General features: G+C 54.7%; 48 protein-coding genes and 2 tRNA genes (2 of these 50 only partly in view). 18 read left to right on the forward strand and 32 right to left on the reverse strand.

Translation table 11 applies throughout. From position 1 onward, the window contains the following. From AEAE_RS04180 to AEAE_RS04215, 8 genes are all read right to left on the reverse strand, one after another. Nucleotides 1-662: the 5' portion of an MraY family glycosyltransferase gene (locus AEAE_RS04180; RefSeq protein WP_094689863.1), read on the reverse strand. The gene continues 481 nt to the left of window position 1, outside the view; only the first 662 of its 1,143 coding nucleotides appear in the window; its start codon is at nt 660-662; its stop codon lies beyond the left edge, outside the window. 63 nt (nt 663-725) lie between these two features. Further along, the gene (locus AEAE_RS04185; protein WP_094689864.1) at nt 726-1,439 is read right to left on the reverse strand and encodes an L-threonylcarbamoyladenylate synthase; all 714 of its coding nucleotides are present in this window, start codon (nt 1,437-1,439) and stop codon (nt 726-728) included. Then, nucleotides 1,432-2,658 (reverse strand): HemK family protein methyltransferase, encoded by a 1,227-nt coding sequence (locus tag AEAE_RS04190; protein WP_094689865.1) that lies wholly within the window; start codon nt 2,656-2,658, stop codon nt 1,432-1,434. Before AEAE_RS04190 ends, AEAE_RS04185 begins: the two co-directional genes overlap by 8 nt. After that, entirely contained in the window at nt 2,658-3,812 is a 1,155-nt protein-coding gene (gene prfA / locus AEAE_RS04195; protein WP_094689866.1) for a peptide chain release factor 1, read from the reverse strand. Before prfA ends, AEAE_RS04190 begins: the two co-directional genes overlap by 1 nt. Then, nucleotides 3,799-5,481, reverse strand: coding sequence for a ClC family H(+)/Cl(-) exchange transporter (locus AEAE_RS04200; protein WP_148139961.1), 1,683 nt, complete (start codon nt 5,479-5,481; stop codon nt 3,799-3,801). Before AEAE_RS04200 ends, prfA begins: the two co-directional genes overlap by 14 nt. A 97-nt stretch (nt 5,482-5,578) precedes the next feature. Next, nucleotides 5,579-5,872, reverse strand: coding sequence for a co-chaperone GroES (groES, locus tag AEAE_RS04205; RefSeq protein WP_094689868.1), 294 nt, complete (start codon nt 5,870-5,872; stop codon nt 5,579-5,581). A gap of 296 nt (nt 5,873-6,168) precedes the next feature. Then, nucleotides 6,169-7,206 carry a hypothetical protein gene (locus tag AEAE_RS04210; RefSeq protein ID WP_094689869.1) on the reverse strand — a complete coding sequence of 346 codons (1,038 nt, stop codon included), beginning with the start codon at nt 7,204-7,206 and terminating at the stop codon, nt 6,169-6,171. 209 nt (nt 7,207-7,415) lie between these two features. Next, nucleotides 7,416-8,126, reverse strand: coding sequence for a GNAT family N-acetyltransferase (locus AEAE_RS04215; RefSeq protein WP_094689870.1), 711 nt, complete (start codon nt 8,124-8,126; stop codon nt 7,416-7,418). A gap of 105 nt (nt 8,127-8,231) precedes the next feature. On the opposite strand from AEAE_RS04215, the gene AEAE_RS04220 reads away from it, so the two are divergent. After that, complete coding sequence (locus AEAE_RS04220) at nt 8,232-8,417, forward strand: FmdB family zinc ribbon protein (RefSeq protein ID WP_094689871.1); 186 nt, start codon at nt 8,232-8,234, stop codon at nt 8,415-8,417. A gap of 280 nt (nt 8,418-8,697) precedes the next feature. Next, on the forward strand, nt 8,698-9,168 hold the full coding sequence (locus AEAE_RS04225) for an MscL family protein (protein WP_094690111.1): 471 nt from the start codon (nt 8,698-8,700) through the stop codon (nt 9,166-9,168). A gap of 188 nt (nt 9,169-9,356) precedes the next feature. On the opposite strand, the gene AEAE_RS04230 is transcribed toward AEAE_RS04225, so the two are convergent. The 8 genes from AEAE_RS04230 to AEAE_RS04265 form a co-directional block, all read right to left on the reverse strand. Continuing rightward, nucleotides 9,357-9,572, reverse strand: coding sequence for a hypothetical protein (locus AEAE_RS04230; RefSeq protein ID WP_094689872.1), 216 nt, complete (start codon nt 9,570-9,572; stop codon nt 9,357-9,359). Continuing rightward, nucleotides 9,559-13,941: a hypothetical protein gene (locus AEAE_RS04235; protein WP_094689873.1), complete on the reverse strand. Its 4,383-nt coding sequence runs from the start codon at nt 13,939-13,941 to the stop codon at nt 9,559-9,561. Before AEAE_RS04235 ends, AEAE_RS04230 begins: the two co-directional genes overlap by 14 nt. 73 nt (nt 13,942-14,014) lie before the next feature. Beyond that, nucleotides 14,015-14,959, reverse strand: coding sequence for an FHA domain-containing protein (locus tag AEAE_RS04240; protein WP_094689874.1), 945 nt, complete (start codon nt 14,957-14,959; stop codon nt 14,015-14,017). 185 nt (nt 14,960-15,144) lie between these two features. After that, the gene (rplL, locus tag AEAE_RS04245) at nt 15,145-15,528 is read right to left on the reverse strand and encodes a 50S ribosomal protein L7/L12 (RefSeq protein WP_094689875.1); all 384 of its coding nucleotides are present in this window, start codon (nt 15,526-15,528) and stop codon (nt 15,145-15,147) included. A gap of 113 nt (nt 15,529-15,641) precedes the next feature. Then, nucleotides 15,642-16,154 carry a 50S ribosomal protein L10 gene (gene rplJ, locus AEAE_RS04250; RefSeq protein ID WP_094689876.1) on the reverse strand — a complete coding sequence of 171 codons (513 nt, stop codon included), beginning with the start codon at nt 16,152-16,154 and terminating at the stop codon, nt 15,642-15,644. 301 nt (nt 16,155-16,455) lie between these two features. Continuing rightward, a complete protein-coding gene (gene mtnN / locus AEAE_RS04255) occupies nt 16,456-17,184 on the reverse strand; it encodes a 5'-methylthioadenosine/S-adenosylhomocysteine nucleosidase (RefSeq protein ID WP_094689877.1) in 729 nt (242 codons plus the stop codon). Then, complete coding sequence (locus AEAE_RS04260; RefSeq protein WP_094689878.1) at nt 17,184-18,536, reverse strand: C1 family peptidase; 1,353 nt, start codon at nt 18,534-18,536, stop codon at nt 17,184-17,186. Before AEAE_RS04260 ends, mtnN begins: the two co-directional genes overlap by 1 nt. A gap of 199 nt (nt 18,537-18,735) precedes the next feature. Then, nucleotides 18,736-20,100 carry a hypothetical protein gene (locus tag AEAE_RS04265; RefSeq protein WP_094689879.1) on the reverse strand — a complete coding sequence of 455 codons (1,365 nt, stop codon included), beginning with the start codon at nt 20,098-20,100 and terminating at the stop codon, nt 18,736-18,738. Between the two features lie 174 nt (nt 20,101-20,274). On the opposite strand from AEAE_RS04265, the gene AEAE_RS04270 reads away from it, so the two are divergent. Further along, nucleotides 20,275-20,958 carry a pyroglutamyl-peptidase I gene (locus tag AEAE_RS04270; RefSeq protein ID WP_094689880.1) on the forward strand — a complete coding sequence of 228 codons (684 nt, stop codon included), beginning with the start codon at nt 20,275-20,277 and terminating at the stop codon, nt 20,956-20,958. A gap of 12 nt (nt 20,959-20,970) precedes the next feature. On the opposite strand, the gene AEAE_RS04275 is transcribed toward AEAE_RS04270, so the two are convergent. The 6 genes from AEAE_RS04275 to pulA all read right to left on the reverse strand — a co-directional run bounded on the left by AEAE_RS04275 (nt 20,971) and on the right by pulA (nt 29,236). Next, the gene (locus tag AEAE_RS04275; RefSeq protein WP_094689881.1) at nt 20,971-21,870 is read right to left on the reverse strand and encodes a purine nucleoside phosphorylase YfiH/LACC1 family protein; all 900 of its coding nucleotides are present in this window, start codon (nt 21,868-21,870) and stop codon (nt 20,971-20,973) included. Between the two features lie 12 nt (nt 21,871-21,882). After that, on the reverse strand, nt 21,883-22,758 hold the full coding sequence (locus AEAE_RS04280) for an aldo/keto reductase (protein ID WP_094689882.1): 876 nt from the start codon (nt 22,756-22,758) through the stop codon (nt 21,883-21,885). Between the two features lie 282 nt (nt 22,759-23,040). Beyond that, nucleotides 23,041-25,761, reverse strand: a complete 2,721-nt coding sequence (locus AEAE_RS04285) for a polyribonucleotide nucleotidyltransferase (RefSeq protein WP_094689883.1) — start codon at nt 25,759-25,761, stop codon at nt 23,041-23,043. A gap of 131 nt (nt 25,762-25,892) precedes the next feature. Next, entirely contained in the window at nt 25,893-26,162 is a 270-nt protein-coding gene (gene rpsO, locus AEAE_RS04290; RefSeq protein WP_094689884.1) for a 30S ribosomal protein S15, read from the reverse strand. A gap of 182 nt (nt 26,163-26,344) precedes the next feature. Continuing rightward, nucleotides 26,345-27,031, reverse strand: a complete 687-nt coding sequence (locus AEAE_RS04295) for a hypothetical protein (RefSeq protein WP_094689885.1) — start codon at nt 27,029-27,031, stop codon at nt 26,345-26,347. Nucleotides 27,032-27,163: 132 nt separating this feature from the next. Further along, nucleotides 27,164-29,236 carry a type I pullulanase gene (pulA, locus tag AEAE_RS04300; protein WP_094689886.1) on the reverse strand — a complete coding sequence of 691 codons (2,073 nt, stop codon included), beginning with the start codon at nt 29,234-29,236 and terminating at the stop codon, nt 27,164-27,166. 274 nt (nt 29,237-29,510) lie between these two features. Between pulA and AEAE_RS04305 the strand changes: the two genes are divergently transcribed. From AEAE_RS04305 to AEAE_RS04325, 5 genes are all read left to right on the forward strand, one after another. Beyond that, nucleotides 29,511-30,314, forward strand: a complete 804-nt coding sequence (locus tag AEAE_RS04305; protein WP_094689887.1) for a hypothetical protein — start codon at nt 29,511-29,513, stop codon at nt 30,312-30,314. A 167-nt stretch (nt 30,315-30,481) separates the two neighbouring features. After that, the gene (locus tag AEAE_RS04310; RefSeq protein WP_179373187.1) at nt 30,482-31,426 is read left to right on the forward strand and encodes a glycosyltransferase family 8 protein; all 945 of its coding nucleotides are present in this window, start codon (nt 30,482-30,484) and stop codon (nt 31,424-31,426) included. Further along, entirely contained in the window at nt 31,419-32,414 is a 996-nt protein-coding gene (locus AEAE_RS04315) for a glycosyltransferase family 8 protein (protein ID WP_158520495.1), read from the forward strand. Before AEAE_RS04310 ends, AEAE_RS04315 begins: the two co-directional genes overlap by 8 nt. 124 nt (nt 32,415-32,538) lie before the next feature. Then, nucleotides 32,539-33,624, forward strand: coding sequence for a lysophospholipid acyltransferase family protein (locus AEAE_RS04320; protein WP_094689889.1), 1,086 nt, complete (start codon nt 32,539-32,541; stop codon nt 33,622-33,624). 194 nt (nt 33,625-33,818) lie between these two features. Beyond that, a tRNA-Gly gene (locus AEAE_RS04325) sits at nt 33,819-33,889 on the forward strand. A 146-nt stretch (nt 33,890-34,035) separates the two neighbouring features. Here the strand turns inward: AEAE_RS04325 and AEAE_RS04330 are convergent. Both AEAE_RS04330 and AEAE_RS04335 read right to left on the reverse strand, forming a co-directional pair. Then, a complete protein-coding gene (locus tag AEAE_RS04330; protein WP_211277524.1) occupies nt 34,036-34,503 on the reverse strand; it encodes an MmcQ/YjbR family DNA-binding protein in 468 nt (155 codons plus the stop codon). Nucleotides 34,504-34,555: 52 nt separating this feature from the next. Beyond that, nucleotides 34,556-35,116, reverse strand: a complete 561-nt coding sequence (locus tag AEAE_RS04335; protein ID WP_094689890.1) for a pyrroline-5-carboxylate reductase family protein — start codon at nt 35,114-35,116, stop codon at nt 34,556-34,558. A gap of 164 nt (nt 35,117-35,280) precedes the next feature. On the opposite strand from AEAE_RS04335, the gene AEAE_RS04340 reads away from it, so the two are divergent. After that, a complete protein-coding gene (locus AEAE_RS04340; RefSeq protein ID WP_094689891.1) occupies nt 35,281-36,045 on the forward strand; it encodes an SDR family oxidoreductase in 765 nt (254 codons plus the stop codon). Between the two features lie 53 nt (nt 36,046-36,098). Here AEAE_RS04340 and AEAE_RS04345 read toward each other — a convergent pair whose 3' ends face one another. Beyond that, the gene (locus AEAE_RS04345; protein WP_094689892.1) at nt 36,099-37,415 is read right to left on the reverse strand and encodes a CapA family protein; all 1,317 of its coding nucleotides are present in this window, start codon (nt 37,413-37,415) and stop codon (nt 36,099-36,101) included. 242 nt (nt 37,416-37,657) lie between these two features. On the opposite strand from AEAE_RS04345, the gene AEAE_RS07070 reads away from it, so the two are divergent. Beyond that, nucleotides 37,658-37,948: a hypothetical protein gene (locus AEAE_RS07070; protein WP_420809200.1), complete on the forward strand. Its 291-nt coding sequence runs from the start codon at nt 37,658-37,660 to the stop codon at nt 37,946-37,948. A 9-nt stretch (nt 37,949-37,957) separates the two neighbouring features. Further along, a complete protein-coding gene (locus AEAE_RS04355; protein WP_094689893.1) occupies nt 37,958-39,880 on the forward strand; it encodes a hypothetical protein in 1,923 nt (640 codons plus the stop codon). An 80-nt stretch (nt 39,881-39,960) separates the two neighbouring features. On the opposite strand, the gene AEAE_RS04360 is transcribed toward AEAE_RS04355, so the two are convergent. The 4 genes from AEAE_RS04360 to tpx all read right to left on the reverse strand — a co-directional run bounded on the left by AEAE_RS04360 (nt 39,961) and on the right by tpx (nt 46,644). Beyond that, nucleotides 39,961-42,285 carry a DEAD/DEAH box helicase gene (locus AEAE_RS04360; RefSeq protein ID WP_218841005.1) on the reverse strand — a complete coding sequence of 775 codons (2,325 nt, stop codon included), beginning with the start codon at nt 42,283-42,285 and terminating at the stop codon, nt 39,961-39,963. A 47-nt stretch (nt 42,286-42,332) separates the two neighbouring features. Further along, complete coding sequence (locus AEAE_RS04365) at nt 42,333-43,682, reverse strand: ATP-binding protein (RefSeq protein WP_094689894.1); 1,350 nt, start codon at nt 43,680-43,682, stop codon at nt 42,333-42,335. After that, complete coding sequence (locus AEAE_RS04370) at nt 43,675-45,939, reverse strand: TerB N-terminal domain-containing protein (RefSeq protein ID WP_094689895.1); 2,265 nt, start codon at nt 45,937-45,939, stop codon at nt 43,675-43,677. The genes AEAE_RS04365 and AEAE_RS04370 overlap by 8 nt, the downstream gene beginning before the upstream one ends. Nucleotides 45,940-46,137: 198 nt before the next feature. Further along, a complete protein-coding gene (gene tpx, locus AEAE_RS04375; RefSeq protein WP_094689896.1) occupies nt 46,138-46,644 on the reverse strand; it encodes a thiol peroxidase in 507 nt (168 codons plus the stop codon). 322 nt (nt 46,645-46,966) lie between these two features. Here tpx and AEAE_RS04380 point away from each other — a divergent pair, with 322 nt between their 5' ends. From AEAE_RS04380 to AEAE_RS04390, 3 genes are all read left to right on the forward strand, one after another. After that, complete coding sequence (locus AEAE_RS04380; RefSeq protein WP_094689897.1) at nt 46,967-47,482, forward strand: NAD(P)H-dependent oxidoreductase; 516 nt, start codon at nt 46,967-46,969, stop codon at nt 47,480-47,482. 102 nt (nt 47,483-47,584) lie between these two features. Beyond that, nucleotides 47,585-48,166 (forward strand): GNAT family N-acetyltransferase, encoded by a 582-nt coding sequence (locus AEAE_RS04385; protein WP_158520497.1) that lies wholly within the window; start codon nt 47,585-47,587, stop codon nt 48,164-48,166. Between the two features lie 117 nt (nt 48,167-48,283). Continuing rightward, on the forward strand, nt 48,284-50,344 hold the full coding sequence (locus AEAE_RS04390; RefSeq protein ID WP_094689899.1) for a M13 family metallopeptidase: 2,061 nt from the start codon (nt 48,284-48,286) through the stop codon (nt 50,342-50,344). Between the two features lie 147 nt (nt 50,345-50,491). Here AEAE_RS04390 and AEAE_RS04395 read toward each other — a convergent pair whose 3' ends face one another. Further along, nucleotides 50,492-51,115 carry a single-stranded DNA-binding protein gene (locus tag AEAE_RS04395; protein ID WP_094689900.1) on the reverse strand — a complete coding sequence of 208 codons (624 nt, stop codon included), beginning with the start codon at nt 51,113-51,115 and terminating at the stop codon, nt 50,492-50,494. Between the two features lie 306 nt (nt 51,116-51,421). Between AEAE_RS04395 and AEAE_RS04400 the strand changes: the two genes are divergently transcribed. Both AEAE_RS04400 and AEAE_RS04405 read left to right on the forward strand, forming a co-directional pair. Then, nucleotides 51,422-51,498, forward strand: a tRNA-Ile gene (locus tag AEAE_RS04400). 512 nt (nt 51,499-52,010) lie between these two features. Further along, nucleotides 52,011-53,447, forward strand: a complete 1,437-nt coding sequence (locus tag AEAE_RS04405) for an SLC13 family permease (protein WP_094689901.1) — start codon at nt 52,011-52,013, stop codon at nt 53,445-53,447. 210 nt (nt 53,448-53,657) lie between these two features. On the opposite strand, the gene AEAE_RS04410 is transcribed toward AEAE_RS04405, so the two are convergent. Then, nucleotides 53,658-53,888: a zinc ribbon domain-containing protein gene (locus AEAE_RS04410; RefSeq protein ID WP_211277525.1), complete on the reverse strand. Its 231-nt coding sequence runs from the start codon at nt 53,886-53,888 to the stop codon at nt 53,658-53,660. Nucleotides 53,889-54,168: 280 nt separating this feature from the next. Here AEAE_RS04410 and ettA point away from each other — a divergent pair, with 280 nt between their 5' ends. Together ettA and AEAE_RS04420 are read left to right on the forward strand one after the other, a co-directional pair. After that, nucleotides 54,169-55,848: an energy-dependent translational throttle protein EttA gene (ettA, locus tag AEAE_RS04415; RefSeq protein WP_094689902.1), complete on the forward strand. Its 1,680-nt coding sequence runs from the start codon at nt 54,169-54,171 to the stop codon at nt 55,846-55,848. 224 nt (nt 55,849-56,072) lie between these two features. Continuing rightward, nucleotides 56,073-57,041 (forward strand): acyl-CoA thioesterase, encoded by a 969-nt coding sequence (locus tag AEAE_RS04420; RefSeq protein WP_094689903.1) that lies wholly within the window; start codon nt 56,073-56,075, stop codon nt 57,039-57,041. 306 nt (nt 57,042-57,347) lie between these two features. Here the strand turns inward: AEAE_RS04420 and AEAE_RS04425 are convergent, their stop codons facing one another. Next, nucleotides 57,348-57,671, reverse strand: the 3' portion of a protein-coding gene (locus AEAE_RS04425) for a hypothetical protein (RefSeq protein ID WP_094689904.1). It continues 747 nt past the right edge of the window; 324 of the gene's 1,071 nt are visible here — the last part of the coding sequence; its start codon lies beyond the right edge, outside the window; its stop codon occupies nt 57,348-57,350.

A 57,671-nucleotide genomic window follows, 5' to 3' on the forward strand; every position in this document is an offset into this window, starting at 1 on the left:
AAGAGTTTGGCTGGATGCCAGTTTTCCATGAGGAAGCCCACGCAAATACCCACCAAACACACATCCACCAAAATGGCCATGGAAGCGTAGCTCGGCTGAGTTCGGGCCAAAATATACGAATACGCGGCAAACGCGATACCGCCGATCGCGCAAATTCCTGCGGCGAGGCCGTCCAAACCATCTACAAAGTTGACAGCATTAATCGACGCCACAATCAAAAAGGCCGTCACCGCCATGGAAACCGAGGGGCTTGCCGTAATCAGCGAATGTCCCCACGGCAGCGAAACGATTTGCACGCCCTGCCAGGAGACGAAAACAGAGATGAGAATCTGGCCGGACATTTTGAGCATCCAGTCCAAATCCCAAATATCGTCGCACACACCGAGCAGGCAGATTGCTACTGCGCCGACAAGAATAACCCAGGCTTGGTGGGAATTGCGGAAAAGTCCGCCGATCCACGGCATACGGGAGGCGAAGAGGAAAGCGATGATGAAACCGAAGAGCATGCCTACTCCGCCCATGCGCGGGGTGGGGACGCGGTGAACGTCACGTTTGCGAATTTCGCCCACAGCGCCCATATCGATGGCGAGATGCCTGATCAGCGGGGTCACCAAATAGGTTGCCGCTGCTGCAATCGCTGCGATCAGAAGGTAAACGCGCATAACACCGCCTTTGCTAGTACTTCTTCGATGCTAGCTCATTGCCTTACTTCCTGCACGCAAGGCCTACTGTTGTGGATAACTGATAATCTCAGCAAGTCGAGACCGAGAGATTACCCCTTCGCGCAGCACGTCAATGCCCAAAGCAGCCCCAGGAGCAGCCTTCACCACCGTCGACGCAACCGGGCCAGGGGTCGGGCCAGCATCCAGGTAGAGCGCCACCGAGTCACCCAACGCAGCAGCAGCTTGCCACGCCGAGGTTGCAGACTCTTCACCCGAGAGGTTCGCCGAAGTCGCCGCCAGTGGCCCCGTCACAGCAGTAATCGCATGCAAAGCGTCACTATCGGGCACGCGAATAGCCTGCGTCAAACTGCCATCGTCCTCGCGGCGAACAGTGGCCAGAGGGGTCGACTCGCGAGCCTGCGCAATCGGTGAGAAACCACCCGGCAGAAGGGCTGCGCTCAAACGGTCCAGCGGCTGCGGAAGGCTCAAATGAAGCTGAGGCAGACGCTCCAACGAGTCGAGCAAAACCTGAATAGACTTCGCCCGCGGGCGATGCTTTGCAGCAAAAATACGCTCTACCGCATGCGCGTTGGCTGGGTCTGCTGCCACACCGTACACGGTGTCAGTGGGCACGACGACGAGCTGACCAGAACGGATGAGGAATGCCGCGAGTTTCAAGCTTTCCTCAGTGATAGGCAGCACGCGAGCCTTTACTTCTGCGCTGAGCTGTTGAGCGTACGTGAGCTCAGACGATTGCTTGGGTTGATAATCACTCATTGCTCTCACTCCTTCGGCCAGCTGCTCGAGCCTGTGGTTGGTACGCTTGGCTCCACCGGTCTGCTCCAGAATAATCCTGGGCGGTCATGATCTGTTCAAAACCGGCGTTTTTATAAGCTTCTCGCATGGCTTGGCCTTGGGTGAGGTCATGCTCCATGGCAACGAACCCGCCCGGTTTCAGAATAGAGGCTACGTGGTGGATCAAAGCCTGAGGGAATTTCATCCCGTCAGCAGAACCGCCGTACAGGGCCATATCTGGGTCGCTGCTCGCCTCGGGCTGCTCGATGGGCCTCACGGTAGGCAGGTAAGGCGGGTTGGAAATGACGATGTCAACGCCTGGGGTGAGCTGCTCCTTGCTTGCCAGTTTGGCGAAGGTCTCGTTCAAGAGTTTCCCCAGATTATCAGCCAGAACATCTGCTTGAATGCCGCAGAAATTGGGCAACGCATAGCGTTTTTCATTGCGCCGCAAGTAAGCAAAGGCGCCATCGGAAAGTTCCACACCAACGACGAGCGCTTGAGGCAATTCTTGTGCGATGCTCAGGCCTATTGCGCCACTTCCTGCGCATAGGTCGACGATGGTGAGCGGGTAAGGTTCGTCGGACTTACCGCTCTCGGCAGACTGCGCCATATGAGCCCGCGTCGAAGCGTCGCTAGCAAGCCTGCGAGCTGCTTCATCGAGAACGGCTTGTACTACGAGTTCGGTTTCGGGACGCGGCACAAACACACCCTGTCCTACCTGCAACTCCAAGTTTCTGAAGGGAGCATAGCCGAGAATCCATTGCAATGGCTCGCGGTTCACGCGCCTGCTCACCACGTCAGCAAAACTGGCACGAACGAGCTGCTCGTATGCGGCTTCACTCAACTCGCCGTCAGCTTCAGAACTGTTTCCCCCACTCTGAAAAACCCCAGTTCCCGCGTGGACCTCAGCGCTACTCCCCTCGCTCTGCGCCTGCGCAAACAGTTCGCGCGCATGCGCGAGCACCTGGCCCCACGGCTCGTTCATCACTTCCCACACGCGCAAGCGCGAGAGCAGCTGCCCAGAAAGCTCAAAGCGCTTGCCCGCTAAGCTGAAAGCGAGGAGTTCGCGGGCTTCAAAACCTGCTGAAGCCTGCTCAATCCCCGCATCCGTCAACACCTGAGAAAGCGCAGTGACGACAGTGTGCAGGCGAGATGGAGGCGCACTGATAATCTCAAGAAATGCTGAAGAAGGGTGAGCCATCAGTGAGCCTGCGCTTGCAACTTAGCCTCTTCATCAGCGGCAATGCACGAGTCAATCACCGCCTGCAAGTCGCCTTGCATCACCTTGTCGAGGTTGTACGCCTTATAGCCCGAGCGATGGTCGACGATCCTGTTCTCCGGGAAGTTATACGTGCGGATTCGCTGGCTGCGGTCGAGGTTCCTCACCTGCGAGCGGCGCGCATCAGAAGCCTGAGCCTCCGCCTCCTCACGCTTGAGGGCCATCAAACGCGAGACGAGAACGCGCATAGCTGCCGCACGGTTTTGAATTTGGGAGCGCTGGTCCTGCATGCTCACCACAATGCCCGTCGGAATATGGGTGAGGCGAACGGCCGAATAGGTGGTGTTCACGCCCTGACCGCCTGGGCCCGAAGCTTGGAAGGTGTCGACGCGAATATCCTTAGGGTCGATCTCGATTTCCTCGTCCTCATCCGCCTCCGGGAACACGTATACGCCAGCCGCTGAGGTTTGAATGCGCCCCTGTGTATCGGTGACGGGGATTCGCTGGACGCGGTGCACACCACCCTCATACTTGAGCTGCGCCCACACGCCTTGGGAGGGGTCGGAAATATGAGGTGCGCGAATGGCGATCTGCGCGTCCTTAATACCGCCCAGGTCAGTCTCCGTGCTCGACTGAATTTCGACATTCCAGCCCTTGATCTGGGCAAAACGCTCGTACATGCGCAAAATATCGCCGGCAAACAGCGCTGCCTCTTCGCCGCCCGTGCCTGCCTTAATTTCCATAATGACGTCACGTCCGTCGTCAGGGTCGTGAGGCAACAAGGCTTGCCTGAGATTATCAGCGCTGCTATTCCTCTGCTCTTCCAGCGCAGTCGCCTCAGCTTGCACGTCGCTCGCCTCAGGGTCGAGCTCTAACAGCTCGCGCGCTGCAGTCAAGTCAGCATCCGCACTCGAAAAAGCTCGGTAAGCGTCGACGACGACGCCGAGCTCGGCAAGTTGGCGGCCGAGTTTTTTCAGCGCAGCAGGGTTGGCTGCCACCTCAGGGCTGGCCAAAGAGTTTTCCACTTGGGCGTGCGCGCGCAGAGCAGATTCGATCGCCGAGCTTTCAATGCCGTAAGCGTTCAGCGCTTCCTCATGCGCGTTCAATGTTTTCAGCAGTTCGTCAGAACTCGCCATTCTCAGCCTTTCTTGCTTGCCCGTTCAGCGTTCCCAGTTGGCTCACTCGCAACAGTGAGAATACCTTCTTGGCTGGGTGGGCACCCAACTCATCGTAAATGGGCTCGCCACCGAACAGATCGTAAATCAAGTATGCCAACAAAGTCACCACACCCAGTGGCAACAGCTCCGCATCCGAAGTCATTTCCATCACGAGGATAATCGCCGTCAAAGGAGCCCTTGTCACCGAGCCAAAAAGCCCAGCCATACCCACGATCACCATTAAGGAAATATAGCCCATCGTGTTGTAACCCAGCCCCAGCGCAATGAAAATCTCAGCAACCAAGGCGCCGACCAGCGAACCGAGGGCGAGCATGGGCAGGAAAATACCTCCCGGTACGCCCGAACCATAGGACAGCTGCGACACCACCAGGCGGATCACCAGGAAGGCGACGAGCAGGCCAATGCTGTAACGGTTCTTGCCCAGAGCGTCCACCAAACCGTTGCCACCGCCCAAAAGGAAGGGGAAGTACACGCCTACCGGGAGCAGCAAAAGCATCGGGATAAACGGGCGGAAAGCCATCGGAATGCGCGCCCAGGAGTAGAAGTTGGTCGCCCAGAACAGGCTCTTTTCATAGAGTTTGGCAATCAAACCGACCACGAGGGCGAGGACGAGCAGCTGCCAGTACTGCCACAGCGGAAGCTTGTAGGTATCCGGCAGGGCGAAAACCGGGTGCAAACCGAACACTTGCACGGTCACTGCCGAGGCGACAATTGAGGAGGTAAAGGCACACAAGCCTGTTTTGATGGTGAAGCGGGAATATACTTCCTCCATCACGAAGAGCACGCCAGCAATCGGCGCGGTGAACGCGGCAGACAGGCCAGCTGCTGCACCGGCGGCGACGAGCTCTTTGCGCGTTTTTCTTGTGGTTCGCGACAGCGGGCCAAAGCCCATGCCCACGCACGCGCCAATCTGCACGGAGGGGCCCTCGCGTCCCAACATCATTCCAGGAGCGAAGCAGAGTAGGCCGCCCACAATCTTGCGCCACAAAATAGACCACCAGTGGAAGAAGATCGGCTGGGAAGCACGCAATCTCTTCTCCACATCAGGAATGCCAGAGCCGGAGCTCGCCGGCTGGGTGAGCACCATCCAGGCCACCACAAACGAGATCATCAGGCACACGGCTGCAATCACGCCAAGCCACCACCACTGGCCCATGCGCGCTTGAGCGTACACCCATTGCACGCCGAGCAGCAAATGCGAAATAGCACGACGGAAGAGCGAGACGATGACGCCAACGACGAGGCCGATGAGCACGGACCAGCCCATCAGGCGCACAGGGGCGAGATGGTGGTAATGATCCGCCCTCAGCTCGTCTCCCACATAGTCGACAGGGTGGCGAAAGGCTTGGCGCAGGGCGATTTTCTCATGGATTTTCTTGCCGCGCTCAAGCCTTTGTTGGCGGATATGCTGGCGCGAATGGTTGCCGGCTTTGACCCAGTTCACATGCCAAGAATCGTGTGTGCGCTGGCTTTTCTTGCTCGCCTTCTTCGTGCCAGTCTTCTTCGTGCCAGTCTTCTGCACACTCGCCTTTGTCGCGTTCAGTTCTCCTTCGTTTGTCTTCTGAACGCTCAGGTCGGCAGGTTGCTCGCTCTCAGCCTTCTCATGCTCTTCGCTCGTTGTGCTCACCACTCCACCTTAGCGAGCGTTTAAGAAAAGAAAAGCTCCCGGCCGCACGCCGAAGGTGCAACGGGGAGCTGTTAATCTCACGAGTTTGTCGAGATTATCACTGCAGAACAGCGAGAATGTCACGAGCAGAAACGATCAAGTACTCTTCGCCCTTGTAGGTCAGCTTGGTGCCGCCGTAGCGAGAATAGAGAACCTCATCGCCGACCTTGACGTCGACAGGAATGCGCTCACCCTTGTCGTTGCGGGTGCCTGGACCAACGGCCAGAACTTCACCCTGCTGTGGCTTCTCCTTGGCAGAATCTGGGATGACCAGACCGGAAGCAGTCGTGGTCTCTGCTGGAGCCTGCTTAATAATGACCTTATCTTCCAATGGCTTGAGTGAAACTGCCATCGCGAACTTCCTCCTTATGAGATGTTCCAATGGTGACTCCCAAGCGCGCGGCGGCTGACGAACACCCACACTTCAGAAGTTCCACTACAGGAGAATACCACGAATTAGCACTCATAGTGACAGAGTGCTAAACTCTCGGCGATTTGCACTGAAAGCGAACGGCTTGAGATTATCACCGCGATTATTCCGCTGCCATTCCCGCCTTCACCTGTGCTGTACTCCGCGCTTCGCGCGTAGCTGTCAGCAGGTTGTGGTTATCGCATTGCGATCAGCACGCAGCGATCTGCGCGTGCCAATCAGCGGGTTTTGTCGAGCACGCCGAGAACTTGAGCCATGCTCACCGACGGGGTCACGCTCTCCTCAATCTTGCGCTGCTCAGCAGTGCTCGGCTTCGTAGCCTTGGCGACTACCTTCTGCGACTTCACCGGCAAGGACAGTGCCTGGGACGGCGCTTCCACCGAAGCTTCAGATTGCGCCTTCGACGGTGCTGGAGCAGGGTTGTTCTTGAGATCGGAAAGCTTGGTGACTTGCGCCCCGGCCTGCGCAGCAGCTAGCTTAACACCCGCAGCTTGTGTCTTCTTCGCCTGAGCCTGCTGAGCTTGCGCCCTCTGCTGTGCCTTCATCTGTGCACGAGTGCAATCGGCAGAAGTGAGCTTGAAGATTTCTGCCGCACTCATCACATCAGTCTGTGGCTCGTCGCTGCTCTTGCTCTGCTCGGCGCGCTCACCAGCTCGCTTGCTCTCAGCGTGCAGCTCGGCACGCTCACTAGCTCGCTTGCTCTCAGCGCTCAGCTCTCCCCTAGCAGCTTGCGCGCTATTCCTCGTCACCGCCTTACCCACACGCTGCTCACCAGCCAGGCGGGAACGCTGCTCGGCCACTTGTTCTTCCCACGTCCTGGCAATCTGGGAGGCTCGAGCACCTAAGCCCAAAACAACGGCCAGCAAAGCCAGAGGAATGAGCACGAAAGCGGCGTTATAGTGGGCCACAAAAGCGCCAAGACCAACAGCGAGAGTGAGAACGAGCAAGCCTGCCACCAGGTAGCGGCGGCGGCGAATACTGGCCTTGCGAGCGGCGCGAACAGAGGCGATGTACGAATCGGAAAGTCGACCAGCAGCAGCTTCACTCATAGTGTCCTCCCACGTTTTGCGCTCGCGGGCCTGCTCATCCAGTTCCCGCGTCAAATTCACCGAATTAAGTTTGCCTGAGTTTTCAATAGCCCGATCCCTGCGAGTTTTCATCTGGTGCTGAAAGTAAGCCAATGGCGCCATTGCCAGTACGGCTACGATCGCAATTACCAGAAAGGCGAGGCTGGCAAAACTATCAAAACCCGGCATACCTGTTCCTTCTCTATTCTCCCTCACCACCCTAATAGTTCAGGGGAGAAAAAGCTCGCAAAACGCCTGAAGTTTTCCCCAGATTAACATCACAGATTAACACCGCAGATTATCACCCAGCAATTCTCCAGAGCTCAGAAGCCACCCGCGCATCAATGAGCGGCGATCGTTCAGCGCGCTCCCTCAGCGCACACTCTCGCGGCGCTCCCTCAGCGCACACTCTCACGACCATCCGCCTGCAAAGTTTCAAATTGCACGTGGTTGAGCACACCCTCATGAGCAACTGGGTCCGTCGCTAACAGTGCAAAGCACAGGTGGTCACGCCACTGTCCGTTGACATACATGAAACCTCGGCGCAGTCCTTCCTCGCTAAAGCCTGCTTTCTGTACGACTCTGAGTGAGCGGGAGTTGAAGGGAACAATGTCGACTTCTACGCGATGCAAGTGCGGACCAGTCGGCGCACTCAACGCCCAGTCACTGACCAAACCCAAAGCCGCAGGGGCGATATCGTGCCCAGCCCAGCCTTGTGCCACCCAGTAGCCCACAATTCCTTGGCGAATCGGGCCATATTGCATCGCCCCGATGCTTATTTCTCCTACCAGCTCGTCATCAATGAAGATTCCCCAGACTACTGAGTTTCCGTTAAGTTCATCTTCATGGTTGGCTTGCACCCATTCAGGAAACTGGGGTGCAGCAGCATAGTCAGGGTCGCAAGAATCCCAGGGCCTGAGCCAATGAGCATTGTCCGAGCGCACGCGAAGCCACTGTTGTTCATCTGCAGCTTGGTATTCGCGTAATACGAGGTTGAGGTTGTGAATGCGGCCGGTGAGGCTTACCGGGCATTCAAATCCGCCTCGGCTCATCTGTGTGCGTGCTTCGCTTCCTGTCAGCCATACTCGGATGGACTGCAATATGCTCATACTTCTTATTATGCTCAGCGTGAAGTCAACAGATTTTCATCTGCTCGTGAGAAATTCCGCGCTGCTACTAGTATCTTCTACAGATGTACTGAAGAAAGGGTTTTCATGCCAACCTATCATTACCGTTGCAAGAACTGCGGCTATGACTTTACTCAAGAACAGTCTTTTGAAGATTCTGCCCTCACCGTATGCCCGAACTGCCATGAAGAGCAGCTGCGCAAGGTGTTCTCTGCTGTCCCGATCGAATTCAAGGGCAAGGGCTTCTATCGTACGGACCACTCCTCCAAGTGAGTGAAACCTACTGAGTAACCTGCCCTAACAACTGCAGCATAATGTACAGCTCAACGTACAAGACAGGTGAGGGGTCACTCGTTCACTGATCGGTGCGTCTGCCGTATACGAGAGAATGAGAGCGGTATAACCGCTCTTTTTCTTTTTCACCCCGGGGCATACCCAGCTGCAACTGCGGTAGTGCGTGGGTAAAAGTAAAGATTGCCACCATTGAGGAAAGAAAGGTTGAAAAATGGCTGTTGCCCCTCAGGATTCCGTCGAGCAGTATCGCGAAGAAGGCGTGATCGCCGGTTTTAAGAAGTTCATTGCTCGCGGCAACATGATTGACATGGCAGTCGGTCTGGTCATGGGTACTGCTGTGACCACTGTCGTGACTGCAATCGTCAAGAACATCATTAACCCTCTGATCGCCATGATCTTTGGTAAGGCTGATATGTCTGGTCTCTTGGCCTTCACCTACAACAACTCGACGATCAGCTTCGGTGCTGTTCTGGACGCTTTGATCAACTTCTTCGCTGTCGCTGCTGCCGTCTACTTCTGCATCATCGTTCCCATCAACAAGGTGCGTGAATTGAGCACTCGTCTGGTCAAGAAGAATGCTGCCGATGCTCAAGCTGCTGCTGATGCTGCTGCGGACGCTGAAAAAGCTGAGGAAGAAGCTGAAGCAGAGAAAGCTAAGGCTAACCGTGAGCATGAGCTTGCTCTTCTGGAGAAGATCGCTTCTGAGCTCGAAGCTCTGAATAACAAGTAATTCTTCAGATTATCAGTACGCTAAAGGCCTGCAGGTACTCACCTGCAGGCCTTCTTTTTGTGTTCATGCGCTCTCACTGTGCTTTATCGCGTAGCACACGCGGTGACCTCATTCGCTTTGGCGCAGTCACGTTCCTCGCACGTGCACGCTCATTGAACTCGCAGCTCGTCGCAGCACATGCGCGTGCGCTACACTCCCGCTTGGTCTCGCTCAGCGCTGAAGAGGGAGAAGTGCGGTGGAAGCTCGCGCAACAACCGCTCCTCTTCCTTCTTCGCTTCAATTTTCTGCTGCGTTGTCGGGCCCGTTTCAAACTCGGAGAGGCTCACAGTGAACTTCTCTTTGCCTTTGTACACCACGCGCTTATGCTGGCGCGGCTTGCGCTTTGGCTTCTCACTGAGCGTCATGCTGCTCCTTCGATTCAGACTGTGCAGACTCTGCAGACTGTGCAGCCTCCGCCTCAGAGTGATCCGCTCCTTGCGCATCACCAGCAGGTGACGAAGCCGCCTCGCCACCAGGTTCGCTCCCCGGCTCACCAGTAGTCAGCTCATCTTCAACCTGAGCCTGCTCCCCTGCTTCATGCTCTTCTGAACCCACGGGATGCTCCACCTTGCTCTGCTCAACCAAATCCGACAATGCGGTGTGAGCTTGCTCGAGCTTCTGCTTGGTATCCGCATCGAGTGGGAGAATCTTCTCAATTCTGGCAATCTGGCGGTCAGGGTCAACAAACAAGCCCACGCTCCACACCTGCAAGGTTTTCCAACCAGCAGCAGCAAGCTGAGCCGGGTACGTGCGATGACGCAAACGCAAGGACGGGACAGCCATGAAAGCCTCGTCATCAGTAAACACGGCCAAAGTAAAGCCTTCACCCGGCTTACCCACCACCAAAGGCAGGTTCAAACGCGAGGTGCCGGAGTTCACACCATACGACACTGCCGTCTCATAGCCGCGAGCACGCAAACGCTGAGCCAAATCACTGAGCAACACACCAGCAGACTGGATGTGCTCCACCGCCTGCCATTCCGAATTCGGATCCGTACGGCGGATTGCGGAATGCTGCTCGCGCGACACCTTCTCAGCCCAGGCGAGAATATCCTTGAGCAGGCGAGAACCAGGTTGCGTCAATCTCGAGTCAACCATGTCAGCAGCCTTGAAGGCCGAGACGATCGTGAGATTACCACGAACCAATTCCAACGCCGAGTACAGCAGCATGTCGCCACCAGGCTGGCCCACCTCACCAAACTGCTGAAGCAGAGTGCCGCTCGGAAGCTTGCCAAAACTCGTCGAAATAATCACGTCACCTGGCAGCGCTGCACCCACCGAAGCGATAGTCAACACGGAAACCTGAGCCAGGAAGCGACGCATCACCTCCGAGCTGCGAGCCTCACCGTTAAGCGCCTCGACGATAAGCTGACGGTCCTCGTCAGTCACCGTAATGATGCTCAGATGTGCCGACGAGCGGGCAGGGTCGCCAGCCTGACGGCGAACTTCAGCCACTACTGCGGCCACACCTTCCTTCGTCGAGCTAACCACCGAATTGTTCACCGGCAAGCCCGTCGAATTGGTGAACACCCAGTTGATGGACTGGCGAGTCTTCAAGCCCACCGGCGCATCCCACGGCACGCCAGGAGCAGGCAAAACCGCAAGCTCACGGTGATGGGCGAGCAAGAACTGGACGAGAACGGCAGGAAGAGATGCCGGCGCAACAGGAACCTCCACCACCGGCAGAAGCTTCATCACATAACGCAACACAGGGTTGACAGTGTGCTCGCCATCGGCAACCACCGCGGCACTCGTTCCAGCAGCCAACGCCACAATAATCTGTTCGACGCTCGCACGCTCAAAGCCGTCCAGGATTACCACATCGGCGTGAAGGTTCGAACCAAAACGAGCGGCCTCACCAGCGCTCACCACCCAAATCGGCTTAGCAGCGGCCATGAGGTCAGGGAACTTCGCGGCAATCTGCGTGATATTCGAGGCGGCCGAAGTGCTGAGCAACTGGTGGAAGCGATTGGCCTTCGCCTCATCCGAGTACAGCAACTGCACGAGCTTCTTGGTGAGCTCTTGGCATACGCGCGGGCCGATAGTCTGGATGTGCTTGGCGTCCAAGGAGCGGAAGTCCTCCACCGTCTGGCGCAACAGGGAGCCATCTTGATCGCTCAAGATGCCTGTCGTATGAACTAGCTGCTCGAAAACGGTGGACCACCATGCCAAGCGCAGCTCGGCTGGAGCTTGGTCGGTTTCAATATGCCTGCTCGACAAGTTCTCCAGCAAGTCGCCCAAGCCTGCCTGGACGAGGTCGCGTTCCAAACTGGCGCGTTCGGGCAGAGAGTCGAGGTCCTTACGATCGGCGTAGAGGGCGCGCAGGTCGTGGTCGAGCTGGACGAAGCTGAGCTCTCCCAGCGGCGTGGTGCGCGGAGTGGATGCCAAAACGGCGTCCAAAGCGGTGATGTCCGAGTTGAGGTCGTCGAAGGAGTTGACCATCTCATCCAAGCCGTCTGGAATGGTCGGCCAGCCACCGCGGGTGACCATCTCGTGCCAGCGGCGAGACTGGTGACGAACTTCTTCCAACACTTCATGAAGGTCGAGATCGTGCATTCCTGGGCGTAGCAGGTGGCGGATTTCTCGCTTCATGCGATGCCTCTCCCACCAGCCCATCGAACCGGCCTGGCCCTTACGCTCCTTACGCTCCTTCTTGCTCAGCGTTGCTTCAAGGAAGGGGTCGAGGTCGCGTTCGAATACTTCAGGGGTGAACACGTCGAGAACTTGGCGCACTCCTTGCAAAACGTTGAGCTGCTGGCCCCATTCGGCTGGAGATTGTGGCACCGGGAAGCCGGTGGCGGTGACGGCTGCGGCGATCTGCTTGCGCAGTGTTGGCATGGTCTTGTCCAGCAGGCGGATCACGCGGATCGTCGCCTGGTGGGCTTGCTCATGCGTGTAGAGTGCGGCATGGTACCAAGTGGTATCTTGTGGGCCCAAGGTGTAGCCGTGAAGTTCGCCCAAACGCACCAGCTGGTCAGCATAGTCATCGAGCTTGCCGGCTAAGCGTTGAGCGGTTTGCTGGCTGAAGCGCACGCGGTTACGTGGCCTTTGCGGCAGGCTGGCGAGCTTGGCCAAGTGTTCGATGGCATCGTAAGCGCTCACCGACCAGGGCTTGACCTCGTGGTGCAGCTCGTCGAAGTAGCCGCTCAAACGTTGGCGCAGACCGGAGAGTTCGTCAGAGGTGCGAATGAAGGCGCTCATCGACTGGTCGGCGTGATTCTTGCTGTTGAGCGCGGCAACGAGGGTAGCGTCGATGTCGCGTGCCACTTCCGGGTCGGCAACGTCGGCGATAGCAGAGGCCATCTTGTTATGCTCGGCCTGCTGCTTAAAGAGTTTCTTTTGCTCCAGATTACCAGCCACATACAGCACCGATTTGCCCGTCTGAGCTACTCGTGATGCTACGGCAAGCGCTTGGCGGGCGGATTCGTTGCCCATCGCAGCGTTGATAAACAGCGAAGTTCCCTTCGACACCTGACGTGCTGCGTAACGCACAGTGTTGGAAACATCGCCTACTTCCAGCTCGGCGTGAGGGTCGGCATCCTCTTGGCTGAAGCTTTCCAGTTGGGCGTCGTGCAAGGCGCGGATAGAACCTGCATCCTCGGCGAGAGCTTGGATGATGACTGGCGTTTTCGCACGGTTCCTCGCGTCGAGCAAGATTGCTGCCGAGCGTGCGGCGAGCATGAAGCGAGGGTCGTTGAAGCAGCCGACGATCATCGTCTTGTCGATGGTGAAATTCGGGATGATATCTTGTACGGCGACTTCGATTTTTTGCAAAATGAAGCGCTCGTTGACAGCACCTGGGCGGTATTCGGAGGAGGTGATGATCTCGTCAATATTGAGGTGCACACCGCATTGTGCCAGGTGTGAGAGGAAGACCGGGTTGATGGTTACGCGCTTGATGAGCTTGAGCTGTGCTTGGCTCATCACCTTGTTTGCGGGGATTTCCAGTTGCGCTGGGAAGAGGACAACAGGCATGTGCTCAACCTGAATTGGCTCGCCTGCAGCCTTCTTCTTCTGTGTTGGCGCGGGAGTGGACGCCTGCTGAGCAGCTGGCCGTGTAGTTGCAGCCGGCTGAGCGGCTGCGACCGACTGAGCGGCTGCCGCAGCTTGCACGCCACTACCCTGCTGAGTTTGCTCGGCCGGCGCGTGTGCTTGCTCAGGCGCATGCGCAGAATCATCTTGTGCAGCGCCACGCTCAGAAGCCTGTACAGAATCAGCCTTTTCCACACCTTCCTGCGCGGCTGCTGGTTGTTCAGCTCCCTGCTCAGCCGCGCCTTCCTTCTTCTCCCCCTGGGCAATCAGCGGCTGGGTTTCACGCACGTGAGCGGACGAAGCAGCAGGTGAAGCAGAAGCAGGAGATTTCGCGGACTGATAATCTGGAGCCGTCCAGGAAGCGAAACCATAAGCGACAGAAAGCTCCTCAGAACCGTACTCCTCGCCATTCTCGCGCGTGAGGTGCCACAGACGCTCCACTTCGCGCTCGGCGCTCATACGCGTCGCCGACTCGCGGAAAAGCATGTCCACCGTCGCACTGCCCGAGCTCAAGAGGCGCGACATGCCGTTCGGGTTCGCCCCCGACAGGTCGAGACTTGCCTTGAGATTATCAGCATTGCTCAACGCCGAACTGTAATGCTGTTTGATCGTGGGCTTCAACCATTGGGCAAGCTTGGTTTGACCCAGCGGCTTGGCATTTTGCGCAGCAGGATTAGCAGACTGATTAGCTTCTGTATTCACAATTACCTTCCATCTGGCTCACCGCCACCATTGCGGCAAGGAGCATGCGACACAACGGGCAGAACAGGCAAGCTTAGGAGCGTGCCTCACGGAAAGCCTTGTAACCAGGGTTCGTGCTCAAAGCCTGAGCGATATCTGGGTCACCCAGCGAGCCGAGCCACTGGTACAGGTCGGCGTACAAGTACGGGTTGAGCGCCAAGAATGGCAGGAACTCATGGTGCTGAGCCATCGCATACTGACGCTGCTGATCGGCGGTAGTCTTAGCGTCGTCGGAGGTCATGCCATCAATTTCAACAGCAGGCTTCTGGCTCATCTGCCCGCGAGTCAAACGGTCAAACACAGAGCCAGGCTCATAACCCGTCGAACCGGCAGGAGCGTTTTGGGAAGACTGAGCCTGAAGGTTTTTCACCGCGTGCTGAGCCTGCTGGGCCTGTGCTGCCTGTTGGACTTGCTGGGCTTGGGCAGCGGCTGGGTCAAAGTTCACGCCTTGCGCGCTTTGCACGGCCTGGCGAACCTGACCTGCACAGAAGGCATCCGTCGGCTCGCCTTCTCGCACGTCAACGATCTCGTCCACATTGAGGTTGCGCTGCTGCTGAGCGGGACGAGCGCCGAACAGATCAGGAGTTTCTACTAGGCGCTGCTCTCGAATGGCGAACTGCTTGAGCTCAACACCCACCTCACCCAGCTGGAGCTTGACGTCAGGCTGGTCGAGGGACAGTGGCTTGTTGGCAGGAATCTTGATGAGGCGGCCGTCGTCACGCACCACATAGGTGCCATTCGTCGAGTTGAGGTCGGTGATGATGCCCACGCCAGTCTCGGTCACTTTCAGCGAAAGGTGACGCTTCGACATAGAGCGCTGAGGGTCGTCAATGTCCAAACGCTTGGAGTTGTCGTCAGGCAGGGATGCTGGGCGCAGAGGGGTGCGGCCGATGATGACGCTTTCGCCAGGAATATAGCGATACTGCTGGCCGGTGGCCAGAACGGTGATAAGCCAGCCATGCCTTACTTCTGTGGACATGTGAACCTCCGAACACTAGTGCTCTGCTTTTGCAGTCTCTAGCTTCAAGACTACCGTTTTGGCTCCATCATTGACAGATTTTCTGAGATTTTCAGCGATTTTGAAGCAAATTGGAAATACAAAAAGGGCATGCCCTTGTGGACATGCCCTGAAAGTAACAAGTGACCTGCTTATGCAGGCATGAATCACTTGAGCTCGACGGTTGCGCCTGCGCCCTCGAGGTCTTCCTTAGCCTTCTTGGCGTCGTCAGCAGACACGCCGGAGAGGATGGTGGAAGGAACCTTGTCGGTGAGAGCCTTAGCCTCGGCGAGACCCTTCTTGGTGAGGTCCTTGAGGACCTTGATGACCTGGATCTTCTTTGCACCGGCGTTGGTCAGAACGACGTCGTACTCGGACTTCTCTTCAGCAGCAGCACCTGCAGCTGGAGCAGCAGCAGCGGCAACAGCAACTGGAGCAGCAGCCTTGACGTCGAACTTATCCTCGAATGCCTTGACGAAGTCGTTGAGCTCGACGAGGGTCATGTTCTCGAACTGAGCGAGGAGCTCTTCCTGAGTGAGCTTATCAGCCATGATGGCTTCCTTTCATTTCGCGGTTTCCCGCACTTACATTTTTGTAAATCTTTGTTTCAGTGGCGAAGCGTTAGCCTCACACTGTCAAGCACACAGGGCATATCCCTGTAAGCTCAGGCCTGCTTCTGTGCCAGAGCGTCGATCGTGCGGGCAGCCTTGGTTGGCACCTGAACGAGAACGCGAATACCAGAAGCGAGAGCGGACTTGATGTCGCCAGCAAGCTGAGAGAGAGCACCCTCACGAGTCTGCATGTCGGCAAGACGGTTGACTTCTTCAGCAGTAAGAGTGCTGCCGTCAACATGGCCGCCCTTAACAATGAGCTGCTTGTTGTCCTTGGCGAAGTCACGAAGAGTCTTGGCAGTCGACACGTAGTCGCCCTTGATGAAGGCGATAGCGGACGGTCCCTTGATTTCTGCATCAAGGTCATCAATGCCGGCCTCATGGGCGGCAATGCGAGCCAGTGTGTTCTTCGCCACGGTATAAGAGACATCCTGGCCGAGCTTGACGCGCAGATCGGAGATCTGCTCGACAGTCAGACCACGATACTCAGTGAGAATAACAGCGTCAGCTTCCTTGAACTGTTCAGTCAAGGCCTTGATCGCCGCATTCTTCTGTGGCTTATCCATGGCGTTCCTTCCTTAACACCGTTGTTTCGAAGGAAATGTGCACAGGAAAAGATAAAGAACAAGCGGCGCACAAAATGCACGCAAGCATGCTTTCAACTCAACCTGCGCTGGCTTCCTCACGAATTTACCGGAGTTTGCTCCGACCAACGGTCTTTGGTTTGCGTGTGTTAGTATACACAGAACCCCTCGACGTATCCGATTACGACACGCCGAGGGGCTCAGTTTCTCAAACTCAGTAGTGAGCTCACATATTCATCACACGAAGTGATGAGCTCACGTGTTTTCACACTCAGTGATGAGTTCACATACGGCGAATGATGGCTTCCACCAAGCTACTCGCCGTTTCCGCATACGTCGAAATATCGAAGTGACGGAAGGACTCATACTTCGTATTCGTGTTATCCGACAGAGCGCGAATGACGAGGAATGGCAAGCCGTTCTTCGTGGCAATATGACCTACGGCTGCACCTTCCATCTCCACAGCATCTGCCTGCGTTTCCTCACGAACCTTGTTACGCAGCTCATCCGAATCCACAAAGTAATTACCAGAAGCGATAACACCCACCTTGTAGTTGGTTCCCTGCTCGTCCAAAGCCTGCTCGGCGATGCGGATCAATGCAGGGTCGGAACGGTATTCAGTCAAGCCAGGAGCAGCCTGACCCACTAAACGCATATCCGTATCCAAGTAGCGCAGAATGCCACCCAACACCACATCGTTAATGTCGAGCTCGCCCGACACGTTGCCGGCGATGCCAGAGAAGATAACTGTGTCCGGAGAGAAACGGGTGATGAGGTACTGGGTTGCAGCACCTGCTGCCACGGTTCCCATACCAGCAACGGTCGCGACAATCCTTACGGTGTTGCCACGATTGGTCTGAGCCATACCCACCGTAACTGGCAATCCTGCTTCGCTGAATTGCTGAGCGCCGCTGAGCCACTCTCCCAGTTGGCGGACCTCTTCATCCATGGCGCCGATGACGGCGATGGTGGCGGTGGTCTCTTCTTCGGTTTCGTTGACTTCGTCACTCATCAGGCGAGAGCTCCCATCGGATCCCAAGCGTCGAGCTCGAGGGCTGGCTTATTTAAGCCTTCCTGCAGTTCGGCGGAAAGCATGGACTTTGGCACAGCAACCTCATAGACGTACTCGTCGAACCACTCATCATCCATGGTGAAGTAACCCTTGTCGGCAACGTCCTCACCCCACGAGTTCTCCACGCGCCAACGCTTGGTGGTGGTGCCGTCGTCAGCAACATCCACACCGTTGAAGGCCATAGCGTGGTTCATTGCGGAATCCCAGTAGCGAACGCGCTCTTCCTTGTTGAGGCTCTGGCCGAAGCCATACACGGACTCATAGTCGAAGAGGTTCACCGACCAGTTGCCCTTCTGACGGTCAGCGAATGCGCCGCAATCGCAGCCGAACCACACCGGGATGCCCTCTTCCACGAGGATGCGACGAGCGAGATCCTTCATCACGCTCATATCCACGTTGAGGTACTCGGTTGGGTCACCGCCAGCGACATTACCCAAATGCTGGATGGCGATCTTCTCACCGCGTGGGTGCTCCTGACGTGGGTCGTTGACCAGGCACACATAATCTTCGAGGTGTGCTGGGCCGACGTACTTGTTCCAGAACTCAACAGGAGTCATTTCGCCGTCACGGTGGAAGTTGCCCTCATCGTCGGTGTACTCCCACTCGAAGCTTACTGGTGGCTCACCGAGGTTGACGGTGAGGATGGAGTGTGCACGTTCCACGCCTTCGTTAATCAAACGCTCAACTTCAGCAGCGTTGTCCTTGTTCTGGAACATGCGAGCCACCTGCTCGTGCAGCATGTGGCGCAGGTGCTCATCAAGGAAGCGAGTGTTCATCGAAGCTTCGGTCTCTGGGAAGAAGTCCTTCGGAACAGCACCGTACTTCTTGTACACGTTCATAGCCATGGTCCACTGGCCACCGTCGCCCATCACCGATTCCATCTGGAACTGGACGAGGCGAGAATCTGGGGTTTTACCCTGAGCAATGAGTTCGGCCATATCGCGCAGGAAGTAGTTGGCACGCTCGAGCTTGTCGAAGTACATGGCGTAGTTCTGGGAGAACTCGAACTCCTGGTTGGCGATGCCCATTTCACGCTTGGCGACGAAGCGAGCAACGTTGAGGGAGCTGAACAGCCAGCAACGGCCAGAACGACGCTGGTTGGTCACCTTGCCCTGGTTGAGCTGGGTGGAGAAGCGACGCTGCAAGAAGCGAGCAGCATCGTAGTTGTAAGCAACCTTATTCACACCATTTTCCACGCTGGCGTTCATAGCCAGGCGACGCTGTGCATTGGAGTCGAAGGAGGTGCGAATATCATTCAAACGCTGTGAGGTAAGTGGCTGATAATCTTGCATAATTGCCTTTCTTCCCAATTCTGAGCTCGAGGGTTTTACCAAACCCAAGATAAACAGATCCGACGCTCACATAAAGAGCATCGGATCATAAATTCGCGTATGTGCCTAGTCTGCTTGCTCAATATGACAATTCAGTTACATACAGAAACATAAGGAGTGATACCTGCGTTTGTTCTGATGTTCACTGTCACCGGTGAGCTTACTCCTCAGAAGTCTGTTCAGCTTCGTTTCCACCGTCCTGATCAGCAGAAGCATCAGCAGAAGTGTGAGAATCAGAACCTGACTGAGCAGAAGCATCCTTCGCAGCAGGAGCTGGAGCCGGAGCGAAGTTACCGAAAGCCTGAGCGAACATGGAGCGAATCTCCGACACACGCTGAGTAATCGAAGCCTCGCGAGTCTGCAACTGAGCAATACGCTCGTTCAAACCATCAATCTCGCTCTTGGCAGCCTCACGCTGCTCGTCCAGCTGCTTGCTGGCCTTGACGCGAGCTTCTTCCACCATCTGGGCAGCTTCAGCATCCGCATCCTTACGCTTCTTATCGGCGTAAGCGTCAGCAGCGTCACGAGTTTCATGAGCCTTCGCCAAAATCTCCTGGCTCTCCTTCTCACTGGCTTCACGGCGAGCCTTGAGGTCATCGAGCAGCTGGCGCACCTTCTCAGTAGCCTCGCTCTGCTGCTGGGAGATTTCGTTGCGCACATTCTCATACTCGGAAGCAGCCTGGGAGAGGGTGTCGGCGCGCTTAACGTCAGCAGCGTCGAGAATCTGCTGAGCCTGAGCCTTGGCAGCATCGGTGATTTCCCCGGCCTGGCGCTGAGCGTCGGAGATCATCTTGCTCACCTGTTCGCGAGCGCGAGAGAGCTTCTGGTTGGCATCAGCCAAAGCCTGCTGAATCTGATCATTCGTGTCCTTCTTCTGACGAGTGATCTCATCGGCAGCGCTCTTACGCTGCTGGGCAATCTGCTGGCTGGCATCAGCCTGCTTCTGAGCGATTTCACGCTCTTGAGCGCTCTTCCATGCCTGAGTTTGCTTGGTTTCTTCCTCACGCTTGTTCTTGAGCTCAAGGGTGAGAGCTTCACGCTGCTCGTTGCACTGCTGCTGGGTTTGAGCAGTCAGCTGGTCAGCCTTGTTCTGAGCCGTGGTGGTAATCGTGTCAGCCTTCTCCTGAGCCTGGGAGATGATGGCCTGGCTCTTGCTCTGTGCGTCGTCGAGCATGTGGCGAGCCTGCTGTTGGGCGGTGTTCACCGTCGTTTCTGCGCGTTCCTTAGCATTGCGCTCGATGCTGGCAGCATCCGACTTGGCGCGTGCGAGCAACTCGCTGGACGTTTGCTCTGCAGAGGCGAGCAGCTGCTGGGCGTTAGCACCCAGGGACGCGAAAGAATCCTTCGAAGGGGCAGCCTTGCGGTTCTTCTCCTTTTGCAACTGTGCTTCCAGAGTCAGAATTCGCGTGTCATACGCCTTAATCTGCTCGCGCATCAAGCGTGCAGACTCTTCGTACTCTGCCACCGCACGATCAACAGTTTCCTTGTCATACCCGCGCAACGTGATCGGGAAAGACTCTGGCATAGTTACCTCCGCTACCATCAGCTGCTCATGCAGACTGACCACATGTGTATTACTTCTCTTTCTACCACGCTCACCCGATAGAAAACTGACATAGCTCAAACTCGCAAACGCTTGTAATTTCAGGCAAACCTGGTGAACGCGCCGCTCATTTTTGCTCCGCGCTAGGATTGCAGTATGCGCGAATTCTCCGTAATCGTTTCTGGTTTCTCCGACACGCCAGATGACCCGACCTCTCAAACTGCTCTGAGCCTCGGTAGTGCTGAAACTCAAGCCTGGCTCGAGCAGGAAACTCAAGCTCATGTGCAGGTGACGCCCGTTTTAGTCCCGCTCTCCTTTGACAAGGCATGGCCTACCTTGCTCGCCACTATTGAGGAGGTTCAGCCTCAGATTGTGGTGTGCTTGGGTCGTCGTCGTGGCGCCCCTGGCATTGCTCTCGACCGTTCGGCGCGCAATCGCATTGAAACCAACCATCCCGATGCTGACGGCACGCAGCCTTTGCCCGGCCCGATTGAGGCGAATGGGCCTGCTGCTTACTGGACTCGCCTTCCATTAGGCCGCATCTTGAACGCTTTTGCCACGCATAATGTTCCCGCTTCCCTCAGTTCGGACGCAGGCACGTATGTGTGCAACGCGCTGTTCTACCATCTGATGCATTACGCTCACGATGCGCACAACCTGTTGGGCGGCTTGATTTGCCTGCCCGATTGGCGCACTACTGATCAGTCGGGGCTCGACCCTGCTGGTTTGACGGCCTCTCAGATGAGTTTGGCTGGAAGGCTCGTCATCGCTCAAACAATCCTCTTCCACGAAGAGCTCAGCGCGATGAACCCTCTGGTCCCCCAGCAAAACACGCATTAGCGCTCAAGATTATCACAGCTGAGGTTCGGGCACGATGATGTTCATAAACCTGCCGTTGCACTCAGGCCGCATGCTCTTCGTCCACTCGCGATAAGAGTAAAGCAGGGGATTTTCCAGCGTACACCCGGCGTGCTGCATCCCGTGGGGATTGACGGCAGGGTTGATGAGACGGCGCTGATAATCTGGAGAAATGCTGGCCCACAGTTTTTCGGTTTGCTCGCCGATTGCCGGGTCATCACTGTGAACCGTGGCCTCGCGCCAAGGGCTCAAGGAAAGCTCAAGCAACAGTGCGGCGCTCATATCGATGCCGCGGCCAGAAAAGCGCGTCAGCGTTGAGCAGCCGGGGAATTGCGCTTCAAAAGCGGTGGCAATCTCGTCACCAGTTTCGTAACAGTCGCCGCAAATATGAGGGCCAATCCAGATTTCCGTCGTAGTAGGCTCGGCACCCTTCTCACCCATCATTTTCAGCGTTTCGAGCATCACGCCATTTTCCACTCCCCTGCGCCCCGCGTGGCAAGCAGCAAAAACGTGGTGAGTGGTGTCAGCGAAGAGGAGTGGCGTGCAATCTCCCGTAAAGATTGCCAGGGCGACATCATCGCGCGTGGTTACCATGCCATCCGCATCGGTGTGCTCCTGGTCAAGTCCTGCCTGGTCGAGGTCGATCACGGTGTTCGAATGCACCTGGTGGAGCAGGACGAGCTTGCGGTGGAGCAGCTTTTCCAATTGAGCACGATGCTCATCGATGAGCGTTACATCTTGGCCCATTTTTCGCGCGGTAATTTCCGAAAGGTTGAAATCAGACGGAAAATGCGAGCCCACCGAATCAGGGTCCAACGCTGTGGTGTAGGCAACAGCTACTTTTTTCGGATCCGATAAGGTGAGACTCGCATTCAACAATCCGCTGTAATTCATACTGCGAGACTATCAGCCGCGGTTGAGCAGCTCCATCTCCTCAGCGCTCAGCTCAAGCACGCTGGCATGCAAAGAGTCGAGAATCGTCTGCGGACGGTGAGCACCAGGAATGGTGAAAACGTGCTCACCTTGAGCAAGCTCCCACGCCAAAATCACCTGCTGGTAGCTCACACCATGCTTCGTGGCTACTTGCTTGAATGGCTCAAACTTGCTCTCATCCACTGCACGTCGGTAACCACCCAGAGGGCTCCAGCACACAAAAGCCAGACCAAGCTTGGCGCAGTAATCCAGAATATCCCGCGTGGAGCGGTATACCGGAGAATACTGGTTTTGCACGGCGACGAGCTTGTCACCCAAAATGGAGCGGGCGATATCAATCTGCTCGACGGAGGCGTTAGAAATACCGATAGTCTTAGCAACTCCCTCATCAGCAAGCTGCTTCATGGCCTCGATCGACTCGGCATAATCGACCTTCGGGTCAGGACGGTGCATGTAGAGCAGGTCGATAGCGTCAACACCCAAGTTTTCCAAGGATTCGTGAGCATCGTGGATCAGACGCTCCGGGCGAGCATCCTGGCCCCAGGTAGGAACACCGTCAGTGAAGTTGCGGAAATGGCCGACCTTGCTGGCCACGATAACCTCTTCACGAGGCCCATCCCAGGTAGAGAGTGCCTGGCGGACCAAGCGTTCGTTGGCGCCTGGCTCTTTTCCAGATTCGTAGTAAGCCCATGCGGTATCCAGGTGGCGGCAGCCGGCGTCGAGGGCTGCGTGAATGGTTTCCACGCCTTTTTCTACGCCAAGGTTGTTTTCCAGTGAGAGTGGCATGCATCCCAAACCGATGCTCGTCGTGGTGTACGGGCCGAGCTTGCGCAGTGCGTTCGTGCTCATTTCATCTCCTTTGATTGATGACCGTTTATTCATTGCAGTTGGTTGATGACTGTTGATTGATGACCACTGATTGGTGGTACACAGCCAGTCATACAAAAAGCCTCAGAATAACCGAGTGTTTCTTCATCAGGGCACTTCACAATAAAGTCCCTAAGAACATGACTCGGTCATTCTGAGGCCTAGTTTATACGCTCCTCGTTCAGCGTGAGCTGGCAGCGACTTTCAACTGCAAGTCACATGCAGCTGTCAGTCGCGTGCAGCCGTGCGTGCCGCTCGAAAGTATCAGTCCTCGTAGCGGCGGCGCACAACGCGGCGACGCGGACGCTCGGAACGCTCTACGCGATCCTCATGGTACTCGCGGTAAGCGTTCTCATCAGCGCTGAACTCGCGGTTGCCACGGCTGCGACGTGGACGGTAGCTGCGCTCTTCGTCATCGTAGCGACGACGTGGACGACGCTCAGAACGCTCACGCTCCTGCCTGTCGGAACGATCCTCAGAAGCAGCATCCTCGTCAGCGTCCTCATAGTGACGGCGACGTGGACGGCGTGGCTCGTAATCATCCTCAGCAGCGTCATCATCGCTCATGCGACGGCGAGGACGACGAGCTGGACGAGCAGGCTCTTCATCGTCCTCTTCGTAGTGACGACGCGGACGGCGAGCAGGACGCTCCTGAGCTTCATCGTCATCATCGCTCATGCGACGGCGGGGACGACGAGCTGGACGAACAGAACCCTCATCCTCGTCATCCTCATAGTGACGGCGTGGACGACGAGCAGGACGCTCTTCGCGAGCTGGAGCTTCATTCTCAAAGCCTGGGATTGCCAGAGAGATCTTTCCTCGCTCATCGACACTCTCGACGACAACATCCACGCTGTCGCCTTCCTTGAGAACATCCTCCACACGCTCCACACGCTCGCCGTCGCGCAGGTTGCGAATTTGGCTGATGTGGAGCAAGCCATCCGTGCCAGGAGTGAGGTTGACGAATGCACCGAAACTGGTGGTCTTCACCACAGTGCCAGTGAAGCGTTCTCCAGCCTGAGGAACATGAGGGTTGACAATCTGGTCAATAACGTCAGAAGCCTTCTGAGCAGCTTCACCTTCATCAGAAGCGATGTAGACGGTGCCATCATCTTCAATAGTGATGTCAGCGCCGGTATCTTCCTGAATCTGGTTGATCATCTTGCCCTTCGGTCCAATGATCTCGCCGATCTTATCGACTGGAACGTGCAGGGTCAGGATGCGAGGAGCAGATGGAGCCAGCTCAGCAGGTCCGTCAATGCACTCGTTGATGATCTCAAGAATCGTGCTGCGAGCTTCGTAAGCCTGCTGCAAGGCCTCAGCCAAAATGTCAGCTGGAATGCCGTCAAGCTTCGTGTCGAGCTGAAGGGCAGTGACGAACTCAGAGGTACCAGCAACCTTGAAGTCCATATCGCCAAAAGCGTCCTCAGCACCTTGAATATCGGTGAGGATCTTGAACACCTGCTTGCCGTTGACCTCGCCGGACATCAAGCCCATGGAGATACCAGCAACAGGAGCCCTCAGCGGCACGCCTGCATCGAGAAGAGCCAAGGTGGAAGCGCAGACCGAGCCCATGGAGGTCGAGCCGTTGGAGCCCATGGCTTCAGAGACTTGGCGGATGGCGTAAGGGAACTCTTCTTCGCTAGGGATCACTGGTACAAGTGCACGCTCAGCGAGGTCACCGTGACCAACTTCGCGGCGCTTCGGCGAGCCCAAGCGACCAGTCTCGCCAGTGGAGAATGGCGGCATGTTGTACTGGTGAATATAGCGCTTGGTGTCGGGGCCGGAGAGTGCGTCCATTTCCTGACGCATCTTGAGCATGCCCAGCGTGGTGATACCCATAATCTGGGTTTCACCGCGCTGGAAGAGGGAAGAACCGTGGACGCGAGGAACTACGTCAACCTCAGCGGAGAGGGTGCGGATATCCTTCAGGCCACGGCCGTCAATGCGCTCACCCTTTTCGAGCACGCGACGGCGGACGATGGAGCGCTGCAAAGCCTTGAAGGCGTTGCCCAGCTCGCGGTCCTTCTCTTCGTCGCTCATATCTTCGAATTCAGAGGCGAGGGTTTGGGCAACCTTCTCCTTGATTTCGCGCACGCGCTCCTGGCGCTCGATCTTGTCAGCAATGACGAGTGCTGGGTCGAGGTCGGCGGCGGCGAGCTCTTCGACGCGCTTGTAGAATTCGTCGGTGTATTCAGGGAAGAGCTGGAACTCCTTGGTTGGCTTTGCAGCCTTCTTCTTGAGTTCGTTGATGGCGTCGCACAGGGTGCGGATGAATGGCTTAGCAGCCTCGATACCCTCAGCAACGACCTTCTCGTCTGGCTTGACGCCGTTGCCGTTGTAGATGAGGTCCCAAGCGTTCTTGCCAGCGCCAGCTTCGATCATGGCGATTGCCACGTCGTTGGCTGGGGTGATGCGGCCGGCCACGACGAGCTCGAAGGTGGCCTTTTCACGCTCAGACCAGCGTGGGAATGCCACCCACTGGCCGTCGATCAAAGCCAAGCGCAAGCCGCCAACTGGGCCTTCAAATGGCAGGCCGGAGATGGTGGTGGATGCGGATGCTGCGTTCAGAGCGAGCATATCGTAGGAGTCATCAGGGTCGACTGCCAGCACGGTAGCGGTGATCTGAACCTCGTTACGAAGAGTGTGTGGGAACAGAGGGCGCAATGGGCGATCAATCACGCGGCATGCCAAAATTGCCTCTGTTGATGGGCGACCTTCGCGACGGAAGAAGGAGCCTGGGATGCGACCAGCTGCATACATCTTCTCTTGAACATCAACCGTCAGCGGGAAGAAGTCGTAGTTTTCCTTTGGTGCGTGGCCTGCCACAGTGGTGGACAGGATCATAGAATCTTCATCAAGATAGGCTGCAACGGCACCATCAGCCTGCTGGGCGAGACGACCGGTCTCGAAGCGCAGCGTGCGCTTGCCGAACTTACCATTATCAATAACGGCTTCTACTGCCGTGATATCGGGACCCTCCACGGGTTCCTCCTTTGTTCTACCTAATACCTCACGCGTGTTTTCAGCCCTCTTCCTCGGGCTTTCAGGTCGCGGCGATGACCTTTCCCCTACACGCAAAAAAGCCCAGACACACACGTGCCTGGGCGGAAGACTCAGTGGCGAAGGCCGAGACGCTGAATCAGCGAACGGTAACGATTGATGTCCACCTTGGTCAAGTAATCGAGAAGGCGACGACGCTTACCGATCAGCAGCAGAAGACCACGCTGAGAGTGGTAATCATGCTTATTAGCCTTCATGTGCTCGGTCAGATCAGAAATGCGCTTGGACAGCAGGGCAACCTGAACCTCTGGGGAGCCAGTGTCACCCTCGTGGGTAGCGTACTCGTTGATGATCTGCTGCTTTTCTTCATTGCTCAGAGCCATAGCTCCTCCTTGTGTTCCGTTGCGCGGTGCCTTACCATCATGGCAAGGCGCTCTCTATCCGCGGGCGTTTCACGCCAGCTGTCAGTTTCTCACCACACGCGGACAACTACCGTACTGGTAATCTTGCGCCATTCTTTATGGATTTTCTTAAGATTTCCACCGACGCAACTCACCTGCGAGCCTTAGAGGTTTGCAAAAATAGAGATGCCACCGAAGAGCATGACTATCAGCATCGCCATTTCCACCAGCAAAAACAGGGTAAAAGCCATCCAGCCTTGCAACAAAATGTTGAGTGGAGAATCGCGCTTGACCATCACCAGCAGCAACACGAAAACAACGGCGAAAACCACCAAGCCAAACAAGGATGCCATCAGGCCTAAGTCGATGGCGTCGGCAAAAACGGAGGATTCATCGTAAACCACCCACGTGGAATACCAGAAATTCCATTTGAGCAGCCCCACCCCGGCGAGAAGTTGGACGACGAAGAAATTCGCGTAGGCCAGCCACAGCCAGCCAGCACGACGGGTCGCGCTCATCGCCCGGCCCAAGCAGGCGCACAGCAGGGTGACAGAAAGCCAGGCGACCACTGCCCAACCGCGAGGGTCAATATGTTGGAAGATGCGAATCACCTGGCCCGTCTTGCTCAGCGCCCAGGCTCGACCCATGCCGTAGGGAACGATCATGTCGAAGACGATTGCCACGAAAACACCGATTTTCGCTGCCGTGGATAGCGAGCTTTGCTTCTTTTGGTCGGCCAGCGAGAGGCGATAGTGAGGGGTGAGTGTGGACTCAACACCTTGCGTACTCTGCTCTGCTTTCTCCGCTCTTTCTTGCAAACGCAAAGCAGCGCGCTGTGTTTCGTCGTCCATACTCCCCTCCTCACATCGTCATCATATTGTTCAATGTCGTTGTCACACCTTGAATATGGTTGTCAATTGATTGCGCTGTCAATTGCTCACGCCGTCATCACACGTGGAGCGTCACCTCAGCGCAGCCAAGCCTCACAGCACCGAGCTGCGCAGCACATTCACCGACAACCCAGCAGCTGTGAAACCATGAGCAACCTCGAGTGCACGAGGCTCCACCACCTCAGAATTCTCGCACAACACCTCGTAGTAGCCCGAGCTCACCTCACGCACCTGCTGCGAGACCTCGTTGGCATTGAGAACAACCGTATACGCATGGCTCTCATCGCTCACCCGCCAGGCAACCACACCGTTCTCCATCGCCAGAACCGAAGCATGAGCGTTGATCTGCTGGTAAGAAGAGTAACGGAAGGCAGGAGTCGAAGCACGCAAAGCCCACAAATCACGCACAAAACGAGCTACACGAGCAGCAACAGGGTTTGCCAAACGATTCCAATCAATCGCATTTTGCGTGTCACCGGTGTTGTAGGAGTTGTGCTCTCCATCCTTCGTGCGCAAGAATTCCTGGCCCAGTTGAATCTCTGGAACGCCTTGTGCAAGAAGTGCTGCTGCAGTGGCGAGCATCTGACGACGAGCAACATCCTGCAACTTCTCCCCATCCAGATTCCTCAACACGGGGCTGGAGGTAATCGGGTTTCCTTGCTCATCAAGCTCGGCGTAACCCAAACTAATAGCAAGTTTATCGAAAAGAGTCATTCCGTCGTGAATTTCCGCATATTGCACCACTTGCGAGGCGTCTGCATGGTTCATCGCCGTTCCATGGCTCTTGACAATCTCTTCGTCTTGGGTTGGCTGAGTTCCCAGCATGTTGTAGGCGATAATCCGCTCTTTTCCTGGCTGGCCGGTAACAAAGCCTCTCGATGTCGGCTCGGAATCGAAGTCGGCACCCTTGAGATTGTCACGCAGAGAATCGTTAAAGAAGCCCACCGTTGAGCCAGTGCGGGAACCTCTTCCCTCTTGGTTATCCACCAGATTGGCATATTCCTGAACCGTCATCTGTTCAGTAGGAAGATCCGCGTGCATATCCCAGCCTTCACCGTAAGCCAGAATACTGGTGTCAATCTCATCCATCATCGCGCGAGCTTGACGAATGGTTTCGTTATCAATCAAGCCCAAAATGTCGAAGCGGATACCGTCGAGGCGGAAGTTTTCAATCCAGTAGCGCAAGGAGTCGATGATGTACTTGCGCCCCATCGCGCGCTCGCTTGCCACATCGTTGCCACAGAAGGAGCGCGAGGTGAGCTTGCCATCAACCGTGCGGAAGAAATAGCCCGGAACGCTCAGCGCCAGCGGATGCGTTTTCAGCGAGTACACGTGGTTGTACACCACATCCATCACCACGCGGATACCCGCTTCATGCAGCGCTCGAACCATGAGCTTGGCTTCGCGAATGCGCGTAGCCGGGTCATACGGGTTCGTCGAGAACGAGCCTTCCGGAACATTGTAATTGAGCGGATCATAACCCCAGTTGTAGTTGTCATCCGAGAATGGCTTGGTTTCATCAACGGATTCGAAGTCGTACATCGGCATAATCTGCACGTGAGTGACGCCAAGCTTGACCAAGTAATCGAGGCCGGTCGACTTGCCAAAGCTATTCGTGGTGCCCTTTTCCGTCAAACCCAGGAACTTACCGCGATGAGCCTCGCTCACGCCAGAAGTCGGGGAAATAGTCGAGTCGCGAACGGAGAGCTCAGCGATGCGCGCATCGGTTTGCAAGCTCGAGAAGTGCGACATGCGCGGAAAGTCAGGAATCGTCATCTGCTCTGGCGCAAGAACCACACTGCGATGGCCGTTCACCACTGCAGCAACGGCATAAGGGTCAGGAGTGGTGTTTGATGAGCCGTCTTCAAAAGTGACCTGGTAATCATAGGCCTGGTCGCGCAAGTCGCCGAGGACGGTTGCTGACCACACGCCCTTGTCGTGGCGAGCCATGGCAACGCTTTCGCGCAGTGGGGCGTCGCTGCTCTGGTCGCTGTCGTACAAGTTGAGGCTCACCTGGGCTGCGGTTGGTGCCCAGATGCGGAAGGTGGTGGCGTCGGGGTTCCATTCAAAGCCCAGATCGTTGCCGTCGTAGGCGTAGAGGGCGTCGAATTCAGGTGAACCAATTTCTACACCGTGGTAGGAGCCGCTGACTGCTGTGTTGTCCATCGTGTCTCTTTCTTCGCTGGCGCGCGCCCGTTCGCTTCACTGCTGCTCGTGCGCGTGCAAAAGTCGTTGTGTCTGTACCCGCATCCAGCTTAGCCGAAAGGCGGGCGCACTCGCCGGGCAACTCACTGCCTCTGGGTGGCAGCTCGCGTTGCCTCTCCTCCAAGCTCCAGCCCATGCGGGCCACCGCCGCCACTACCTCTCCTCCAAGCTCCAGCCCTCGCGTCCCCAGGCCTCAACTCCCCCTCGGCACCGGCTCTGGCTATAGTGAAACCTTATGAAACGAGCTCCTCAGGTTGTGACCTACACCTCCACGACGCAAGATTTCGTGAAGTCCGCCGACCAAAACCATCACCTTCCCGCCGGCTACCGCTACTATCACGGCCACGGGCTCGCGCAACGCTGCTTCTACCACATCATCTACTTCCTCGCCTACCTCATTTGTTGCGTCTACGGCTACCTATGGCTCGGCATTCGCATTAAAGGCAAGCGGCAGATGAAGCGTACTTTGCGCAAACTTCACGCCAAGAGCTCCTTCATTTATGGCAATCACACGCTTGCCGGTGGAGACATCGCGTTAAGCGTTTTGATGAACTACCCTCACCATATTTCCGCGGTCGTCGCGCTGGGAAATATCGGCATTCCGGTGATCGGCCCGATGTTGCACCAGCTCGATTTTCTTGCTGTTCCCCACACGCTTGAGGAAAGAAAAAACTTTAAGATTGCCATGACGCATTTGGTCGAGGACGGCACTACCTTCATGATCTACCCGGAAGCTCACGTCTGGCCGTGGTACACCAAGATCCGCGACTTCTCCTCTACTTCCATGCGTTACCCTGTGCGCTTTAAAACCCCGAGTTTCGTTGCCACCACAACCTTCCACCGCAGACGGTTTGCCTGGCTCAACCCGCGCCCCGCCATCACCGTGTACATTGATGGACCTTTTTACCCTGATAATCTTGAGGCAAGCGAACAGGAGCAAAAAGAGAGCTTACACGCCAAGATCGTTGAAACTATGCGTAAGAGGGCGGAACTTTCTGATTATCAGTACGTGATTTATGAAGAACAAGCAGACAAATAAAAACAGTTTGTCAACTCAGATCGGTGAGTGCTGACTTCCCAGACTCTTTGTCTCGTAGAATACCGGAAGGTTTTGTGCGCTTGTGCCTTGTGTGAGTGCTCGGCTGTACTTTCGCTGGTGTGCCTCAAAGCTGAGAAGCAACAGAAAACGATAAAGCGAGGTGACATATGCTCGAGCGCTCACGCACGAGACGACGAGTCACGACCTCACCACATGCTAGGCCTGCCAGCAGCATCAACCTGCTCTACTGCGGCGATCAGAACATGCGAGACGGACTTCTCATTTCTGTGCTTTCGCTGACCAAGCACACATCAACACCTCTCCACGTTTTCGTTCTGACAGCACATGTCAGCACACAAACTCGCGAATTCCTTGCTTTGCAAGAAAGCGATGTCGAAGCTGTGCGCGAGCTGATCACAGAGCATAACGCACAAGGAAGCTTGACTCTCATCGACATCACTGACCTTTTTGAAGCTCAGCCTCCTACGGCCAATATGCAAACGCGCTTCACTCCCCTGTGCATGTTGCGTCTATATGCCGATCAGCTCAGCGCTATTCCTGACCGTCTCCTCTACCTCGACACAGATATTGTTTGCCACAAGCCTTTTGAACAGTTCTACAACCAAAACCTCGATGGCGTCGAACTGGCAGCAGTGCTCGATTATTACGGACGCTGGTTCTTCCGCCAGAGGTATTCACATATGCTTCCTGACTATTTCAATTCAGGAGTGCTCTTGCTCAACATGGCCGAAATTCGCCGCACTGGTCTGTTTGCGCGCTGCCGCGATATGTGTGAAAACAAGTGGATGTTCATGCCTGACCAGTCTGCATTGAATAAATGTGTGCGATCCAAGGTCATTGCCTCCCATCGTTTTAACGATCAGCGCCGCTTCCACTCCAACACAGTTTTCCAGCACTTTACTACCTCCTTCCGCTTTTTCCCCTTGTTCCATGCAGTCAGCGTGAAACCATGGCAGGTGGAAGAGGTCCACTCTACTTTGCATTTGCACGAGTATGACGATTTGCTGGAAGAATTCCAACAGCAACGCTCACAACGCCTTACTGGAATTGACGTTGAGAGCAATACAGAAAGGATCATTGAAGATGAGTGAGCCAACCGCCACCTCCTTGACGGAAACCCAGCCAACTGTGACTGTTTTCTTCGCCTCAGATGAAACGTATGCGCCTTACCTTTCGGTAGCCATTACCTCTCTTCTCGCTAATTGCGACCCGCGTCGCCGTTACCACATCATTGTGCTGGAGCGCGGAATGAGCCATGAGCACCAGCATCAGCTTGTTGGCCTTTCTCAGCCCAATGCCACGGTGGAGATGTGCCATATTTCTGACAAGATCAATGACTTGGTCAATTCAGATAACAACACTTTGGTTGCAGACTATAAGACGACTACACTCTATTTCCGTCTGTTCATTCCTGAGCTTTTCCCCGACATTGATCGTGCCATTTACCTGGATACGGACACCGTTATCACCGACGACGTTGCACAGCTGTATGACATCGACTTGCAAGGTAACCTCATGGGTGCCGTCCATGATCAAACCATGGATGTGCAAGAAGCTTTGATTCGCTATTGCCAGGCTGAGCATGGTTTTGATACTCGCGGTTACATCAACTCTGGTGTACTTCTGATGGATTGCCAGCGCTTGCGCGAAATCAACTTTGTTCAGCAGTTTACTGAGCTGCTCAACACCTATCACCCTGAGCTTGCCGCCGTCGACCAGGATTACATCAATGCCATGCTTCATGACAGTCTCCTGTTGCTCGATCCACGCTACAACGTGTTGAGCGCCAATGGACCAGACGATGTTGCTGATCCGTGCATCATTCATTTCAACCTCTTCAACAAGCCGTGGAATTATCCTGATGTGTTGCGAGCAGACATCTGGTGGAAGTATGCAGCGCAGAGCCCAAACTATGAGGAACTGTTGTTGCGTTTACAGAACTTCCCTCCTATCAACCGTGAGCTGGACGAGTTGAAGAAGCACCGTTTGATGAATCAAGCGTGGGCGATTACCGATCATGCGAACCCCACTTTTGCTTCATTGATTAAAGATGGTGTTCAGGTTCGCGTGAAGATGTGAGCCGAGTTGCGCCAGACGTACCCGTCGTACGCGCGCGCAACGCTCAGCACTGTGCAACCTCACAGCCGTCCAGCAGCCGTCCAGCAGCCCGTAACTTCGTATTCGCTTGAGGAAAGGAGCCATCGTGATCGTCGGTGGAGATAAGCAAGCGGTAATTGACAATATTCAGCGCAATTTTGCCCTGGGTGAGATGAACCGTAAGGTGGAAATCAACGACCCGAAAATTACTGACCGCAATGCCCGCCTTTCCCTTGTTGAGCGTCACCTCGCGTACACGAGAACTTGGCGTTATACCGCGAAGAACTGGGCTGCTCGCACCATCGTTCACGCTCTGGCGGACCTGCTCAACTGGCGTACCAAGTACGTAGGCTTGGAAAAGGTGCATTCCATCCGCTCGGGCGCTATCGTCACGTCGAACCACTTCTCTCCTTTGGAGAATATGACGGTGACGGCTGCTATGCGGCACTCTGGCCATCGTCGTACCTACATCATCAGCCAGGATACGAATTTTGCGATGCCCGGATTCTTGGGTTTCTTCCTGAAGTATTACGACACCATTCCAATTACTAAGAGCCACGTGTACCTCTCGCGTCAGTTCCCAGCCATCATCGACCAGCTGCTCTCTCGCGGCCGTTTTGTGCTGATTTACCCTGAAGAGGAAATGTGGTTTAACTACCGTCGTCCTCGCCCGGAAAAGCATGGCGCTTTTGATTTTGCTGCTCGCGCGGGCGTGCCGATTGTTCCGTGCTTTGTGGAGATGCGCGATAAGAAGTCTGCTGATAACGAGCAGTTTATGAAGACGCGCACGATCATTCACATTCTTGACCCGATCTACCCTGACCCTGAATTGTCGGTGCAGGAGAATTCTTCCTTCATGCGCGCTCAGGATTACCGCGAGAAGGTTGAGGCGTACGAACGCATCTACGGCAAGAGTGTTGATGCTCCGCTGAGCGCTGAGGACATTGCTGGTTGGCGTGAGCCTCTGAAAACTGCTGAGCAGCTGGGCTTGGATGCTGAGCTCGACTCTGCTTTTGACTTGGAAACTCGCTCTTCGGCCGTTGAGGCGCTGGCTCGTAAGGAAGAGAAGAAGGCCGCACGTCAGGCTCGCTGGAAGCGTTCCACTTCCCGTCGCTCGTCGCAGAACGCTCCAGATTATCAGTCCGCTGAATCTTCCGACGAGCTTTCTTCGGCAGAGCAAGCCGCTGAATAACCCACCTCCTCTGAACAGCCAGCTTCCTGCGAATGAGCAGCTGCCTCGGCGGCAAGTGCTCGGTCAAGTCACAAGGGGGTGCCTTCTGTTCTTTCAGCTGGCACCCGTTTTCTCGCTCGAGCGTTTTTCAATCTGCCTTTTTCGTGTGTTGCCTAGACCTTTGTGCAAATCTGTGGCATACTAGTTTTTTGTTCGCGGGCGTAGCTCAATGGTAGAGCCTCAGTCTTCCACACTGATTACGCGAGTTCGATTCTCGTCGCCCGCTCTCAGCTATCGTTGCGAGTTCATTATATTTTCTTGTTGTTCGTAGATTTGACGTGTCATCTTTCTTGCAACAGTGCGTTCAGCATGAGCAGCACAAGATTGTCACTACACGAAACCGCCCCCGAACGGTGAAATGGCTTGTTTACCTCACTGCAGGTAGGAGCGCGGATCCACCGGCTGCTCGCGTTTGGGCAGCGTCTCCACGACAAGCGCGTACGATTGCTTGACGAGCTCGCGCACTAGCCCCACCGTCACAGCTTCACCAGGCGCAATGGTAATCCAGTGCTTCTTGTTCATGTGGTAGCCCGGGCTGATCGATGGAAAGTCGGCGCTCAGGGAAAGAACATCTTGAGGGTCTGCCTTGAGATTAACAATCCGCTGATCCCTGACCGTGGAGATCATGAACCACTTGCCTTTGACTCGGGCCGCATCCCACTCGAAAGAGAACGGGTAGAGTTCTGCGGCAGGCAGCTGCTCGGCTGTTTCTTTCACCGTGTTCCACAGCAGCTCATCGCTCATCACCGGCGTATTTTCGTCGCCAGAGGTCGTCATTTCCTCGTCGCCGGAGGTCGGTATCCCCTCATCCCTCACCGCAGGCCTATCTTCGTCGCTCATCACTCCCCTCCTTCCCGCTCACCTCGATCAGCGCGAAAGATTATCAGCTCGTTTACTTCCGATCGCATTCCACACTCGCCTGCACTGCTTGAACTACTGCTGGGGCGAATCCGTTCTTTTCCAATGCCACAACTCCTGCAACCGTGGTTCCACCAGGAGATTGCACGCAATCAGCCGTATCAGCTGCTGAAACGCCTTGCTTCAACTGCTCAGCAACCAGTGCAGCCGATCCTTCAACCGCGCGAGCCGCAATACGCGTCGCCATAGTCTTGTTGAAACCGTAGTAAACGCCCGCCCTCGCCAGCGCATCAATGTAGAGTGTGGTGAAGGCTGGAGAGCAACCGGCGAGTGCAGAGAATAGCGAGAAATCCTTCTCTTCAATCTCTTCAACGCTTCCTACCGCGGTGAAAATCTTGCGAGCAGTGTCAATCTCATCAGAAGTGCAAGCCGAACCAGGGCACAGAGCCGTCATCGAGCGGCCAATGCGTGCGCCAACATTAGGCATGGCGCGCAGAACAGGGATGTCAGGGCCAGCAGCTTCTTGCAATTGGGCGAGGCTTACCGATGCGGCGACAGAGATTACCATGGCTCCTGCTCCGACGAAACCCAGCATGCTGGTCTCCTTTCTGCTTCAGTGGTGGCGAAGAAAACTCGCGGTAACAGGATTAGTTTAGGCTCAAACCCAGTGATTGTCTTCAAGGCAAGCCGCGCTGTGCCGCTGGTTGCACTACGGTGAGCGCGCTTGAAGAATGTCGGTAAGAACAGAGGAGTTGGACTATGCGAATTTTGGTGACGGGAGCTTCTTCAGGTATTGGTGAGGCTACGGTACGCGCGTTGGTGAAGGAAGGCCATGAGGTTGTCGCGACTGCTCGTCGTGCTCAGCGTTTGGAAAAGCTTCACGAACAGACTGGCGCTACGGTGATTCCTGCTGATTTGACGAAGCCAGAGGATGTTACTCGTCTGGTCGAGCAGGCGGGAAGCACTGATGCGCTGGTGAATAATGCGGGTGGTGCCCGCGGCTCCGATCCTGTTGCTACCGGGAAACTTGAAGATTGGCAGGCAATGTATGAGCTCAATGTGCTCGCCACCTTGCGTTTAACACAGGCGCTCTTGCCTCAGATTCGCGAGAAGAATGGCACGATTGTGTTCATCACTTCGACGGCTGCTCATGAAACCTATGTGGGTGGTGCTGGCTACACGGCAGCCAAGCATGCCGAGGCAATGATTGTGGAAACGTTGCGCTTGGAGCTGGTCGGCGAGAATGTTCGCCTCATTGAGATCTGCCCTGGCATGGTGAAGACGGAAGAGTTTTCTCTCAACCGTTTGGGCAGTAAAGAGGCTGCTGAGAAGGTGTATGCCGGTGTTGACCAGCCGCTGCTCGCCAAGGATATTGCCGATGTGGTGGCTTTTGCCATTTCTCGTCCCAGCTATGTGAACTTGGATCGTATTGTTATTCGCCCGGTTGCTCAAGCGAATTCGTGGACGGTTGCCCGTAAGGGTACGAGTGATGGTGAACTGCCTACCTCGCCACTGGCTGATTGAGTGGGAAACTGAAGGCTGAACCGAACCGAAAACTGAGCCGAACTGGACTGGCTTTACGAGTTCAACTTCCATGGGCGCACAACATTAGGGTCAGCACCCTTGGAGTAGATCACTGATTGCAAGCGGTTTCTTATCGCAGTGTCTTGTTGAGCAGACCAACACGGTCCATCGGGCTGGTCTTCTCCCAGCGAACACCAGTGGTAGCGTCCTGCTCGCATATTGGCACTTCCCACCCAGTCGATGTTTTGAACGTGCCAGGATGCACGATCACCCTGGTAGCCTGCAAAGGTAATGCGAGCAGTCATGCCCTGGTTGTTGGAGATGCGCTCAGCCGGTGCACTTTCCGTAACAGTGTTGCCCGTGCCGTAAATGATCCACGTGTTGTTGTAGTTCTCAATGGGCTGCACGCTGTGGCTTCCCGCACCATAGATCAGGTCGAAAATACCCAGGTCGGCAAGCTCATGAGCCGAGTCCACCTGCCAGCTATCGGCGTAGTCAATGTATTCTTGCACGGAATGCATGGCGAAGACGACCAGGTCAGCACCTTCTTCCCGCGCCATTTTTGCTTGGTCGACGATGCGTTGAACATCGGCCGCATGGTGAGGGTCTTCTCGACCACGCAAACGGTCAATCATCCAATCCTCATCTGGCACTAAACCATTGACGGAAACCGTACCAGTGATAACGGCGATGCTCGGGCCGCCATCTGCGCTGTGCAGAATCATTGGCTTGATCTGGTCTTGGCTCGTGTATGAGCCGACTTGTTGCAAACCGTGATCTTGCATTTCTTGGCGCAAGAGTGCGATGCCGTCAGCATGCTGATCCCACGAATGGTTCGTCGCATGCGTGCACCCTTGGTAACCTACTTTGGCTGCTGCATCAACAACTTCCGGCGGGATAGCAAAAATCGGGTAGGCGCTGTAAGGGCCACCGCGATGAGCGATTGGGGTTTCGAACTCGCATACGGCAATATCAGAAGCATCAATGTAGGGTTTGAGCGAAGCGAAGAGGTCGGTGAAATCGAAGGCGCTTCCGTCTGCTGCCGAAGGGTTGCGCGCATATTGGTTCCACAAGCCTGCGTGGAAGAGCAGGTCGCCGTTGACGAGCAGGGAGACGCAGTCGGTTGCGCTGCAGTTTGCGGTTTTGCCATGGTGAGGCACGTGTGCAGCCGGAACTTCACTCTTTTTGCTGAGCGCCTTCTTCACTGGCTTCTCTACGCTTGTTGCCGCAAGCTGATGCGTGAACAGGGCGCGAGCTGGATTGAAAGTGAAGATGAGGGCAAGGCTCACGATGAGCACTACGAAAGCTGCGATCACTGCACTCAAGTAGGTGCGTGATCGTGGTTGTTGTTGAATGTGTTCACCGTGCATTGTCCACCTCTTCCCCGTATGTTTGTACTCCCTCTAGCTTAGCGCCAACCACGTCCTCAGTTATCTTTGACGAGGCTTCGCATTCGTTTCGTTTCTGAGGCTCAGCAGGCTGGTAATCTCAGTATTTCCCAAGATTATCAGCCCTTCAAATCCCCTGTGCGCCACAAGGTTTTCTCCCCTGCTCGCATCGCAGCGATGCTGCTACATGGTTACCTGCAAATAAGAGCTTCCGTTGTGAGTATGTGGCTCGTCAGATTGGAGTGAAGAAGAAGTATTCGCTCTGGGTGACTTCTGCGGAGCATGATGCGATGCAGCGTGTGCTCACCGCATTCCCTGACCAAAAAGTTCCTGCTGATGGCGGTGTGGCAAACAAGGACGCTCTCAGCGCACAGGCTTCTTCTGCACAACCGGAAAATCGATCCTCTCATTCCGGTACTACCTCTACGAGGAGTACTTCTCCTCGGCAGAGCTCCCCCTCACCATCGGGGAACAACTGCAGGCAAGCTGCTGAGCTGATGCCTTCCTTGTTCTAAGATGAGCTTATGGAAGAGCACGCGAGCGAACCTCTCATTACCCCTGCGAACTCACCTGCGAGCGAGCCATCGAGAACATCACCGAGCACATCGCAGAACACCCCTCGTCATAAGAGAGTTCTGCGAATAATCGTGCTCATCCTTGCTTCACTCATCACTCTCTGCGCGCTCATACTGGGAATGATCTGGTCGAATTTCACTGAAACTGGTTGGCAGTCAGGCTGTATTGCCATCCAAATACCTGACGGCAATTCCCATCACAGCTCTGATCACAGCTCCGATCAAACCTCCAATAAAACGTCCGCTGACACCTCAGGAACTTCTCCCAACAATTCTGCTTCTTCTCAGCACTCCTCACGCTCAGTAAACAACACCAAACATCAGCATTCTTCCTCCTGCACGGATTCCACCACCAGGTTTTCTGACGCTCAGATGCGCGATAAGGAAACAATCACCTACTCGGTGGAGCAATGGTTCCGCGATTGGATTAACCTGCACCAGCGCTGGACTACCGCACCTAATAAACAGATTGCGCAGCTTGATAATCTCAGGGTAAACTTCCTGTCCACGCCAGTCGAAGACTCCGAGCAAACTGATTCCAGCGTGGAAAACAAGCCAAACCGCTTTGCCGACGAGGCTTTCGTCAACGTCATCATGGACTTCACCCCTCGCTTCAGCGCATGGGAAGCCTTCTCTGCCGACCAACTTCTGCAACCGCTTTTCTTCAACGGCACTACGATTCATGTCGATATGATTCTCGAGCTCAGTTTGACGGCGAAACACTACTCGATCCTTGAGGCGATGACCGAGGCACGCTACCAGATTTTCACTGAACCGCAAACCCTTGAACCACCTCGACCCCAGCATCCCACTTATTTGCCGAAGGCTGGCCAGAAAAATACGTACGAGATTACCAGGAATTCCTTACTCGTCACCTACGATGGGAACAACTGGGTTTCCGTTCCCGGCCCGGATGGCAACAATGCCGTGGACGGGCTTGCCTATTTGGATGATCATGCAATTACTGCTCAGTTGCCGGTGAATTCCTATGTGATTTCGCCTGAGTTTACTGGTTTCTTGTATGACATGTCGAAGAGCAAGATGACCGGGCAGGCTGCTTCGAACTCGAACACGCCTGATTCGTCAACTGACAGTGATTCAGCACAGGTCAATCCTTCTCAAGGAAGCCCATCTGACGCTCATCCATCTCAGAGCAATGACCGTTACTCCTATGATCCCAGTGATCCTGACCAAGCTGCGCTCATCTTCTCTCTTGATGAGGGAAAGAACTGGTATTACTCGCCTCTCGGCCATGGATTTTTGGACAGTGCGTACATTTCGTACGCTCAGGGACGCATTTTGGTCGGTTATGACGTGGATGCAGCTTTGGGCTCTGAACTGATGAATGTGGCGATCTCCCCTGTTCCTTCTGCTGATCAGCTTGCTCACGCTTCGCAGTTGAATTCTGCCTCACCCTCTCACGGTTCTGGGAGTTCAGGCAATGCACCTTTGACTTCTGTGTCGTTGCCCTGGAAAGCAATTGTGCCGAGTGAGCGTGCTGATGACGTGAACTTGGCAACCCTGCTTCCTCAAGGGACAATTCTGATAGGCTACAGCGGTCATGAGAGTAACCCGCAGAAGCCTGCACAGTTGTACACCTCTACCGATGGAAGCTCATTCACGAGTGTCAGCGTTCCTGCAAGTGCTGATTCTCAAAAGCTTGGCTGGGAGCCCTTTGTTGTTCCTCGCCGAGTAGAAATTGACGCGAATGGCAATGTGTTTGTCGCTATCGGTCAAGGTCAAGATGGTGACTATGCACACAACAAGCGCTTCTACGAGGGCATCTATCAGCTCTTTGACGCTGATAGCAATCACCCTCGTTTAGATTTTGTACGCTCGCAACTGCAACCAGAAGTTCAGCTTCCAGGCTAAACCTTCACTGAACTTCTGGTTCGCAATATGGCGACCGCCACTAACCTGCCCTGCTAAGAATTCGCTAAATCTGCCTAGGCTTACTCATGGTCGAGATACTTCGGTACTGCAGGCAAGCTGTTGGGCTGATTCATGTACTGCGCCCAGGAGAGCACACGTTTCTTCATTTCCTCCACGTCAAGCACGCCATAGGCAAAGCCCTTGCGCAGCAGCGTTGGAGGAATGAACTTATCGTACTTTTGAAAGCGCGGCGCATAATGAGGGCCGAGCAGGTCAAGCGGGTCGAAGTCGCGGGCAGCCTCTTCGGTCACGATGTGGAAGAACTCCTCTGCGGTAGCTTCCATTTGCAGCATGATGTAGTACGGCTTGAGCGATTCCAGCTTTTCCAAGCCGAGACGCTCACCGCATTTTCTGGAGAGGAACATCTGCAACGCAGTGAACGAGTACGTACCCAGCCACGGGAACAACGCCCAAGTGTTTCCTCCCAGGTGAATGAGCGGCGAGTCGGCAAGGCCTGCATGGTCATACAACGAGCGAGCATCTTGCAAACGGAAGCGAGCATGGCGCATAAGGTACGGGTACATCGTGTTCTCAGCGAGAACATCCCTCATTCTTTCGAGAATTCGGGTATGAATGTCGCCCATCTCATCGCCGAAGAATGCAGGAACATTGCCTCCTGTAGGCTCAACATAGACTTCGTTGCGATGCCAGTCGACTTCCTTCACTTTCCACACATGTCCAGCAATAGCAAGCTTCTCGTCTTCTGGCGGTGGGAGAAGAACAGTACCCAACTGCTGTGAACCGTAATGAACGGTATATTCCTCAGTATCGTTGAAAACAGCGTAGAACTTGTAGTCATTAACTACTCTTTCACCCGTTGTTCCCAGGATGATCCCATCATGCTCGGTGAGCTCAATATGCCCGATTTTAATCAGGTGGGTCAGCAGTTCTCGGTAGTCATCGGTGCTGATATTGCTAAACGGCGAAAGAGTGAGAACTCGCGAGGCAAGCTCTGCAGGAGTCATCTCTCCATTCGATTTGAGCGTGCTCATCGTCTGATGGTAGAGAAGAGAGTACGGAAACCTGCCCAAACGAGGCGGTTCCACAAATCGCTCTTCTGTGTAGAGCTGAACCAATGCAATTCCTTGAATCAGCGACCACGGAATGCGCGCAGCAAATTCCGCATTCTTGTTCAGGTGATGTTCAGCCATCACAAACCACATTTGGGATGGCTGGCCTCGTCGGCCCGTTCTTCCCATGCGCTGAAGGAAGCCAGAGACGGTTGCTGGAGCTTCCGCTTGGAATGCTCGATCGAGTTTTCCCACATCGATGCCGAGCTCCAGGGTAGCTGTAGCGCAGATCGATTTCAGCGAGTCATCATCTTTCATATCCTCTTCTGCGCCCTGGCGTACTGCAGCAGAAAGGTTGCCGTGGTGAATGAGGAATCGATCCTCTTCCCCATTCTTCGCGCAATACTCACGAAGCAGTTGGCACAGCAGTTCGCAATCCTCACGGGAGTTGGTGAAGATGAGGCTCTTATGCCCCCTCGTGTGCTCGAAAATATAAGCAACGCTGGGCAGAGCGTACTCAGGAGCTTGATCCGTCGGCGGTTCAGGTTCGAGCGGAGCTTGGAGAAGTTCACCGGCGATCGCTGGGTCGCGATCATGATCCGCTTGATCCCCGTCATCGTAGAACTGTTCCATCGACAGCTGCCACACCTCAGGCTCGCTCTGAAAACGAGGAATAACAGTGCGCCTCGTTGTTCCGGCAGCAAGGAAGTCACCTACGGCGAGAGGGTCCCCTATTGTTGCAGACAAACCAATGCGGCGAGGGTCGCAGCCTGCCGTACGGCACAAACGCTGGATGAGAGCGAAGGTTTGCAAACCACGGTCTCCTCGCAACAGCGAGTGAATTTCATCAATGACGATGAAGCGAAGGTCCCCAAACAGCGAAGGGATAGCAGCATGCTTGTTGATCAGCAGGCTTTCCAACGATTCTGGGGTAATCTGCAAAATACCTGCAGGATGCTTGATCAGCTTAACTTTCTGGCTGGTGGAAGCATCACCATGCCAGCGGGTTACCGGGATACCCGCTTCCTGGCACAGCTCATTGAGCCTTCCAAACTGATCATTAATCAGTGCCTTGAGCGGAGCAATGTAGAGGACACCCACACTGGTGGAAGGCTTTTCTTCCAGCAGAGTGAGGATGGGGAAGAATGCTGCTTCCGTTTTTCCCGATGCGGTTGAAGCGCACAACAGCACGTGGTCATCCGAACCAAAAATGGCTTGACCAGCGGCATTCTGCACTCCCCTGAGCGACTTCCACCCAGAACGGTAAATGTACTCTTGAATGAAGGGTGCATACCTCGAGAAAACATCGATGCTGTGTGAGTTCTTGCTCTCCATTTTCCGCTCTTTTCTACTTACAACACTGAATTCTTCCTTATGAGTTATTACAAAGTGAACTGTGCGAACTGAGGCACAGTTTGGTTAGAAACACTCTCATCCTGCGCATAGGTGAAATCATCCGACTTCAGAAGCTCATCCACGCTCATATCAGGGTGCTGATAGATCAAATCCAACAATTCGATGAAGTCACGAATCACCTCGCGAGGGGTGATGTGATCATCCGCGCCAATACGCGCATACTCAATTTTGAGGAACTGTGCGAGGTCTTCATCGCTCAAATGCGGCTCGTAATCGTACAAGCCAGCATGCATATGCTCGAGTTTCTCACACAGAACAAGCATCTCTTCCATGCTCAACGGGTCGAGGCGAATCACCGGTGCGAGGAGGTCGCGGGCACCTGGGCGGGAGAACTTGCCTTCGGCCAAGCGGGAGCGGAGAGCTTCATACGAGTAGATTCCGCGACGGCTATCCTCCAAAGTTTGTGGAGTGGCACCCATAATAATTCCCAGGTAGCGAGCCTTGCCTTGCAAGGTGTCGTTATACATGGTGAGAATCTTTTCGTAGTTGTACTGGCGAGTAATGGCGTTCGGCACCTTATAAATGTTGATCAGCTCGTCGATCATGATGAGCATGCCTTCATACCCGGCCAGGCGGAAGAATTGGGCGAAGAGTTTGATGTACTCGTACCAATCGTCATCGGTAATGATGATGTTGATTCCCAAAGCTTCCTTCGCGTCACGCTTGAGCGGGTATTCTGCCCTGAACCAGCGGATCACTTTCTGCTTGAGCTCATCGTCGCCTTCCCGATAAGCCTGGTAGTAGAGGGTGAGCAGACGAGCGAACTCAAAGCCGTGAACCATTTCATTCATGGCCTGAGTAACCGCATAAATCTTGTTTTCTACCTGTGCTTCCAGTTCGGGAGCATCTGCAGAAAGGCCCGTCTCTTGCATGGTTTGAACCTGCACGTTGCTAATCCAGCGGTCCAAAATGAGAGTGAGGGCGCCACCTTCGGGCTTCGTCTTCGTCGACAAGTTAGTGATCAGCTCACGGTAGGTTGCTAAACCTTGACCGCGAGTGCCTTGCAGCCTGCGTTCTGGGGAGAGGTCAGCATCGGCAACAATGAAGCCACGGTCCATCACATAGTTTCTAATTGCTTGAATCAAAAAGCTCTTACCCGAGCCATACCTACCCACGATGAAGCGGAAGGAAGCCCCGCCTTCACTAATGATGTCAACATCACCTAAAAGCGCGTCAATTTCGCGTTTGCGGCCCACAGTGATGTACGGCAGGCCGATACGAGGAACGACGCCACCTTTCAAAGAATTGATGACAGTACGCGCAATTCGGCGAGGGATACGCCTGTTTTCGCGCTCCACGCTCTTTTCTTCACTCATCTTGATGTTCCTCTCTGAGCACAGCTCGTACGTCTTCTTCATAGTCAGGAACGAGCGAAAGGTTATCGCCATCGCTCTCAATGACGACATCGCCGATCTGCTCGTACAACGCATCATTGATAGCATCGGCAACCATCGATGCCATCAAATGCTTGTCGCGAAGGTTCTGGCTCACATCACTGCCCACAAGCAGCTTGGTTAAGACATCATGATACTGAGCAAGAACGCTCGTTTCGACCTTGCCAGTCTGGTCAGGTACATCCTCTAATTTCGTTGGAATAACAGGCTTTTGCGCAGGCTCTGGCTGCTGAAGTAGCTCCGGTTTCTGCGCGTTTTTTGTTTCTGGCTCGTTTTGCGCGACTTCCAACTCGATTTTTTCGCTCAGAGCGTTATCTACTCCCCTTTCTTCGTCGGTGAGCAGATTTTCCCGTGTCACATCAGCATCCCTGCGAATCGTCTTGAGCTGCGAAAAATCAATGGAAATCGCCGCAACCCGTGCCTTCGCCTTCTCCTCGCTCTGGCGAGCCTGATACTGCTGAACAACAGTGTGAGCAACCTGGTCAAAAACCTGATCTTGCGCCTTGTGCCGCAAGTAATGCCCAGTTTTCAAAAGCTTTCTCAGCACCAAATCAACCGAATGAACGAGTCGTCCGATGAGCTCGGTTTGGAAGAAAACCTTGTCATACCGCTTCATCATCCACTTTTGGTGGAGATATTCAATCGTCGTCACCTCAGTAAGGTGATACGTCACAGCCTGTTCTGGCCTGTCGATGAGCACGACAGCATCGCTCAATCCTTCTGACGGGTAGGTTTGCGGATTATCGAAGCACCGAACGAACAGGGGTTCACCCTCGAAAGGCGAGTCAGTGTTAATCTCACGCCATGCCTGGGCAAAAAGGTGGCGCGCAACCTCAGGGTTTTTGGCAACGGCAGGTGAAGCCGACACTTTTCCGCCACTAAAGTAGTCCAGCGCCTGGCACACCTCAGCATCGTTATGCTCGTCAAAATCCCTCAAGATTACCAGGTTGCTATCTTGTTCCAGCAGCTCAGGGTCGACATACTTGCGCATGGTTTGCGGCGGGAACGAATAGATAATTCCTAAGAAGAGCATCCAGCGCCGATACATGCTGATCGCTCCCAAAGGCCCTAAATGCTGCTTTCGCATGGCTTGCGTAAAGGCAAGAAGCTTATCGAGGGAATCTTGAACATCACGGGTACCAATGCCGTTGAGCAGCTCGTAAACGTACATGGTGAAGAATGCAGGGGAAGCCTGCTTGAGTGAGCCTTGCCGCACGTATTTGCGCCAAGTGAAGTAGCCGCGCAGTTGAGCTGCATTGAAATCGTGATAGGTCGGAGAAAACTTGATGAGATTCGTCAGCCACGGCTTGTCATCTTCATAATCTTGCATGAAGGTGCCTTGAACCACGAAGTTATGCGCATCGTTGATGTCACCATTGCGATGTTCATGGGTGTACAAGCTCTGCATTTGCAGAATTTTTTCCGGGATTTTCGCGCTGTTGCGCGGCAATCCGAGGTCGAGGGTTTCGGCCATGCGCTGCGCTTGTTCAGCGCGCTTACGCATCTCGGCGTTGAAAGCTTCTGTTGCGGCCGTGTGATCATGTACTGCGGGTTGGCTTGCGGCATCCTGTTGGTGCGGCGGGAGCATGGTAGGCGGCACGAAAAGCAGAGGGTCACTCACCTGGGCAGCGGATGCTTCAACAGTTTGGCGTGATGCTGGCGATGCCTTGCGAAGAGTCGAAGGCGAAGTTTCTGGGAAAGTCACTGGCGAAGTGGAATGTGGAGCAACCGGGTAAGCGGTTTGAGAAGCGAGAGGTTGTTCCTCGTTGACGTGCATTTTGTCGTAGAGTTTGCGTGCCATTCCGCGATACTTGCGCACGAGCTCCTGCGGGGCGTTCTCTCGAGCGATTTTCTGCGCGTGGTCGAGCAACATGTAGACGGAGTCTTCATCGCGTACCTTGTCGAAACGCACTCCGGCCCAGTCTTTTCCTTTCTTCCTGAAAGGCTTGGAGACTTGGCCCGAGACAAGAACACCGAACTCGTAGCCGCATTTGATGTCACAGCAGGGAACATCCTCGAAAGACTTTTCATCCCATAAGTCAATGATATAAGCGATAACCGTACCGCTGTGATGCTCGCTCACCGTGTATTCGTCAGGGTAATCTCCCCATCCCTTTTGCACGAGAACATCAAGCTCTTCTTGAGCTCGGGCATACTCTACGAGGTCGGAAAGTTCCACGGTCTGCCTTTCGTCGAACAGATGTTCCTCTTTTTGTTATAGCAGAAAATAAGAGAACAAAAAACGGAGAGGCAGAGCCCCTCCGTTTCCTGATTTTCACTTGTTCCGTTCACTACCGCTGCTCGACGAATCAGCAGGTGCTCGCCTTCACCATGGGAAGCTGAAGCGCGCTGATAATCTTGAGCGATGCTGTGAACGTTACTTTACCGACTCGAGTGCGTCAAAAACTGCTTCATAGTCAGGCTCATCGTGAGTTTCTGGGACGAGCTGAGTGTAAGCAACCTTACCTTCAGAGTCCACAATGACCACAGAACGAGCGTTCAGGCCAGCCAAAGCGCCATCCTTCATGCGAACGCCATAGTCCACACCAAAGTTGGAGCGGAAAGTGGAGCCTGTGGTCACATTCTTAATGCCTTCCACCGTGCAGAAGCGGCCTGCAGCGAAAGGAAGATCAGCGGAGATGCACAGCACCACCGTGTTGTCCAAACTAGCAGCGCGCTTGTTGAACTCACGCACAGAGCGTGCGCAGGTGTCCGTATCCAAGCTCGGGAAAATGTTGAGAATGACTCGCTTTCCCGCGTAATCAGAGAGGGACACATCGCTCATATCCGAGCCAGTAACAGTAAATGCTGGAGCTGGGGAGCCAACGGCTGGCAGTTCGCCAACGAGATGTACCAGCTCGCCACCCAAAGTAATCGTAGCCATACCTCTCATTATCGCGTATTGCTCAGCGATGGCGAGCTTGCAAGCGGTCAGCTGAATGAGGCAGGCGCACCCTTGACGGCAACAGTACTGTCACGTATGCGTGCCCATGTTGATATCGGAGTGCTCAACCAGTTCAACCAGGTGCTCGTCACCCGCTGTTGGGATGAAGACCATAACGAGGATAAAGACGAAGATGATGCCTGAATGGGACGATAACGCCTGACGCACTGTTCACAGCATTATCACTAACTTTCACTTCCAGCGAGAGCTCCTCACAGCACTGATATGCTTCTCACGTTAGAAGCTTCGGTGAAAGATGACAATGAAAACAACTGTTTTGGTGTTCCATCCTTCCCTCGAGAAGGCATATATCCACTCGCGCATGGCACAAGCTGCTCGCGATGCAGGAGCTGAGGTTCGCGATATGTACCAGCTCTACCCCGATTTCCAGATCGACGTGGATGAAGAAAAGCGCGTGCTCAGCGTTGCTGACCGCATTGTTCTGCAGTTCCCCATGTACTGGTACTCCTCTCCCGCCCTGCTCAAGCAGTGGGAAGATTACACTTTGCAACACGGCTGGGCGTATGGGCATGAAGGCAAAGCTCTCGCTGGCAAGGAGCTGCTCTTGGCCGTTTCAGCCGGAGCAAAACAGGAAGATTATCAGCACGAGGGTCGCTTCCACCACACTTTTGAAGAGATTCTCACTCCGTTTGAAATCACTGCTGAACATGTGAACTTGACCTACCTCACACCCTTCGTCCTCTCCGGCAGTCGAGATATTGAGCCGGGCAAGCTAGAGGACGCTTTGCGCGAATATCAGCAGGTTCTGAGCCAGTAAACCACACGCGGGCAGTTGTACCCATCAGCCGTAAAATTGTGTATGATTTCTCCGTCTAGGAGTGGAGCTGGCTCCACATCCCCCTCGGGATTAAGGAGTGACATGGCTGAGAACACTGCTGCAACATCTGCAACTTCAAACACCGCACCAACCTCTTCTCAAGGTGAGTTCTACCTGCGTCGAGCCACTGCTGATGACCTCGATGCAGTGATGGAGATTATCGAACAGGCTCGTGCCGTTCTTGCTCGCGATGGCATTCCTCAGTGGCAAGCAGGAAGGCCGAACCGTGGGGAGATTGCTCAAAGCATCGCCAAAAAGGTGACCTACGTCTATATGTCACCTGATGGCAGGGTTGCTGGCACAGCTTCTCTTGTTCCCGGCCCCGATCCCAATTACAACAAGTTGTATGCCGGCAAGTGGATTGAACCAGACGAAGAATACGTTGTTATTCACCGCGTTGCCGCTAACGCTGACTTCAAGGGCATGCATATGGGTTCGCGCTTGCTCGACGCTTTGATTGAAAAAGCACGTAAGTTGGGTTACCCACAAGTGCGCATTGATACCCACGACCTCAATGGGCGTATGCGCCACCTGATTAGCAAAGCTGGTTTCACGTACGTAGGGAAAATCCTCATTCACGGAGATTCCTACAATTCGCGTCGCGCCTACCAACTATTGCTCTAAGTAGGAACCACCCTTCTTCGCAGTAATGATGTGCTGAAGACGCGCGAGGTATTGCATTCTGGTTACTTTCTCAGCTGAGCTGGAAAAACTCAGGCGAAGAGGAATAGGCTAGAAGGCATGACTACATTAGATGCACCACAGAGCTCTACAGCTCCAATCCGTCCGCAGGATGACTTCTTCTATGCCATCAATGGCGAATGGATTAAGAATTATGAACTGCCAGCTGATAAGGCCGGTTACGGTTCCTTCAACAAGCTTGCCGATGATGCAGAAGAACAGCTGCGCGACATCGTTGAGGACCCCAACTCCACCTCCCCTCTTTCCAAGATCGTCTACAACCTGTTCATGGACACTGAACGCTTGGAAAAGGATGGTAATCAGCCTGTTCAGGCTTACCTCAAGCGCTTCTTGGACGTGACCAGCAAGGATGAGCTGCTCGCAACCCTGGGTGAGCTTGACCCTGTCGGTGGCCCAGCATTCTTCTCTATCGATGTGGATGCGGACCCAGGTAACCCAGAGATGAATAAGATGTTCATCGCTCAAGGTGGTTTGGGCCTTCCAGATGAGTCTTATTACCGCGAAGATCAGCATGCCCCTATTCGTGAAGCTTATGTTGCTATGCTCACTCGTCTCTTCCTGCTGGGCCAGGTGGATAGCGACGAGCAGGCTGCTCATGATCGTGCCGAGAATGTTCTGGCTGTAGAAACTGGTATTGCAAGCCATCACTGGGATCAGGTGACTGACCGCGATGACGACAAGACTTTCAACCCCACTACTTTTGCTGATCTCGCTGCTCGCATGCCTCATTTTGACCTTGCAGCTTGGGTTGCAGCCTGGCAGAAGGGCTATGATCAGACGCTTTCTGCTGCTGAGCTGCCTGCATCGATGAAGGATGCGATGAGCGAGCTCATCGTGCGTGAGCCTGACTTCTTCAATGGTTTGGATAGTGAGTGGGAATCTCGTAGTGTTGAGGATTTGAAGAACTGGGCTCTCGCTCATGTTCTCATTGGTTCGGCAAGCTATTTGAATAATGATTTCCAGCAGGCAAGCTTTGACTTCTATGGCAAGATTCTCAACGGTACGACGAAGATGAGGGACCGTTGGAAGCGTGCAGTCTCGCTCGTTGACACTGTCACTGGTGAGGAGATTGGCCAGGAGTATGTGAAACGCCACTTCCCTGCTTCTTCCAAGCAGCGTATGGAAAAGCTTGTTCAGGGTTTGATCGAGGCGTACCACGTTTCTATCACCAACTCGACGTGGTTGAGTGAAGAGACAAAGAAGAAGGCTTTGGAGAAGCTCTCCAAGTTCCGCCCAATGATCGGCTACACCAAGCATTGGCGTGATTACACTGCTCTGCACCTGGATTCGAGCCTGAGCTTGCTGGAGAATATGCATCGTGCTGACGCTTTCGGCGCAGGCATTGAGGTGAGCAAGGCTGGTAAGGCTGTGGACCCAGAAGAGTGGTTCATGACTCCTCAGACGGTGAACGCTTACTACGCTCCAAACATGAACGTCATCGTGTTCCCTGCCGCCATTTTGCAGCCACCATTCTTCGACCCTGAAGCGGACGATGCTACCAACTTCGGTGGTATTGGTGCAGTGATCGGCCACGAAATCGGCCACGGTTTCGACGATCAGGGTTCCAAGTATGACGGCGATGGTCGCATGCATAATTGGTGGACCGCTGAGGACCGTGAGAACTTCGAGAAGCTTACTCACGCGCTCATCGCTCAGTACGACCAGTTCGTTCCTCGTCAGCTCGAAGAGAAGTACGAGGCTGAAGGCAAGAAGGATCAAGCTCCTCACGTCAAGGGTGCTTTGACCATTGGCGAGAATATTGGTGACCTTTCTGGTGTGAATATTGCACTGAAGGCTTATGTTCTCAGCCTTGGTCTTCCTGCAAACAATGAGGAAGAGTTGGAGGCTGGTTTGGCTCAGGCTCCGGTGATTGATGGTAAGAGCGCAGCTGAGCGCTTCTTCCTCAACTATGCGGAGATCTGGCGTGGTGTCAGGCGTGATGAGATTGCTGAACAGCTGCTCATCATCGACCCTCACTCCCCAGCTGAGTTCCGTGTGAACGGCATTGTCAGCAACGTGGATGCGTTCTATTCCACCTTCCATGTTGAGCCTGGCGATGGCATGTGGATTGATCCAGATAAGCGTGTTCGCATCTGGTAATTCACCCACCTGCGCTGGCACAATGCAGCGTGAAAATCTCCATCCCCGTGTGATGGGTATAACTCACAGATGAAATGAAAGGCCGAGAGCATACAGCTCCCGGCCTTTTTGTGAGGAAGTATGAAAGAGAGGGTTTAGTTCATAGGCTCACATCGCTTCCGCGCCGACGAGAAAATCAGCATCAACGCTGTTCTTCTCCTCGTTTGCTGTATTCTCGTCGCTACCACCATCAGCATTGATTTCCTGGCTCGTGGTGTATTCGTCGAGCAGTTCAGCAGCATCCTCAGGGCAAGTGTCCTGTGTAATGTTGACACCTGATTGAGCCTTGCTGTCAGTAGTAGAAACAGGAGCTGTCAGCTGGTCGATACTCAGGTAGGACTTTGTTGTTGCATTTTGTGTCTTGCGTAAGCGTCGATAGGTTGAAGTCCCAAAGAGCAAGTCATGGCCCATGGATTGAGCTTTGAGCACGAGCAGGGAATGCTTATCGTCTCCTTCTCCCCATTCATCGGTTTCGAGGTAGCCACTGACTAACACGGAGTCACCTTTACGAATAGAGCCGGCTACATTTTGCGCGAGAACTCCGTAGCAGTGGACGGGAAGCCACGTAGATGGGCGCGCCTTCCACTGTTGTGAAGCAGCATCCCAATAGCTTCGTGATGCTCCTAACCTGAAGGAGCAGCCGCTCGATTGGCCGGTACGCGAATGTACTGCGAAGAGCTTCGGGTCAGTTCCTACAAATCCGCGCATGATGATGGATGGTGTGGTAGCCATTGCGCATTCCTTTCTCAGAGGGTTTCAGCACACTGCGTGTCAGTACACTGCGTGCTGCCAGGAGCACTTCAGAGGTAAAGAACATCAGCCGCAAAGAATCATTCGCGTTGCTGCTTGCCGTTCTCACTGGTGAAGCGTTCTGAGATGAGTGTCGCAGGATAGGCAAGAGTGAACAGGTAATTTTTGAAAATGTGGATAAAGTGCGACTTGGTTTTCCACAATTTCAGAAAACACTTGACAGTTCCAGTCGTGCCCCGCGACTCGGCGCGCTTTGAGAAAAATCGGAGCGCTCGCTACTATAAATGCGGGGATGTAGCTCAGTTGGTTAGAGCAGCGAACTCATAATTCGTTAGTCCACGGTTCAAGTCCGTGCGTCCCCACCACTCACACCGCTCATTCCAACGCATGCGATTGCTCCCACAAGCACACATTCCCTCTTTCGTGCGTCGTCACTCATTTTCCGCGTTTTTCGACACATTTTGTGAAAATCTCACCACAATAGCGCAGGGTGCGGCATATACTGGGAAACAGTGTTCCGCAGGACTGAGTAATTTCACTCACGTCCACGGCGCAGCCGGAAAAGGTCTCCAGAACCTCGAAATGCTCGCAGCGCAATGACGCAGCGTGGCAATCTTGGTTCCTACTCCCATTCGGCGGTTGTACTGCAAACAGTGCTCACGGAGGTTTACCCCGGAAAGGTAAGCCAGAAAGCAGCGCGGCAACGGAAGCACAGTCGCGATCCGCATCCGAGCGAAGGACACGCACAGCAGACTGTCTGGAACAGTCACAGTGTTTAAGGATGGTGAGGTATGTGTCAACACGACGTCAAACGAAGCCAAAACCTTCGTTTCGCTGTGCTTACGCATGCTGCAGCCACCACTAGTCCGAGAATCTGATGAGTACTGTTATCACGAAATCAACAATTCCTAGTAACCTCAACCAACCTGCAGCCGCACACCGCGTGCGAGTTCAGGAAAGTGTCAGCAAGGACAGCATGGCTACTTCACCAGCTGGCGGGGCAGGCGAAGCCTCATTTGAAAAATCTGAAGGCGCATCAACCGACTCTTCCCAACGCCACTTCATTACTCACGATCACGATGGTTTCCATCTCAACTACGCAGCACGCCAGTCTCACCTGCCGCATCGCAGGGAAATTCAAATGCGCTCCCGTCGCTTCTCCGACCACCTGCGCGAAGAAGGCGTAGCTCGCGCACTGTTCGGCTGGATGCGCAACAACATGTTCCTGAGCATCCTGGTCATCGTCGCCGTCGTCACGAGCTTCTTCAACACCCCTCAGTGGAGCTACGTCGACTGGCATATCATCGCCATCATGTTCGAGCTGATGGCAGTGCTCTGCGCCTTCGAACGGTACGGCGTGTTGCAGTGGTTCTCGATGAAAATTCTCTCCCGCGCCCACAACGAGCGCAGCTTGAGCATCGCCATGAGCCTGGTTGCCTTGGGCTTGGGCATGTTCGCCACCAACGACGTGACCATCCTGACCATCATCCCGCTGGTGTTGATGATGAAGAAGCGCACAAGTACGCCGATGTACTTGCAGATGACGCTGGTCACGATCTGCGCTAACTTGGGCTCTTGCCTCACCCCGTTTGGCAACCCGCACAACCTGTATATTTATACGCATTTCAACATCACGCTGGCCGAGTTCATGCGCTGGTCGGTACCACTGTTCCTCACCTCTTTAGTGCTCATTTTTGTTACCTTGGCATTCGTTCCCAAGAAGCCGATCGAGATTAGCAAAGACGACATTCCTCAGCTGGTGATGAAGAAGCGCATCATTCCGTTCGCTTTCCTCGCCGTTGTCGTTTTTGTGAACTTGCGCATCAACGATTGGCGTGCTGACGTGATCTGCGCCGTCATTGCCCTTGTGGTGACGATGCTCTTCGACCCTCGCGTGCTCTTCCACATCAACTGGAACCTGATTTTCACGCTGTTCTTCATCTTCATCGGCATTCAAAACATCGCTCATATGAGCTTCCTGCAGACTGCTTTGACCGCATTGGTGTCCTCGCCAATCGCCACATACATTTCTGCTTTGCTCATGTCGCAGGTGATCACGAACGTGCCGGTGACGGTGCTGCTGGCCAACTTCATCAATCATGGTTCGGCTGCAGCTCTGTTCTTCGGTGCTGATATCGGCGGTTTGGGTACCCCGATCGCTTCTTTGGCTAACTTGATTACCATTTCGCTGGCCAACAAGCAGTACCCTGAGGAGTCCAAGCCGTTCTTGCGTCAGTTCTTGACACTTAACTTTATTGCTCTGGCAATCTTGGGTACGCTTTTTGGCGTGCTTCAGCATGTCGGTTTGGTGTAGCCCTCAAGATTATCAGTTCGCTTTTCTCTTGTGCCTCGCATTCGTGAGCGGGCTCATCACATAATGGCTCCGGTTTTCGCCGGAGCCATTTGTTGTTTACAGCGGGTGAAGGCTGCACAAGAACTGTGGCAGCTCGCTGGTAGCTCTCGAGACCAAACCGGATGAGTTCAGCGAGTTCACCAATGCAGCGAGTTCACCAATGCAGCGCGCTCAGTTCATCAAGAAGTCGAGAATATTCATACCGGTATCGGTATTGGCCTTGAACAGCTCCGTGTAGCCGCAGCGCGTGCAGGAAACCGTAATGAAGCGCTTGTTCTGCACGTCAAAGATCTTCGCAAAGTTACCGCCAGTTGCTTGGAACTGGTCAGAGGTGAAGCTGCAATTGCCGCACTTCGCGCACACGTATTGCATTTGGCCAGGCTGAGTGTATGGCTGTGTCATCTTTACTCTTTCTCACAACAATAGAATTTCTTCATTATCGCATGAAATCTCGCACTACGAGTAACCACAAACTGCCAGCTCGTCACACCATTGCGCGCGATCAGAGAGGGTTAAAATCATGTGCGCGCCGCGCATAAGCCACCGCACATAACTACCGCTCAGTGAAATTTGGCCGTGTAGAGAGCCTATGGGATACTAGAAGAGGTGTGCTGGCCGCAAGCGTGACGCATAGGCTAGCAAAATCGCTGGAATTCCAACGTTCCTTAAGGATGGATCAGACTTGGCTGACATCATTTATCAGATGATCAACGCCCGCAAGGCTTTTGGCGACCGCGTCATTCTCGACGATGTGACCATGAGCTTCCTTCCGGGCGCAAAAATTGGCGTGGTTGGCCCTAACGGTATGGGTAAATCCACGCTTCTGCGCATTATGGCTGGCTTGGAACCGCTCTCGAACGGTGAAGCACAGCTCGCACAGGGCTACACGGTTGGCCTGCTGCAGCAGGATCCGCCGCTGGACGAAAACAAGACGGTGATCGAGAACATCGAATCCGCTGTCGGCGAGATGAAGAAGAAGCTCGACCGTTACAACGAGATTGCTCTCGAAATGGCTCAGCCAGATGCCGACTATGAGAAGCTCGGCGACGAGATGAGCTCCCTGCAGGCTGAAATTGACGCAGCTGACGCATGGGATCTTGATAATCAGCTTGCTCAGGCAATGGACGCCTTGCAGTGCCCACCGCCGGACGCGGATGTGAAGGTGCTCTCTGGTGGTGAACGCCGTCGTGTAGCACTGTGCAAGATCCTTTTGGAAGCTCCTGACCTGCTTCTGCTCGACGAGCCGACCAACCACTTGGATGCTGAGTCCATTCTGTGGCTTGAAGGCTTCTTGAAGAACTACAAGGGCACAGTTATCGCCATTACCCACGATCGCTACTTCCTCGACTCTTTGGCAGAGTGGATCTGCGAGGTGGATCGCGGCCAGCTCTACCCTTACAAGGGCAACTACTCCACGTACCTGGAAACCAAGGCAAAGCGTTTGGAAATTCAGGGACAGAAGGATGCCCGCCTTGCTAAGCGTTTGAAGAAGGAAATCGAATGGGCTCACTCCTCCGCGAAGGCGCGTCAGGCAAAGTCTCGTGCTCGTCTTCAGCGTTATGAGGAGATGGAAGCTGAAGCTCGTAAGTTCCAAAAGCCCGATTTTGCTGATATTCACATCCCACCGGGGCCACGTCTGGGCACTCAGGTCCTTGAAGTCGAGCATTTGCACAAGCAGTTCGGCGACCGCGTGCTCATCGACGACCTCTCCTTCTCACTTCCACGTAACGGCATTGTCGGCGTGGTTGGCCCGAACGGTGTGGGTAAGTCTACCTTGTTCAAGATGATCACTGGCTTGGAGAAGCCAACCAGTGGTGAACTGAACTTGGGTGAAACGGTGTCGATTTCCTATGTTGACCAGAACCGCGCTGGCTTGGACCCGGAAGCAACCTTATGGCAGGCTGTTTCCCATGGCGACCAGCTCATCACCGTCAACGGCATGGAGATTCCTACTCGCGCTTATGTTGCCAGCTTCGGTTTCAAGGGCACAGATCAGCAGAAGCTCGTTCGCGTGCTTTCTGGCGGCGAGCGTAACCGCTTGAACTTGGCTTTGACGCTCAAGGAGGGCGGTAACCTTCTGCTGCTCGACGAGCCGACGAACGACTTGGATATTGAAACCCTCGAGTCGCTGGAGAATGCTCTGCTCGACTTCCCTGGTTGCGCAGTGGTAATCTCCCATGACCGTTGGTTCTTGGACCGTTTGGCTACCCATATTTTGGCGTGGGAAGGCACGGACGATGACCCAGGCAACTGGTTCTGGTATGAGGGCAACTTCCAGGGCTATGAGGAGAATAAGATTCAGCGTCTCGGCCCGGATGCTGCCAAGCCTCACCGTTTGCATCGCAAGCTGACTCGCGGCTAAACGTAGGCTTATCAGGCTTATGAAGGCGAGAGAAACCGGTCAGTTTTCTGGCCGGTTTTTCGTATCCGTCGGCGAGCTTGGGCTTGTGGCCAGGCTCGAACCTGTGGCCAGGCTTGGGCTGTGGCATGGCCCGAGCTTGTGGCCAGGCTTGATCGTCTGGCAAGGCTTGGGCTCGCGAAGGCCGTTTCCCCAAATTTCGTCATGAACGACTAAGGATTATCAGTATGGGTGAAAAATCACCGTTTGAAAACCTCGTCAACGCTGTTCGCGCCGACGACATCACCGACCAGCGTCACGCAGTAGAAGTGGCGGAAACCATCATCGAAGAATGTCCTGAAGTGCGTACCTTCAATGCACCGAGCCTCTACTTCCCCACCGGGCGCGTCTACGGTGGCCAGATGGTGGCGCAAGCTCTGATGAGCGCAGGAATGAGCGTGGAAACGAAGCCTAGCCGACTGCCACACTCTTTCCATGGTTATTTCGTCTCGTCGGGTGATATGAGTAAGCCGATCGACTACCGCGTGGAAGTGCTGCGCGATGGTCGTAGCTTCTCCGAGCGTTCCATCCGCGCCTATCAGGGTGAGAAAACCCTGCTCACGGCAATTGCGAGCTTCCAGGTTGCTGGCCAGAAAGGTTTGGCCTTTGCCGATCAGCAGCCCAGCGACGTTCCTGACCCGGAAAGCTTGCCCAGCTCGATTTCACTGATGGAACCCTTCGCCCAGAAGTCTCCGTTGGCGAATTATTTCGCTAACGAGTCCAGCTGGGATATTCGCCATTGTGAAACCCCTGTTGTTCTGGCTCCGGATACGAGTGAGCAGGGCCGTCGCGGTGTTCAGATGGTGTGGATGCGAGCGATGAGCGCTGGTATGGATGCTGATGCCCTCGCCCAGGTGAAGAAGGATCAGCTGCTGCAGCGTGCGCTTCTGGCCACTGGCTGCGACCAGATTATGATGGAGCCTGCTCTTCGTCGTGCAGGTCTGAGCTACTCGATTCCTGGAATGAGTTTCACTTCTCTTGACCATTCGATGTGGTGGTACCAGTCAATCGATGTAACCCGTTGGCATCTCTACGTTCAAGATGCTCCTGTCGCCCGTCATTCTCGCGCTTTGTGCCGCGCTCGCGTTTTCCAAGACGGCAAGCTTCGCGCCGAGATTACCCAGGAAGCCATGATCCGTGTACCGCAAACGCACTGAGCAGAACCGCTCGTAGAGTAAGTGAACTGAAATTTCTTGAGATTACCACAGCGCATATTCCCCTGTGGTAATCTCCTTTCTTTATGTTCTCTGGTTGCTGTTGCGAAGTGTTAATCTTCCTGCGTGTTGAGAACTACGGTTCCCATAATCAGATCAGCAATAGTTTGCTTATTTGACGTCACCAATGGAAAAAAGAAAAAGAAGTACACGTCTATTATCTCTCCACAGGGTGCGCTTGAGTAGCGTGCAGCAAGGGATACAACAAGTTGAGGAAGAAGCAGCCAAAACAGCAGAGAGAAAACGCTCTCAGCGCTTGCGGCGAGTTTTCGCCTTCGACGAGCTCTTTGTCAAACCGGTAGCACGCTGCGAAGAGGACGCAGAAGAGGACGAAGAAGCGCCCGCTTTACGCGAAGCTTTCTTCGCCGCCACCTTCACACGCGGAGCCAAACGGTTCGCCAGATTCGCCACGGTGACCGGCTTGCCATCTTTCAACTCGTCCAAGGCCTCATTCACCTGGTCGGTGGAATCCTGCTGGTCGCCCACCACCATTTGCGGGCCACGCCACGAGCGCACCTTCACCAAAGCGGGAGTATCCGAATTGACCGCCTGCTCTGCCTTGGGAAGAGAGCC

The organism is Aeriscardovia aeriphila (assembly GCF_002259595.1).
GTDB classification, from domain to species: domain Bacteria; phylum Actinomycetota; class Actinomycetes; order Actinomycetales; family Bifidobacteriaceae; genus Aeriscardovia; species Aeriscardovia aeriphila.

Coding starts and splice junctions, on each gene's coding strand:
- AEAE_RS04340 (WP_094689891.1), top strand. CDS start 35,281: ATGCGAATTTTGGTGACGGGAGCTTCTTCAGGTATTGGTGAGGCTACG.
- AEAE_RS04280 (WP_094689882.1), bottom strand. CDS start 22,758: ATGAGCACGAACGCACTGCGCAAGCTCGGCCCGTACACCACGACGAGC.
- AEAE_RS04190 (WP_094689865.1), bottom strand. CDS start 2,658: ATGGCTCACCCTTCTTCAGCATTTCTTGAGATTATCAGTGCGCCTCCA.
- AEAE_RS04315 (WP_158520495.1), top strand. CDS start 31,419: ATGAGTGAGCCAACCGCCACCTCCTTGACGGAAACCCAGCCAACTGTG.
- AEAE_RS04365 (WP_094689894.1), bottom strand. CDS start 43,682: ATGAGTGAAGAAAAGAGCGTGGAGCGCGAAAACAGGCGTATCCCTCGC.
- AEAE_RS04385 (WP_158520497.1), top strand. CDS start 47,585: ATGGCTGAGAACACTGCTGCAACATCTGCAACTTCAAACACCGCACCA.
- groES (WP_094689868.1), bottom strand. CDS start 5,872: ATGGCAGTTTCACTCAAGCCATTGGAAGATAAGGTCATTATTAAGCAG.
- AEAE_RS04210 (WP_094689869.1), bottom strand. CDS start 7,206: ATGCCGGGTTTTGATAGTTTTGCCAGCCTCGCCTTTCTGGTAATTGCG.
- AEAE_RS04305 (WP_094689887.1), top strand. CDS start 29,511: ATGAAACGAGCTCCTCAGGTTGTGACCTACACCTCCACGACGCAAGAT.
- mtnN (WP_094689877.1), bottom strand. CDS start 17,184: ATGAGTGACGAAGTCAACGAAACCGAAGAAGAGACCACCGCCACCATC.
- rplJ (WP_094689876.1), bottom strand. CDS start 16,154: ATGGATAAGCCACAGAAGAATGCGGCGATCAAGGCCTTGACTGAACAG.
- AEAE_RS04230 (WP_094689872.1), bottom strand. CDS start 9,572: ATGACGCTCAGTGAGAAGCCAAAGCGCAAGCCGCGCCAGCATAAGCGC.
- pulA (WP_094689886.1), bottom strand. CDS start 29,236: ATGGACAACACAGCAGTCAGCGGCTCCTACCACGGTGTAGAAATTGGT.
- AEAE_RS04345 (WP_094689892.1), bottom strand. CDS start 37,415: ATGCACGGTGAACACATTCAACAACAACCACGATCACGCACCTACTTG.
- tpx (WP_094689896.1), bottom strand. CDS start 46,644: ATGGCTACGATTACTTTGGGTGGCGAGCTGGTACATCTCGTTGGCGAA.
- rplL (WP_094689875.1), bottom strand. CDS start 15,528: ATGGCTGATAAGCTCACTCAGGAAGAGCTCCTCGCTCAGTTCGAGAAC.
- AEAE_RS04270 (WP_094689880.1), top strand. CDS start 20,275: ATGCGCGAATTCTCCGTAATCGTTTCTGGTTTCTCCGACACGCCAGAT.
- AEAE_RS04360 (WP_218841005.1), bottom strand. CDS start 42,285: ATGGAGAGCAAGAACTCACACAGCATCGATGTTTTCTCGAGGTATGCA.
- AEAE_RS04380 (WP_094689897.1), top strand. CDS start 46,967: ATGAAAACAACTGTTTTGGTGTTCCATCCTTCCCTCGAGAAGGCATAT.
- AEAE_RS04260 (WP_094689878.1), bottom strand. CDS start 18,536: ATGCAAGATTATCAGCCACTTACCTCACAGCGTTTGAATGATATTCGC.
- AEAE_RS04420 (WP_094689903.1), top strand. CDS start 56,073: ATGGGTGAAAAATCACCGTTTGAAAACCTCGTCAACGCTGTTCGCGCC.
- AEAE_RS04220 (WP_094689871.1), top strand. CDS start 8,232: ATGCCAACCTATCATTACCGTTGCAAGAACTGCGGCTATGACTTTACT.
- AEAE_RS04405 (WP_094689901.1), top strand. CDS start 52,011: ATGAGTACTGTTATCACGAAATCAACAATTCCTAGTAACCTCAACCAA.
- AEAE_RS04265 (WP_094689879.1), bottom strand. CDS start 20,100: ATGCCAGAGTCTTTCCCGATCACGTTGCGCGGGTATGACAAGGAAACT.
- AEAE_RS04310 (WP_179373187.1), top strand. CDS start 30,482: ATGCTCGAGCGCTCACGCACGAGACGACGAGTCACGACCTCACCACAT.
- AEAE_RS04390 (WP_094689899.1), top strand. CDS start 48,284: ATGACTACATTAGATGCACCACAGAGCTCTACAGCTCCAATCCGTCCG.
- AEAE_RS04275 (WP_094689881.1), bottom strand. CDS start 21,870: ATGAATTACAGCGGATTGTTGAATGCGAGTCTCACCTTATCGGATCCG.
- AEAE_RS04355 (WP_094689893.1), top strand. CDS start 37,958: ATGGAAGAGCACGCGAGCGAACCTCTCATTACCCCTGCGAACTCACCT.
- prfA (WP_094689866.1), bottom strand. CDS start 3,812: ATGGCGAGTTCTGACGAACTGCTGAAAACATTGAACGCGCATGAGGAA.
- AEAE_RS04295 (WP_094689885.1), bottom strand. CDS start 27,031: ATGGACGACGAAACACAGCGCGCTGCTTTGCGTTTGCAAGAAAGAGCG.
- AEAE_RS04335 (WP_094689890.1), bottom strand. CDS start 35,116: ATGCTGGGTTTCGTCGGAGCAGGAGCCATGGTAATCTCTGTCGCCGCA.
- AEAE_RS04410 (WP_211277525.1), bottom strand. CDS start 53,888: ATGACACAGCCATACACTCAGCCTGGCCAAATGCAATACGTGTGCGCG.
- AEAE_RS04395 (WP_094689900.1), bottom strand. CDS start 51,115: ATGGCTACCACACCATCCATCATCATGCGCGGATTTGTAGGAACTGAC.
- AEAE_RS04185 (WP_094689864.1), bottom strand. CDS start 1,439: ATGAGTGATTATCAACCCAAGCAATCGTCTGAGCTCACGTACGCTCAA.
- rpsO (WP_094689884.1), bottom strand. CDS start 26,162: ATGGCTCTGAGCAATGAAGAAAAGCAGCAGATCATCAACGAGTACGCT.
- AEAE_RS04215 (WP_094689870.1), bottom strand. CDS start 8,126: ATGAGCATATTGCAGTCCATCCGAGTATGGCTGACAGGAAGCGAAGCA.
- AEAE_RS04240 (WP_094689874.1), bottom strand. CDS start 14,959: ATGTCCACAGAAGTAAGGCATGGCTGGCTTATCACCGTTCTGGCCACC.
- AEAE_RS04330 (WP_211277524.1), bottom strand. CDS start 34,503: ATGAGCGACGAAGATAGGCCTGCGGTGAGGGATGAGGGGATACCGACC.